Here is a 54,963-nt window from a genome sequence, read left to right as displayed (position 1 = left end):
GGCCACGCCGACGCCGACGCCGAGCCGGTGGCGGCGCACGAACTTGGCGAACCGGTAGCGCCGGCCACCACCGCGCGCCGCGACGGCGGCACCGGCGTGCCAGGCACGAACATCGTCGGCGAGCGCATCGGCAGAGGGATAGCGATCGTCGGGGCTTTCGGCGCAGCTGCGGGCGACGATGGCGTCGCGATCGGGATCGCCCGCGTCGAACATGCGCGCGAAAATGGCGCCTAGGGAGTAGATGTCGGACAGGGTGGTCGCCGGCAGCCCGGCGACGCGCTCGGGCGCTGCGAAGCCGGGCGTCAGGCTCAGCGCTTCTGATGGTGAACGCGCCGGCGCGCCCGATGACGATGGCGATGCCGAGGCGGCTGAAGCGGCCGCCGGGGGCCGGGCAATGCCGAAATCGATCAGCTTCGGCGCGCCGGTGGCATCGACAAGGATGTTCGACGGCGTCAGGTCGCGGTGGATGACAAGGTTCTGATGGGCAAAGCCGACGGCAGCGCATACGGCAATGAAGAGCCCGATACGATCGGCGTGGGTCGGCGCGGTGGCCAGCCAGTCGTCGAGCCGCTGTCCGTCGACATATTCCATGACGATATAGGGCGCGCCGGCGGGGGTCTGGCCGCCATCGAACAGCCGCGCGATGTGCGGGTGGGCAAGGCCGGCGAGCGTCTGGCGTTCGCGCGCGAACCGCGCGACGAGCTGGTCGGACAAGGCGCCGGGCCGAATCAGCTTGATGGCGACGACATGGTGAAAGTCGCCGGAATCGCGTTCGCCGCGATAGACGGCGCCCATGCCGCCGACCCCGATCAGTCCTGTAATGCGATACTGGCCGATGCGATCGGGCACCGGCGCGTCGGCCACGGCGCGGGCGGCGGTGCCGGTGCGCAGCCGCCCGGCATCGTCGGCGGCGAGCAGCCGGAGCACGCGCGCCAGCAACTCCGCGTCGTCGCCGCAGCGGTCCCGGGCATAGGCCGCCCGTTCCGCCATCGGCCGGTCGAGCACCGCCTCCAGCACCGCCAGCGCCCGGGCCTCGCGCTGGTCGGTCATGCCGTCGTGAGTTCGGCGAGAAGCCACAGGCGGGCGGCGGCCCAGCGGCGCTTGACCGTCGATTCGGAACAGCCGAGCACCTCGGCGATGTCGCGAAACTCCATCCCGCCGAAATAGCGCATTTCGACGATGTCGGCGCGCGAGCGATCGATCCGGGCAAGGTCGTCGAGCGCCGCCGACAACGCCTCGACCTCGTAATCGGGCGCGCCGATGCCGATTCCGGTCAGCAGTTCGACCTTGTCATGTTCACGTTTCAGCGTGCGGCGCGCGCGCAGATGGTCGAGCAACGCGCGGCGCATCATGGTGGCCGCGAGCGCGAGAAAATGCGCACGATCGGTCCAGGCAATGCGATCGAGCGCGATCAGCCGCAGCATCGATTCCTGGACGAGATCGGCGGTCGACATCGACACGCCGCGTTCGCGGCGCAACAGGGCCGCGGCGGCGCGCTGGAGATCGGGATAGAACAGCGCCAGCAGTTGGTCGCGCGCCTCCTGGTCGCCGCGGCGCCAGCCGGCGAGCAGGGTTTTCGCATCGGGCTCCGCAAGGCTTGCCATGGAATCGCAGCCTAGCCGGCGCGCCGCGATGCGCAACCGCCAGATTAAGCACAGGTTATTTTCGTGCAAATAAATCCGGCCGGACGTGACACGCGCCGGGCCAGAATCGCGCCTTTACCCTCAGACGCGGCGTGGTGGGCACGCTGGCGCAACGCAGCCTCCCGCGACGGAGGGTCACAAAAGGGGTCCGACAGTGCACAAGCGAATCTTTTCCCTGGCCATGCTGATGGCGGGCATCGCCGCGCCGGCGATGGCGGCGACGACGACACTGGATTTTTCCGGCAGCATCTGTGGGCCGACCGGCACGATGGCCTGCGGCAACGGCAGCCAGATCGGCCAGAATTATGGCGATGGCACCGGGATCGACGTCAGTTATCGATCGATCGCCAATGCCACCGGCGCGACCGCCGAGAATTTTCTGAAGCACTGGGCCGGATCCTATGGCGACCTGACCAATGTCGTCTGGGGCGGGTCCGACCCGACATCGACGCGCAGCGAAATCCGGCTGACGCCGCTGGCGGGGTTCGAGGTGGCGTTGCTGCGCTTCGACGCCGGCTGCTACCTCAACCGCGCATCGTGCCAGACGCTCAACTACGACATTCGCAGCATCGGCGGGACGGTCATCGGCAGCGGTTCGACCCCGACGCTGCACCCGTCGCATGCCAGCCTGACGATCAACAGCGGCTATTTCAGCGACGGGATCGTCCTGCAATGGGGCCCCGATGGCTATGACACCGGGCTCGACAACATCGCCTTCGACGTCCGCGCCGTCGGCGCCCCCGGCGCCGTGCCGGAACCGGCGAGCTGGGCGATGATGATCGGCGGGTTCGGCCTGGTGGGGGCCGCCAGCCGGCGGCGGCGCACTGTCCTGACCTGCAGCGCCTGACGGACCGCGAGACCCGGGGGGGGCCGCTCAGACCCGGCGCTGCAGGGCGGCCGCAAGGCTGGTCTTGCCGCTGCCGGGTTTGAGCGGAACGGGTTGGCCCGGGGCCGGCGCCCAGCCGGCAAGATGGATGATCTCCACCGACACCGGCGTGCGGCCATCGCTGTCGGCACGCGCGGCAAAGCGGCGGGCGGCGTCGGCGAGGACGTCGCGGCGCAACGGCGCGCGCGCGGCAAGCGGGCTGCGCGCGCCCATGGCAGTCAGGTCGTCGAGCAGGCGGCCGAGCGACGCATAGCGCACCGTCAACCGCTCCACATCGGTCACCGGCATCGCAAAGCCGGCGCGCTGCAACAAGGCGGCGGCGGCCTGCGCCTCCACCATCGGCGCGGTGCGGGCGGCGGCGCGGCCGGTAAGCGCGACATCGGCTTCGAGCAGGTCGGCCCGCAATTCCGCCAGAGTCATCCCGCCGGCAAAGGCGGCGATGAACAGACCATCGGGACGCAGCACCCGGCGGATCTGCGCGAGCGCGCCGGGGAGATCGCTGACGCTCGCCAGCCCGCCGATGGACAGCACAAGGTCGAACGTCGCATCGGCGAAGGGCAACCGGTCTTCGTCGGCGACGATCGCTGCGGGCGGCGCCAGCGCGACGCGGATGGCGCCGGGCCAGACAGGTGCCGGGCCACCGAGATCGAGCACCGCGGCAAAGTGGCGGGCAACGCCCTGGATGCGCGCCAGCACCTCGTCCGCCATGGCCGCATGGAGAAAGGCGGCGCCTTCGAAGCCGGGTGCACGGTGGCGGCGGCGGCGCAGGGCGCGATCAAAGGGTTCGGCATCCATGCCGGCTTGTCGCCGCCTTTGCCTGGCGGGGCAAGGTTGCGGCGCGGGGTGCTTTTGCTTTCGGGCGGCAACCGTTAGCGTGGGCCATGGCCGCGTCCGACCTCCTCGCCCTGCTGGCGCTTCCGGTGCGGACGATCGTCGACCTGGTGCTGCCGCCGCGGTGCCCGGCTTGCCGGACGATCGTCGATGGCGACGGCCGGTTTTGCGTCGATTGCTGGCAGCAGCTCGACTTCATCACCGCGCCGATGTGCGCGACTTGCGGCACGCCGTTCGAACACGATCGCGGCGCCGGCACGCAATGCGGCGCCTGCCTTGCCGAACCACCGCACTATGCCAGGGCGCGGGCGGCGCTGGCCTATGGCGGGCCGGCACGGACGGTGTTGCTGGCGATGAAGCACGGCGATCGGCAGCATCTGGCGGCGGTGATGGCGCCGCACATGCTGCGCGCCGCCGCCGACCTGCTGGTGCCGGACGCCGTGCTGGTGCCGGTGCCGCTCCACCGCTGGCGATTGTGGCGGCGCGGTTTCAACCAGGCGGCCGTGCTGGCACAGGAACTTGCGCGGCTGAGCGGAATGGCGGTGGACGTGACGGTGCTGGCGCGGGTGAAGGCGACGCCGCCGAGCGCCGGTATGGGGCGCAAGGCGCGCGCGGCGAATGTGCGCGGGGCGTTCCGGGTGGTCGACAAGGCGCGGGTGCGGGGCCGCGATGTGGTGGTGATCGACGATGTGCTGACCACCGGCGCAACGGCGGACGCCTGTGCACGGCACCTGCGCCGGGCCGGGGCGCGCAGTGTCTCGGTCTTGACCTTTGCCCGTGTGGTGCGCGACGTGGGATGAACGGGTGCAACCACGGGGTGGCGGCGGAGGTTTGTCCCCATATGCCGCACAGGAGATGAAAATGGCGAAGATCGAAATCTATACCAAGATGATGTGCCCGTTCTGCACACGGGCCAAGACGCTGCTGACCAAGAAAGGCGCGACGTTCGACGAGATGGATATCACCATGGGTGGACCCCAGCGGGCCGAAATGATCGAGCGGTCGGGCGGTCGCCAGACCGTGCCGCAGATCTTCATCAACGGCACCCATGTCGGCGGCAGCGACGACCTCGCAGCGCTGGAGCGTGACGGCAAGCTCGACGCGATGCTGGCCGCATGACCGAAACGCTGCTGCGCATCGGGCTGGTGCAGCCGACGACGGGGATCGACCCCGCCGTCGAGGCACCGGCGCTGGCGGCAGCGGTGACGGAGCTGGCGGCCCAGGGCGCGCAGTTGATCTTCACGCCGGAAATGAGCGGGCTGGTCGACCGCGACCGGCGCCGCGCAGCCGGTCATGTCCGCCCCGAAGCCGATGACATCGTGCTTGCCGCGGTCCGCGAGGCGGCGCGGGCCAACAAGGTCTGGGTGCATCTCGGCAGCCTGGCACTGGCAGGCGATGGCGAGCGCTTTGCCAACCGCGGTTTCCTTGTCGACGATAGCGGCGCGATCCGTGGCCGGTACGACAAGATCCATCTGTTCGACGTGACGTTGCCGGGCGGCGAATCCTATCGCGAATCGGCCGCCTATGCCCCCGGCGACGCGGCGGTGTGCGCGGCGACGCCCTGGGGCGGGCTGGGCATGACGATCTGCTATGACGTGCGGTTTCCGGCGCTGCACGCGGCGCTGGCCAGGGCCGGTGCCGTGATCCTGGCGGTGCCGGCGGCGTTCACCCGCACCACCGGTGAAGCGCATTGGCACATTCTGCTGCGGGCGCGCGCCATCGAAACCGGCTGCTTCGTCGTCGCGGCGGCGCAGACCGGAACCCACGCCGATGGCCGGGAAACATTCGGCCATTCGCTGGTGGTGGCGCCCTGGGGGGAGATTGTGCTCGACATGGGGACGGCGCCGGGAACGGCGGTGTGCGACATCGACCTGGCGGCGGTGGCGGCGGCGCGCGGCAAGGTTCCGGCGCTGCAGCATGTGCGCGCCTTCGACGTTCTGACAGCGTGATCGTCTTCGATCTCGGCTGCGGCAGCGGCCATGTCTTCGAGGCATGGTTCGGATCGTCCGACGCCTATGAATCGCAGCGGGCGCGCGGGCTGATCGCCTGCCCGCTGTGCGGCAACGCCGACATCGCCAAGGCCGTGATGGCGCCTGCGGTGGCGGCCAAGGGCAACCGCGCGCCGGCGCCGATGGCCCAGCTGCTGCAGGCGCAGCGCGCCATGGAGGCCGAGGCCGATTATGTCGGGCGCGACTTCGCCGCCCGGGCGCGCGCCCTGCACGATGACCCCGCGCCGGCGCGGGGCATCTATGGCGAAGCGACGGCAGCGGAGGCCGCGGCTCTGCATGAGGACGGTATCGCCGTGCTGCCGCTGCCGTTCCGACCGCTGGCGCGATCCGACGCATGACGCGGAACCTTGACGTGCCGGGCCGGCGCCTGCGAAGGCAGATGCCACGCACCCGTAGCTCAGCAGGATAGAGCAACGGTTTCCTAAACCGGAGGTCGCAGGTTCAATTCCTGCCGGGTGCACCAATCACGTGTCCGTTTGCACGGAGCCTGCGCTTTTGTTTCAGATGCCTGCGCTTCGTCAGCCCATTGGCCGCAGAAGCTAGCAGTTAGGCGTGGAGCGCTTTTGCTCGGAATCTGATTATTGGTGTCCGCGCAGTGGTCGGGGTTCAACGCAGTCCCCTGAGCTCTCGGTGGGCAGGGAACTCATCTAATGCCGCGTCGATCAGGCTATCACGCGAGATGTTGCCGCCGCCGCCACCTTGGGAGATCAGGCGAAGCGCGCCGTACCACTGCGCCCGTCCGTTGCCGCTCAGCCTAAGGCGCGAGACGTCGCCACCGGCCCGCAGCCAAATGTCTTGGTCTGTGGGACCGAGCGGGAAGAGATCTGGCAGAATCTGCTCGATGTCCCGATTGCGCTGGTTAACTGCCGGCGAGATCGACTTTGTGCCGCCGTGCGCGAGTGCAACGGAAAAGTTGTCCTCAAGGTCGCTTGCCTTGAACACTGGGTGCTGCCTTCCCGAAACGGACGAGGCCCACATGTTTGGCCGACGGGAAGCGATCGTGCCGCCCGACGACGACGACCCGGCCCCGCCGACCCCGCCTACACCGCCGCGACCGCCGCGAAGGTCTCCGCCGCCGGGCGTCGACGGTGAGGCTTGGGAGCGCGCCGACGAACGGGAGCGCAAGCGCCTGGTCCGCATCGCTCGAGGCTAACAATGATCGCCGGAGGCGGAATGTCTTGCAGCGTGCAAGATCTTGGCCGGTCGGGAAACGAGGATAGAGACGAGTTGCGGAAATTCAGATCGATCTTCGCATCGACCACCGAGCGGCGGGAATGCGGCCCGCAGCCGCTGCAGGCCAGTTCGAGCGCAGCCTCCGTGATGGCGGCGTGATCCCGGGGCGGCGCTGGATCGCATCGGATTGCGAGAATGCACGCGCTGGTCGCAGGAAATGTCGGGACGAAAGCGTGCGGCTTTTCGACGTCAGCAAGAGACGTGCCGGTTCGCCCATCGCATGCCAGGGGCACGAGGCGCGAGGGTTGCCGCGTGACGTCCGCACGACAGCGTGGGTCGTATGGAACGCAAAGCCTGTGGCTCGCTCACATCAAGATTATTGATTGCGGCCGCGCACCGATATCCGTGGCACCGGCGCGCAAGCTGCCTGACTACGGTAGAATCCGAGGCTGGACGGGAGGCTTCAAGCTCGCCACGCAGCTATGTCGGCGAGGATTGGCGAGGGTCGGCGGCATAGCCGGCGTCCTCATGTTTGACTCGCGTCCGAGTGTTAACTCGCAACAATGGGCTCGAAGGCATTCGAATGCCAAGCGGCAGGTCCGCTCCCGATCGATTGACAGGGACCCGCGCGTCCGGCAGCTGTGCCATCGTGTAGACGAGTAACAATCTGATGTTTATCAGCTTTTGATGGCAGACGTTGCCGTTTCCACGTAGTGGCTGGAGTGATGCTGCGGCCGTTTTGGACTTCACAAATTTGTGTTTATGAGGGGACGCGGGCCGTGTGCGGCTGCGTATCGGTTTTGCCGGAGGCATGAGTGACCAAGCGTAAAGTATTGAAACCGGTGCCGACCGGGATACCCGGCCTCGACGAAATCCTGCGCGGCGGGTTGCCGCCTGCGAACCTCTACCTGCTCCAGGGCGCACCGGGCGCCGGCAAGACAACCGCAGCACTCCAGTTCCTGCGCGCCGGGGTGGCGCTTGGAGAGCGCTGCATCTACGTCAGCCTTTCACAGACGGCAGTGGAACTCGAATTGATCGCCGCTTCGCACGGCTGGACTCTCGAGGGTATCCGCGTCGAAGAACTTTCCGCATCTGATTCAGCTACTGCCGCCGGCGACCAGACGATCTTTCAAACCGTCGAGCTCCGGCTCGACGAGACGCGGCTGGCGATCGAGAAAGCGATCGAAGAGCACAAGCCAAGTCGCCTTGTCTACGATTCGCTTCTTGAAATTCGTCTCATTACCGGCGACGCGCCGCGCTTCCGCCGGGAATTGATCGCCTTCAAGGCATTTTTGGCGAAGCGCAATGTCGTTGCTCTGTTGCTCGACACGCAGCATGGCGAGATCGCCAACGGCGAGGAAATCGAGGGGATTCCACACGGCGTTATCCGGTTCGACCAGACGCTCGAGGATTACGGGTCGCTTCGCCGCCGAGTCGAAGTGTGCAAGATGCGCGGTGTCCCAATCGCCGATGGCTATCACGACATGGCGATCCGCGAGGGCCAGGGCGTCGTCGTATTCCCGCGCATCCTGCCGGGCCACGCGATCGAAACCGGCAAGCCCGAGCTGATCAAGTCAGGGGTTGAGGCCCTCGATGCGATGTTCGGCGGCGGCCAGGAATCGGGCACGACGACGCTGGTGATCGGGCAGCCGGGCACGGGCAAATCGACGATGGCATCGCTGTACGCGACCGCAGCGCTGAAGCGCGGGGAAAGCGTTGCGGTCTTCCTGTTCGAGGAAAGGCTGGAAACCTTCTTCCGCCGGTCCGAGGGCCTCGGCATGGACCTGCGCAAATACCACGAAAAGGGCCTGTTGATCGTCGAGGATTTCAACCCCAACGAGATTTCGCCGGGCGAATTCGCCCAAGTCGTGCAGGCAATCGTCAAGACCGCCCAGACCCGCGTCGTGGTGATCGACAGTTTTACAGGCTATCTGAATTCCTTGCCGCAACGCAACATGGCGGTGCGCGATATCCAGGCGCTGCTGAAATATCTCGCGCGGTCGGGCGTGCTGACGATCCTCATTGTCGCGCAGCACGGGCTGCTCGGCCAGAATGTCGGGGTCGATGTCGATGTCAGCTTTCTCGGCGACACGGTACTGCTGTTGCGTATTGCGGAGCATGACGGGCGCCTGCGCCGCAACATCACCGTCGTGAAGAAGCGACATGGCCCCCACGATCTTTTCGTGCACGAGCTGTTCATCAATGCGTCGGGCATTTCGGTGGTGCCCTATAATCCCCTGCCCGAAACATGAGGACACGCTTGCCCGAGGACGAGATCGCGCTCGACCATGTGCTGGTCATGGCGCCGTATCGGCGCGATGCCGAATTTCTGCAGAAGCTGTTTGCCGAAAACGAAATCGACGTCGAGGTGTGCGCCGATGCCGGGAACATCGTCGAATGTCTCGCCGATTCGCCGGGGGTGCTGGTTCTGACCCACGAGGCGTTAACGCCGAGCGTGATCGCCTATGTCGCCAGCCATTTGGTGTCGCAGCCGGCGTGGTTCGAAATGCCGATCGTAGTCCTGCTGCATCGAACGTCCGATGATGCGCGGCTGAAGGCCGAGCTTGCGTCGGCTTGGCCACAGGCGCGGCACCTTTATTACCAGCGGCCGGTAACGCCGGTGGAGCTGATCAGCGGCGTGCAGTCGGCGATGTTGTCTCGCATTCGCCAGCGCGATGTCCGCGATCACATCGCTCTCGAAGTCGAACTGCGTCGCGAGCTCAACCACCGTGTCAAGAACATCCTCGCGAGCGTTACGTCAATTCTTGAACTGACCTACCGCAGTGCGGATAACCTTTCGGAGTTTGCCAATGATCTTCGCGGTCGTTTGATGGCGCTGTCCAACGTGCATTCGGCGGTGTTCGAGGCTGCCGATGAAGCGGTCTCGTTTGAACAGATCGTCAACCTGACCTTCGAGCCATACCGTATTGCGGGACAGGGCCGTATTTCCGTCGGCGGCCCGGTCGTGATGCTGTCCCGCGGTGCCGGAACAACGCTGGCATTGTGCCTTCACGAACTTGCCACCAACGCGATCAAATACGGCGGCCTTTCGACCGGAGCGGGGACGGTGTCGTTTACATGGTCGCTGTCGGGCACCGATCCGGTCGAGCTTGCTGCCGTTTGGCAGGAAGCCGGAGGGCCCGCGGTCACTGTCCCATCCCGTGCCGGCTATGGCACTCGCTATCTCAAGTCCGCACTGGCGAGCTTGTTCGGCGCCAAGCCTGTCCTGACCTATGACGCCTCGGGCCTGCGCTGCGAAGTGACGGGCCGCGTTTCGCGATTGGCTTGGAACGCTTGATCCAGATCAACGTTAGGGTCTCATGCAGGATCTTCGGCCACTCCACAGCACGCCTCTGCGTATATTCTGCGTTGAGGACAATCCTCTGATTGTATGCCATCTCGAAATGATGATCGAGGACATGGGCCACCGGTTTGTAGGGTCCACAGAGAGCTTCGCCGACCTTCAGAATCATGTTGATCCGTCCGCTATTGATTGTGCGCTGGTCGATATCGATCTTTGCGACGGAGCGACCGGGCCGCAAGCAGTTGCGTGGCTGGCAGCGAACGGCATTCCGTCTGCATTTGTGACCGGCCAGGAACTGACAGCTGAACAGCATAGTAGTGGCGTCGTTTGCACTATCGGCAAGCCGGTCACTGCACCGAGTCTTGCAACTAGTCTGGCTGCGCTTGCGCGGGCGCTAGACGGCAACAGAACCACAAGCCACTGCCGCGATTCGATCCCATTGGTACAGACTTCAGAAACGACGCCAGCGCTCCGCTAGTTGTGAACCGACGTGGAATATTGACCCCTGTTGAGGGGAGCTCGGCGCGAAAATTTGGCTCTGACGCACTCCTTATGAAGCTGCCGGTCATTCAGCACATATGAGCCTGGCCTGGAGCAGATCGAGCTTTCCACGACAGTACATCTGACGTTTGACGCGCTTGAGCTTGGTGATCTGGCCCTCCGTCTAGCAATTCGACCATGGGGAGACGATTGCCGCCCTGACGGCAGCGATATCGCGGCTGACACCGTTGGCGAACGAGGCGACGAGGCTTCTCGACGCCTGCTTGACCCACGGATCGAGATCGGTAGCGGCTTTGCGGTGGAAGCCGTCGATGGATTCGCGTGCCTCGACGAGGAGCGGAACCCCGGTTTTGCCAGCGGCAACGATGACGGTCTCGGCTCTGGTCAGGGTGTCGCGTCCGATTGCCATAAGATTGGCGATCGTCCGCGCTGACCGAAAGCGATGCAGTGTGCCCGCGTCGGCCGCCTCGGCGCGCCGGTGGCGGGCGACCCATTGTGTCACGACCCGGAGCGAACCGCGAAAGCCCTTGGTCCTCAGACGGCGCCACAGCTCGGTACCGTTCTAACAGCCATCTGCCCACTAATCGGCAAGCCACGGAAGGTAGTTTTCGAGTGAGCTTTCCCGGACGCGGATTAGATCACTGCATTCGCCGCGCAAAATCCGCCTGACCAGACCACGGGCCATAGCCGGTGCGACGCACGATATCCTTGATGGCATAGCCATCCCTGGCGCTGGCCAAGATCGCGGCGTTGGTTTCCTCGCGACGGAGATATACGTCATGCTGGAGCCGCTCGGCTGCAGTAAGAAGCTAGGGATTGATCGTCATGACGCCAACCGCGCGCCGGTTTTGCCGCATCGATCTGCGGACGGCGTCCAGGAACGCCCGACTAGCGTTCTTCATCAGATGCCATCGATCGGCAACCTGAACTGCGTGGATAAGCCTTGGCAGCAGCGCGGGCATAGCCGCCGCCTCGGTCACGAGCGACAATGGCGATCTGTTGCTGTTCGGCGTGCCATCTGTGCCGTCGCCGCTTCGCGGCCCGGGAGCAAGGTGATGGGGCGCCGCCGTTCCAGATCGCAAATGATCGTGCCGTGGCTGGGCTCAAGATTGTCGACTTGTGTTAAACGGCAGTTCAGCGACCCGCTAGGAACGGCCACAGTATTCCAAAGCCGGGTATAATCCCTGATCTGGAAGGGTCCCCTAGCTGATAGTGTTCGCGCATCCGACGACAACAAGGATGAGCGCTTTTGCGTCAAGCAGTTTCGGCTGCACCTGAGGGCTCAGCCCGGGATTCGAATGCGAGGAACATTGCCGCGAGCGCCAGCACGGCAAGGCCGAGCCGGCGCGGCCAGCGACGAGTTCGTCCTCGGTTATGGGCCATTGCAGGCGATCCTGACGCCGGCGTCGGCGATCTTTCGAGACAGCACGGCCGGCCAAAGCGGGCAAGACGGCCATCCGGCTTTCGGATCGTCCCGTCGACCATGGCCAGCCGGATGTAGGACAGGTGAACCGCGCGAACGACCGGTCTCAGGCCGTCACCGCCAGCCTGCGGCACAAGGGCTTCGAGCGGCGTCAACGAAAGGTCGGCGTTCCAGACTTCATCAGCCACCGTTCGCATCTCGCGAGGTCGTGCGAGAGACCCCGATGACGACCGAAGTCCTGGCTCGGGACAAAGCCTTTCGGCGATCGACAAAATGCTTCCACTCCCGAAGGTTCCTCCTCAACAACGGGATAAGGATGGACGCGTTCCTGAAGACACCATAGCTGCACCTCGAAATTCGGCGACCGCGGCAAGGTGGAACGGCCTGAAGGCAGCCGGCTTGACAGCACGAAGGGGGGAAGCGGTCTGGCGACAATGCCCGGCAGGCCGTCGCATGTGGTGGCGATTGTCTTGGTTCCGACGCAAATTCAACGTCCACTTGTAATGAACACCGCATACGGCCCCGCCCATCGGTTTGTAACAGCGGGTCCATCATGTTAGTTCGTTTTGCCTGTTCCGTCGCTGCGCTCACCTGCTCCGGCGCCGGATTGGCGCAAGAGATGGCAGCGGCTGTTGCCAGCCCTGCATCCGATTTCGACGCGATCATCGTGACCGGTCGCGCCGCCGGGTCGGAGATGCGCAAGGCCGAGGCGAGCTATGCCATCACCACCATCGACCAGCAGTCGCTGAAGCTGGCGCCGCCGATTTCCACCGCCGACACCTTTCGCCGCGTGCCGGGCTTCTGGGTCGAATCGTCGGGCGGCGAAGGGTCGAACAACGTCCGCTCGCGCGGCATCCCCACGGACGGCTATTCGTCGGTCGGCCTGCAGGAAAACAGCCTGCCGGTGCAATATGACGGCGCGCTCGGCTATCTCAATGCCGACCAGAGCTTCCGCGTCGATGATACCATTGCCCGCGTTGAAGCTGTGCGCGGCGGGCCGGCGTCGATCTTCTCGCCGAACTCACCGGGCGGTGTCGTCAACTTCATCACCCGCCGGGGCACCGATACGCCAGGCGGCGCCGGGTCGGTCCGCTACACGTTCACCGACACCACAGCGCACCGCGTCGACGCCTGGTTCGGCAAGGAAATCGCCCCCAATCTCGGCCTTCTCGTCGGCGGCTTCTACCGCGAGGGCGATGGCATGCGCGACATGGGCTTTACCGCCGAAAAGGGCGGCCAGATCCGCGCGACGCTCAACTATGACGATGGCGACAACAGTGTTCTGCTCGATGTCCGGCACCTCGACGATCGCACGCCCTTTTATCTGCCGGTCCCGCTGACCTTCAATTCCGATGGCGGCATCATCGCAGTTCCGGGCTTCGACCCCCTGCGCGACACGCTGGCCGGCAGCAACAACCAGCGCGTGGCAATCAAGAATGTCGGCGGCCCGTTCGATTTCGACCTGACCGAAGGCAGCCACACCCAGCTGACCGCTGTTACCCTTGAAGCCAAGGTGCGGATGGCCGAGGGCGTTCACTTCGAAACGCGCAACCGATATCGCACCAGCGATATCCTGCGCAACGCGCTGTTCCCGACCGGCAACGTCGATACCATCGCCAACTACCGCACCAGCCTGCTGGCGCAGGCGCGCGCCGGCGGGCTGACCGGCGCCACCGGCATCCAGCTGCGCTATGCCGACGACGGCAGCGCGGTCCCGGCCGACGCCAACGGCAACGGCCTGCTCGTGCAGGGCAATTTCCTGTCGGCATCGGTGCCGCTCGACGAGATCATCTCCGACAACCGCATCACTGCGACGGTCGGCAACCATGCGCTTGCGGCCGGCGTCACCTATGCCCATTCGGACTTCCGCTTCGATCGCTACATGGGGACGGCCTTGCTCGATGTGCGCGGCAATTCGCGTCGTGTCGATGCGGTCGCTGTCGACGCAGCGGGGGCGGTCGTGGGTCGGGTTACCGACGACGGCTTCCTGCGCTACGGCTCGCTGTTCGACAACGCAGGCATCTCAACCGATAACATCGCCTTCTACGCAGGCGACGAATGGCAGCTGACACCGGAGATCCGGATCGACTTCGCGGGACGCTACGAGAAACTGTCCTTCCGCGGCCTCGTTGCCAACAAGCGAACGGTTAACCTGGGCGATCCGACGACGATCGCCGACAACAATGTCACTACCTTCGGCGACGGCTATGTGCGGGTCAACCAGCGCTACGACGGCTTTGGCTGGACTGTCGGCGGCAACTGGCAGTTCGAGCCGAACATGGGAATGTTCGCGCGCTATACCGACACGTTCCGGCTGCCATCGGCAGGCGAATGGAGCGGCAACCCGACCCGCACCGACCAGGGCAAGGTACCGATCAAGATGGGCGAAGTCGGCTTCAAATATGGCGCGTCGGCCGTCAGCCTGTTCGCCACCGCCTTCTGGACAAAATTCGAGCGGCTGACGCTGACCGACTGGTATTTCGACAATGCGACGAGCACCTATCTGTCGCGCGTCGCGATTGCCGGTTCGGAAACCTTCGGCGTCGAGGCAGAAGCGCGGGTGCGGCCGGTCGGCTGGTTCGACCTTGGGCTGGCGCTGACCTGGCAAGACCCGAATTACAAGAATTTCACTTACACCGATGCAACCGGCAACCCCGTCGATTTCAGCGGTCGCCAGCTGATCCGTGTTCCGAAACTCGCGGTGCGCTTGACGCCGGGGATCAACCTGTTCGACGACCGGCTGCGCGGCGAGGTCGAAGTCGAACATTATACCAAGCGGTTCGCCGATATCGCCAATTCGCAACCGCTGCCGGCGTTCACCAACGTCAACCTCAACCTGCGCGCTGTGGTGACCGAAAATGTCGCCGCCGGCCTCAACGTGTCCAATCTGTTCGACACGCTGCAGCTGACCGAGGGCAATCCCCGTGCCGGCAGCTTTGTGTCTGGCGATGCCGGCGCCCAATATTTCCTGGCACGGCCGAACTTCGGCCGCATCATCCGGGCGTCTGCAACGGTCAGCTTCTGATGCGCTGGCTGGCCTGGCTGCTGCTGGCGCTGCTGGCGGCGCCCGCGGCAGCGGCCAACCCCGGGACTGATGGCGGGCTCGCCGGCGGGAGGGCGCCGGACCGGGTACTGACCGGGCAGATCAGCCGCGCCGATTACCAGACCTACAAGTCCGTTCCCTTCGCCTTTCCAAAAGGGGCCGACCGGCTGCTGATCGCGATCGACCTCGATCGGCAGGAAGAACGCACCGTCATCGACATCGGACTGGAAGACCCGAATGGCATCCGCGGCGCGTCGGGTTCCAACAAGCGGGTCATCCTTGTCGGCGAGACAGCGTCGACCCCGTCATACCTGCCGGGCGCGATGGTGCCGGGTGCGTGGAAGCTGCTGATCGCCGTGCCCAACATCCGCGACGGCGTGGTCGCAACTTGGACGGCGCGGCTGTGGTTCCTGAAGCCCGGCGAGCCCGACACGCCGCCGCCGACCGCTGGGCGCGGCCCCGGCTGGTATCGCGGCGACCTGCATCTCCACAGCGGCCAGTCCGATGGCGCCTGTGCGCCCCAATCGGGCGGCGCCAAGGTGCCGTGCCCGCTTTTCCTGACCTTGCAAACGGCGGCGGCGCACGGACTCGATTTCGTCTCGCTGACCGAGCACAACAGCGTTGCGCATCACGGCCCTCTGCGCGAGGCCCAGCCATATTTTGACAGGATGCTGCTGATCCCGGGACGCGAGATCACCACCTTCTTCGGACATTTCAACATTCACGGCGTGACCCGGCCGATCGATTTTCGAATCCAGCCCGGGGGCCCGGTGACCTTCGACATGATCGCCGACACGGTACACCGGCTGGGCGGCATCGTCGTCGTCAACCATCCGAGGCTGCCATCCGACGAGCGGTGCATGGGGTGCGGCTGGACGATGCCAGCGGTCGACCCCGCCAAGGTCGATGCGATCGAGACCGTGAACGGCGCGTCGGTCGGAGCCGTCGGCGGCGCCGTGTCGGGCCCGGTCGACGGAACGCCGTTCTGGCGCAACTGGGTGGCAGCAAACGGCGCCACCACTGCGCTCGGCGCCTCGGACAATCACGACGGCGCGGCGCGCACCGATACGCTCGGCGTTGTCGGGCGGCCAGTGACAGTGGTGTTTGCCGATGACCTAACCCAGCCGGCGGTGCTCGGCGGCATCAAGCGCGGCCGGGTATTCATCGATACCGAGAATGTGCCCGGGCGCCATCTCGACTTCACCCTGCGCATCGGCGGCGTACGAACCCATATGGGAGGAGTCGCGATGCGGGGGGCCAGGCCGGTCGTGCTCGATGCCGATGTTGCGGCGCCTGCCGGGACAATACTGCGGGTGATCGATGGCGACACGATCGTGGCCGAGCATCGGCTTTCGGGCGTGCGGCAGGCGATTGCGACGCCGCTGAAGCTCGCCAAAGGCCGCCATCTTTTGCGGCTTGCCGTGCTGCGGGACGGTCAGGCGATCCTTATGTCCAACGCCATCGTCGTCGAATGATGGCAATGACGACCGTTGGGGCCCCGATCCGTTTGCCCGACGCTGCCTCCAATCAATCGCCTTGAATCAACTTTCGGAACCTTGGATCAGGTTTTGGTGACGCTTGAGGGTCCCCTTTAGGGAGACTTGCCGAACCTGGGTGCCCGTTCATGTGGAATGCCATTGTGAAGACCCCGCTGTCCTTCGTCTCGACCACGGCAGTCTTGGAACAGGCGAGACGCTCGCTGGTATTGCTGCGCTTAAAACCGCCCTTCCACTGATATCGGTGCGGGGATAATCTGATCATGACGGACAAGCCGAATGCGGCCAACATCGCTTCTCATGCGGAGGCGACCTTTTGGTTCGTGCGGTGGTCGGTAGCTCTGTTCGGCTTCGGGGTTCGCCAATAAAAAGGGCGGCGGCCTGTACTGGCCGCCGCCCCTTGTTCGGGCCGCCGATGAGCGATCAGGCCGCGACAGCAGCCTTGCGGCGGCGGGCAGCGATGCCGACCATGCCGAAGCCGAGGATCATCATGCCCCAGGTCGCCGGCTCCGGCACCTCGGCGGTGATGGCGCTCAATGCGTAGCCCTGGCCGCCATTGCCGAGGAAGTTGACATGGCCACCCGCCCGCGTCGTCAGGATATAACGATCGAAGCGCGTCGTGATGTCGAGTCCGAAGGTGCTGGTGCCGCCATTGGCGCTGGAGAAGGTGTTGCCGATGAGCGTTCCCCCAGCACCGCCCTTGATCGTGGCCGAAGCGGCGACAGCGGCGTCGACCGTTGCCGAAAAGCCCGTGCCATAGCCGAGGTCGACGAGACTACCATTCGTGTTCACGCCGTACACCTGAAGGGTGTCATCGGCATCGACCGCAGTCAGCTTGAGGCCGCGCAGGTAAAATGCGTCGCTGCCGGTCAGCAGGAACGCTTCGCGCGCCGTGCGGGTGTTGGTATCCATCTGCGTCCCCGAACCGCCACCGTTGATGCCGAGGCCGCCGGCGGTCTGGGTGATCTGGTTGGGAGCCGCATTGGCGAAGCTGCTGATGTTCGTCAGACCGCTATTGACCGTCGTCGCCACCGGCAGCGAAAACGTGAGTGCCGTAACGGTCAGGGCGAGCGAGATGTTCGACTCGGTGACCGAGGTTGTCGCAGCGCCCGCGCCCGCGACATCGGCGAGCAGGATGACGGCCGATGCCGGGGTTGCTGCAACGGTAGCGATCGTGGCGGCGGCGAGAAGGAAACGCTTGAAGACCATTTTTCTACCCTGTTGTTACGTCGGGCCTGCAACGAGCAGGCCCTACACGGCAAACCTATGCAACATCGGTGCCAATAACCTTAACGGAGCAGAAACAATACCTTAGTGACTTCGATAGAATCGGAAGTGTAAAGCATACCGGCACTTTGTGTGCCATTAGAGTTAACGCGCCAGCAAGGCTACGCAGCTCCCTCGGGCGATACCCGTCAGCAAAATGCATCATATTCTATGATCGACAGCCAATCTGGAGCCCCCTGTCGTGGGCGCCGCCAAAGTCCGCCGGAAACACGACGCGTCCGACGCCCAGTGAAAGGCATGCTTTATGTCATGGCAAAGGAGCATAGCAGGGGATTACGGCTACGATCCCCTGCACAGCCCACGCCATTTGCCGTTAAGCGACTGCCGTTCGACGCTGGCGCATTGTGCCGCCGACGAGGCCGAAGCCTGCAATCATCATCGCCCATGCAGCAGGCTCGGGCACTGCACCGGCGCTGGCGAGCACGATCTCGCCCGGGCCGAAGAACGAGAGCGTGTAAGCTCCCTTATCCCAATCGCTGTAACCCGACGCGACGACAAAATATGACGTTCCGAGGGTAAGCTCGGTCGTGAAACCGCTATTTCTTCCTACCAAATCGTCATTGTAGATTTGCGCGTTGGCCAGCGGCGAGCTTGGATCGAAGCTTCCCGCGTAGAGCCCAAGATAATTATCGAACTCACTGAGCATCGTGATCATATACGCGCCGCTCGCCAGCACCGTGAACTCGGTAGCTTGGTAGGCGACATCCATGCCGAAATCATCGAGCATGACCGGTGCATCGCTGCCGTTTTCTTGCGGGCGATGAAACGTCGGGGCAACGATTGTGTCACCCTCGACCGTGAGATTTGGCCCGGCTGCGAAAGCTGGCGACCCCAGAAGAGCAACGCTGGCCAATGCAACGAAATAGAGACTTTTCACATGTTTACTCCCTGTGACGATCATCCGCTACCGCCTAGATAGCGGTTCGATGCGCTGTTTCGGCAGCTACCAGAGGGTCGGTAACCACGAAACCGTCGGTTATCCAAAATGAGTAGCTGGTTCATTGCGTCGAGTTCGCCTGGACCATTAACAGGGCCTTACGGCGTCTAGGCCGGGCGACGGTTAGGTCACTCTCGATAAGACTGATGGGGACTATTTCTTCGCCCGATCTGGTTGCCGCGGGCATCACTTCGGCTACGGCCGGGGGGCCGATTGCATCCACTCGAGGAAAGCCATGAGCAATTTTGCCCGTGGGTTTATTGCCTTGATATCGGACGCGCGGTTAGCGGCAAATGTCCCACAATGGAAGGTTGGGGCACTCGCTTAAATGCGTCGAACTCGGTTTAACAATAGGCAACGGTTTTGTCTGGCGTCGTAACGGATTGTTCCGATGTTTCTTTTTTTGGAGTGTGTATGATTAAGAATGCTTTGGTTGCCTGCTTATTGCTGTCGACGTTCGCAACACCTGCGTCCGCCGCCTATATTTTTGATGTTAAAGAAGTGGGTAACGATGTTGTTGTCACTGGCTCTGGCTCGTTGAACCTGACGGGTCTGACCTCGCTTGGTCCGAACGTAGCCAACGGTGCGCTTCGTGCCGAAGATCCAGTTTTCATGGTTGTGGGCTTTGGGGGAGGGCCGACTTACTCAGGTTTGACTGGCCCCGACAGCTTTGGAAGATCTGGCTTTGTTCAGGCAGACACTAATACGGGCGATGTTGTGGGGCTCAGCCAAAGTCTGTTCATCGTGCCAAACGGATACGTTTCCGGAACGCAGATCGCCCCGAGCACCTCGACATATAGCAACCGGACCTTCGCTTCGCTGGGTCTTACGCCGGGGACCTACACGTACAACTTCAACAGTGGTGCGAACGCAGACACCTTCAAGATCCAGATCGGAAATGTCGCAGCCGTTCCTGAGCCTGCGTCATGGGCGATGATGATTGCCGGCTTCGGCATGGTCGGCGCAGCAGCGCGTCGCCGTGTCCGGACTTCGGTTTCGCCGGCCTGAGGCCTGAAAACTTCGGCATTTGGGACACCGCCGGTGGCAAGGCCGGCGGCGTTTCATGCCGCTGAATGGCGCCCAGCATAGCGCTGTTCGTCCCAGGCTGGTGTTCAAAGCGCTTGGTGAAACGCTGCCGCAGCCGTGGTCACGCGCCGGCCCGGGCCAGCAGTTTCCCGCGCGCGATTGCCGGATCATAGCCCTCGGCCAGAAGCGCCCGGAACTGCCGCGCGACATAGCCACGGTATGCCAATCGCGCCTGCTTGGGCTGTTCCTCGTGCAAGTCCGCCGTCGCCACCAGCCAGCCGTCGCGTGCCACCGGACGCGCCACCCGCAGCAAACGCAGCAGTTGCGCGCTCCGCCACACGGTGGCGTAGGGTAGGCCGAAGCGCGTCGCAACCACCAGCAGCGGCACCGGCTCACGCAGCGCATCCGGCGTGTTTTCATAGCGATAGCGACGGGACAGCACGGGGCTGGCCTTTACGGTCCGGATATTCTCATAGGCGATGCCAAGATACACGATGCCGGCGCACCAGTTCGTCAAAAGCATCGGCTGTAGTGCGAACGGAACGAGCACGATATCCAGCGCTCGTTCGATCACATTCACGGTCGGCACGGCCCACACGCTGCCCGGCTTGACCGGCAGCATGTCGTCGGCGTCGGCAAGATCAGTGCCGTACAACAGCATCGTGTCGTGCACTGCCGCCAGGTAGCTCGCTATGTGGTCGGTCATGTCGCCGGTCACCGCCAGCGCCGCGCCGCGCTGGTCCACAACCGCCACGCCGGCGCTTTCGAGCCAGCGCAAATGCCGTCGGATCGTCTCGAAGGGTCGTCCCAGCGATGCCGCGATCCCGCTCATCGACACCGGCTGAGGTTCGGCAGGCGGGCAGATCCGGCCGTCGGCAGAGATCCAATCGCGCGCGCACAGCCGTGCGAGCAATAGGAACGCGGCGCCTTCGGGGCGGCTCACCGGGAGCACACACTGCAGCGCTGCAACATTGCGCGAATGAAACTCCATCTGAGCGCGCACCGACTGCCAATTGTCTTTGTCAGGATCAAGCAGGCTGCTGATTTTATACTTCCTTAAGAGCCCGTAGATGAGACTTTTTCGCGCCACTCAAAGGCTATCGGTTCCCTACCCGATAAGGCCGCGCGCCGGAAACACCTGATTCTTGCGTAGACGCTCGCTCTTGTGTTCATTCCAAATGGCTCCTCAGCCGACCATTTTTCGGCTGCTCCGCCTTGGGCGCCCGCTTGCCGATTACCCGGTCGACCTGTCGGTGCCGATGGCAGGCGCCTACATTTAAAAACCGACAGCAGGGGTGAAGTTCATCTCGAATCCAACGCGCGAGTCTCGATGATGCTGTTCGCAGCGGTAATGACGCCGCCCGAGAAGGCCGAGCGCTTTGCGCGCAATCTGTCGATACTGACATTCGCACGCCCTAGACGCCCGGCTCGCTGAACGTAGATCGTCGGAATTTAGAAGAAGGACGAGGACGCGACGAATGCAGCGTGACATTCTGTAGCGGCTGTGGCGTTGCTGAGCTGTGTCGTCCGTAAAGCCCTTGCGCCTTCTCGTTGGAATGATTGCCGTGATCGTCGCGGCGCAGCTTGTAAACATGGGCCTCCAGCGGCTTCGTCCGGCACCATCGCCGACACTCTTCAATGCTGCGTCCGGATTGGCCGGGGCATCTGCCCCCTCGTTCGACCCTGACACGGCTGACGTCGTGATCCTTTTCTTTTCAGATTACGCGTGCCCGCTCTGTAGGGCGATGCATCGTGATCTGCGCAAGCTCGTCGCTGCCGATGAGCACGTTCGCATCGTCTATCGCGACTGGCCCATCTTGGGCCCGCAATCGGTCCGGGCAGCCCGACTTGCGATCGCCAGTGTGCGCCAAGACCGCCACGCGGCATTTGACGACGAGCTGATGCGACGTGGAGGCTCGCTCGACGAAGCGGCGCTGCGGGCGGCAGCGGCACGTGCCGATGTCGACTGGTCCCAGCTCGCAGAGGATACCGAGCGCGATGCAGCTACGATCGATCAATTGCTCGACGCATCGTCGAGGGTTGCCCGTGGGGCCAACTTCGCGGGGACGCCGACCATTGTGATTGGGCCGTACCTGTCGTCGGGTCGCATTAGTTATGATCGCATGACAGAGCTCGTCGCGTTGGCGCGCAATCGGAGCTCGAGCGGAAGTTAACGAACGCGCGGTTGCTTGGGTAACCGCAGCCTAAGGTCCCCTTACGTACAGTTCATCTACTGCTGAACGCCGGTGTTTCCCTGCAGAGTGTTAGCGCAACAACTCGCTGACCAAGGAGGGCTTGCGAGCGATCATCGCGAGCAAGACCTGGGCAGGGCCGGTGGGACGGCGACGTCCCTGTTCCCAATTGAGCAAAGTGCCCCTCGCGACGCCGATGCTGCGTGCAAATGCACCTTGCGACAGTCCGGTGCTGGCGCGGATCGCTGCGACATCGACGTCGGGCACCGTGACTTGATGGACCTGTGCACCATCATCGTTGCCGTCGGCAAACGCCAGAGCTTCGCCCAGACCCTGCTTGATACTGCTGAAAGCGGTCATCGAGATCCTCCGTAACGCGCCACCAAAGCCTTGCTCATCGCGACCAATTCCGTCTGCTCGGACTTGCTCAAATTCTCCATCTCGTTCTTGGCGAAGACCGTCAGGAGGAAGATTGGCATCTCCAGTCCGCCAAACACGTAGATCGTTCGGTATCCACCGCTTTCGCCACCGCCTTCGCGCGCGATGCGGACCTTGCGAAGTCCACCACCAAGCGAGATTCCCGCTTCAGGGTTTGCAGCGATGAAGTCGACAACTCCCGTTCGCTCGTCGTCCGTCATGATTGCCTTGGCGCGCCGCAGGAATTCGGGCAGCTCCACGACAGTCTGCAATCTCGCCATTCCGTTTTACTATGCGCCAGTGACGCATAGGTCAACGGCCGTGCAACCGGGCAAGGAAGGCTCCGCCCCCCACTACCGCAATAACGCCGGCAAACATCCGGTTAGCCGGATTGTTTTCCGATCCGATGATGCCAACTGCCCTCCTGCACGACGCAGAGGGACAACCTGAAACCCTTCCGCGATCAGCAACGTATCTTGCCAGTCGATGAACCGCGGCCTGCGGCTCTGACAGTGAGGAGTTGTAACGTGAGAATTTTGCTTATGGGCTTGGTTGCCTTAACGACTACGGCCGCCTCTCCGGCCTCGGCTGCGCTGCTGATGTTCGACTTTACAGGACGCGGTCTCGGCGGCCCGGTCGCCGCAACTTTCCAGCTCGATAGCAATCCGGTCCCAGACATGACCAATGATCCCGGTTTTGGTATCCAGCAGATCTTCTTCAATAACGTCCCTGGTGTGTTTAACGGGAATGCCGAAACGGCCACGACGATTGCGTTTGGGAAGGGCCTGGCCGCCCAATTCCAAATCCTCGGAACGTCGGCGGGCTTTGCCCAGTTCGGCGGCGACGAGGTGTTTTCGGGCACATTGGATAAGCCCATATTCCGAGCCGGGACCTACAACTTCACCGGCCTTTTCAGCAGCGGCACTTTGACGATCTCCGAAGTTGATGTGGCGGCTGCGGTTCCTGAGCCCGCTTCCTGGCTGACAATGATCCTTGGATTTGGATTGGTCGGCGTAGCGGTGCGACGACGCGTAGCTGCCCCCGCTGTAGGGTTCGCGGCCTGAGCCAACTTGTGGCGAGCGTGCTTTCTGCGCTGATCTTACCTCGGCGCATAAGCACGCTCGTTTGCAAGTGCGAACGACTTGGGCATGTGAATGCACGGGCTCGGCGCGCCAGCCAGTGATAGCTGAGCCATTTTCCCGTCAAAAGCCAAATGTCGCAGGACACTGGAACTCTCCCGGCGATAAGTTCCGGTTGTGCGTGTCTGCTCGTCAAGCCCGCAAATTTTTCCGCCAATGCCGTCCGTCGCACTAGGCCTTCGGCGCCATCCATCATGAAACAGTCGCGGAGGCCGTCCTCCTGCCGACATCGCGGCATTGCGGCGTCCATGAGACTGAGACTCGACAGGTCCGGCGCTATGCAACCAGTTATGAGACAATGGCGCGGCTTAGCTGAGGGCGGTGGTGAAGAAGGTCAGCGATGCGCAGCCAGTCCCAAATGCCTGATTGACGACCATTATCTACATAGGTAGATAATCAAGAATGGCACCACGTCCTCATTCATCACGTCAATCGCTGTCCGTTCTGGAAGCGCTGATCGCGCGCCCGGAAATGTGGCGGCACGGATATGATCTGCTTCAGGAAACGCAGCTCAAATCCGGTACGCTTTACCCGCTGCTGATGCGTCTGGCGGACGACGGGCTGCTCGAATCCGAGTGGCGCCCACCTGTTCCTCCGGCTCGCGCCCCGCGTCATGCGTATCGGCTCACCCCTTCAGGTCGCGCCTTTGCCCAGTCTATGCTGGCCCGGGCGGAAATGACCAGGCCTCGGCTGATCGGGATAACCGCATGAACAATCATAATCGCTTTTTGGCGCTCACGCTCATCGGGTGGTGCGCTGTGCTGCTTCCACCCGAACGCGCATCTTGGGCTGCTGCGATGAAAGCCGAGGTGGCCGCGATCGAGGATGGGAAGGCAGCGTTATCCTTCGCCGTCGGATGCATTTGGGGTTCGCTCAAGGAGAGGACGTTGACCATGACATTCGCCGCTCGGTCGATGCGGTTCGCCACAATCTGCGGAATGCTCGCGCTTTCGATCCTGTCTGCTGCAATAGCGGGTCGGCTGGTTGACGCTCATGCGTCCAGTGCGTTGGTTTTCGGTCTGACGTCCGCCCTCTTCGCAGCGGCGGCAGTATGGAGCTACCTGCGGGGGGCATTGGCTTTGGTGCAAACCGCGAGCTCGATGATCCCTCTATACATCGTAGCCTATGCCTTCGTGTCGCCCGATGCGGGCACGGCCGGCGCGTGGATCAACGCAAGACTGTATCACGCTCTCGCGATCGAAGGGATTGTCATCTGGGCTGCCCTTCTGACGTGCGGCATCTTCATGCTCCGCGCTGAAACGCTCCATCACCAAGCGCACGTGAGTTGAATCAATGAAAAATGGCTGGCTGGTCGCAGCAGGACTTTTGAGCACCGCTGCATCATTGTTGCACGTCGCAACCATCATTGGCAGCCCCGACTGGTATCGGTTCTTCGGAGCCGGGGAAGAGTTGGCGCGGGCGGCCGAACGCGGCTCAGCAATGCCCGGCCTGGTTACGGCGGCGATTGCCGCGATCCTTGCCGTATGGGCATTGTACGCATTCTCTGCCGCAGGCCTTGTTCGGCGACTGCCCATGTTGCGCACCGTGTTGGTTCTCATCACCGGCGTGTATCTGCTTCGCGGACTGGCGCTCGTCCCCTTGCTCGTGTTCAAGCCGCAGTTGGTCGATACCTTTGCGATCGTCAGCTCTGTTATCGTTCTGTGCTACGGGCTAACCTACGCGGTCGGGACATGGCTGGCTTGGCCTAGTCTTCGATCAACAATAACTTTGCATCACGTCTAGCCAGTACGGTTCGACCGACCGCGGTTCCGGGAACCATCGTCCCGAATCTGACGGAAAGCAGCAATTCCAAAAGCGGGCCGTCGGTGGTCTGCCACATCGCGGGTCCCCCTACGGACAACTGGGGGCGGCCGAACTTCGCTGTCCGAGTAGCACTGACAGGACAGAGCACAATTGGCCGCATATTCGCCGACCCTGTGCTGACGCCTAAGCATACGGCATGGGCGGTTCTACCTGTCGATCGACACAGTGCCTCGGCCGGCTTTGCGCTCAACCTTTCCGCACGTTCGTCACAAGTGGGAAATTTAACTTTCCCAGAATTGCCATTAAGCCGCAACAGTAAAGCAATGAACGCCCCTTAGCCCGCTGGCGGGTCAAGGGGGCATAGGCATGCAAATCGTTAAGATGAGCGTTGGACGATGGCTTGCGGGGGCAGCGCTTGTCGTCTGGTCGGGTCCTGGTTGGGCGCAGGCTGCACTTGCTACAGCGGCCGTTAATGCTCCGGTGGTCGACGAAGAGGAAATCGTCGTACGCGCGCCTATCGCCGAGGCGCAGGCACTTGCGATTCAAGAGCAGCGCCGTGCCGATAATCTCGTGTCGGTGCTTGCCGCGGACTCCATTGGCCGCTTTCCTGACCAGAATTCGGCTGCGGCGCTCAGCCGCTTGCCGGCGGTCGCAGTACAGCGTGACCAAGGTCAGGAACGCTACATCCAGGTGCGCGGCGCTCCGAACCGCTGGACCAGCGTTCTCGTCGATGGCGTGCCGATCGTCGGGGTCGATGAAGGCGGCGGCAGCCGCGCCTTCCGCTTCGACGCGATCCCCAGCGTCATCCTGTCGAGCGTCACCGTCAACAAGTCGTTGACGGCCGATCTGCCCGCTGAAGCGGTGGTGGCGCTGATCGACATGAAGACGTTTTCGCCGATGGATCGCAAGGGCTTCGATGTTGCCGGCGATGTCGGCTATGGGTGGATGGAGTTGGGCGGCGGCCAGCAGCGGCAGGCATCGCTGCGGGCGTCCTGGTCGAACGACAAGGTCGGGGTGCTGCTCGCCGGGTCACATTATTGGCGGGACCAGGTGACCGACAACCGCGAATTCGCCTACGGCGCCGACAATCTGCCGACGACCTTCGATTTCCGCAACTATCGCCTGACGCGCGAGAACAACGGGCTTTCGGCCGGGCTGGAGTTCCAGCCGTCGGAGGGCCAGCGCATCTTTATCAAGGGCATTTTCACCGAGTTCAATGACGATGAGGAGCGCAACCAGTATGCGTTCCAGAATTCGACCGCATTCTCGGGGACACGCGGCGCTGTGAGCGGTGACCTGGTCGGCGTTTCGGTGCGCGGCACCATGTCGGACTCGGACTATCGCAACCGCAATTATCTGGTCACGCTTGGCGGCGACCACGAACTGACCGACGACTGGTCGGCAACCTGGCGCGGCAACTACACCAAGGTCGTCAACACCAGTTACATCCCGTTGCTGCTGCAGAACCAGGCGATCAACCCGTTTCTGCGTCCAAGCCTGACCTATGATCGCAGCAATCCCGACCTGCCGATCCTGTCGCTGTTCACCACCGTGCCGGGCCCCGGCACACCGCCGAACCCGGCACGGGTGCGCGGTGTCCCCGTGTCGGCATTCAATCAGGCCGCTTTCGATTTCAACGTTGCGCTGCCGCTGTATTCGAGCATCCGCTCGGAAAGCTACACCGCCAAGGCGGATGTGCTCGGCGCGATCGGCGATGTCGAAGTCCGGTTCGGCGCGCAATATGACGACCGCGATATCGACGGCAATGTGTTCAGCCAGATCACCCGCAACATCACCGGCTTGCCGGCAGGCGATTACGTAACCGACCGGCCCTGGGTAACGGGTTTCCCGAGCGGGACCAGCTTTAACTATGTCGATAACAAGCGCCTGCGTGTCGATCTCGAAAGGGCGCTCGATGCGCAGACCCCGGGCGGCTTTGATGTCGAGAACTTCATCAGCCCGACTGACCGTTACGAGATCGGCGAGAAGCTGTTTGCCGCCTATGCCAGCGGTGCGGTCGAATTCGGCACCGCGCGCGTCGTGTTCGGCGGCCGGCTTGAAAATTTTGTGCAGGAGAGCAGCGGTTTCGTCCGCGTCGGCACGACCGTGACGCCGCTGACCGTGCGCAACTCCTATTGGGATTTCTTCCCCAGCGTTAACGCCAAGATCGACTTGACCGACGATATCGTGTTCCGCCTTGCGGGTCAGCGCAGCGTGTCGCGTCCGGGCTTCGGCCAGGTCCGCACCGGAGCTGCGATATCCGACACCTCGACTCCGGGGACGGTTTCGGGGGGCAACCCGAACCTGCGGCCCGAATACACATGGGGCGTCGACACAGCGCTCGAGTATTATATTCCCGGCAACGGACTATTGTCGGCCAGCATCTACTACCGCTGGGTGAGCAACGTGCTGTTCGACAGCCGCACCCGCGTAAATTCCGACATCTACAATTCCGGTGGCATCGATCGCTCGAACTATGATCTGATTTCGACGCTGAACGGAGACAATGGCAAGCTCTACGGCCTCGAACTATCCTATCTCCAGCAGTTCAAGTTCCTCCCCGGCGCACTCTCGGGCTTTGGCTTCCAGGGCAATATTTCGTTCATCGGCGGCAGCTTCGACACCTTCGACCGCACCGGCGCCGGCTTTCCCGGCACGTCGGACCGCATCGTCAACGCCTCGCTGTTCTATGAGAAGTACGGCTTTTCGGGGCGCGTTTCGTATCAGTGGCGCTCGGACTGGGTCGATACGCTCGGCGGCTTCGGCGTGGGCGTGAACGGCGATGAGCGCCGCGCCGGATATGCCAACCTCGATGTGGCGCTGCGCTATGCGGTGACACCCAACATCACCGTGTTCGTCGACGCGACCAACCTGACCAACGAAACCTACGTCGCCTATCAGGGCGCGCGCGACCGGCCGACCGAAGTCGAGCAGATCGGCCGCCGCTACCTTGGCGGCGTACGCTTCAACTTTTGAGGAGAAACGGCGATGCGCGCAGAGACGTTGATCGCAATCGCGCTGGTGCTGGCGCCACTGTCGTCGGCAGCGCCAGTCGCAGCCAAAGAAACCGCCAGCGCGCTCGCGCGGCCGACGGGTTCGGCCGAGCGCGATGGCGACAAGCTCACGCTGCGCTGGACCGGACTGGGTGATGCGGTGACGGTCTGGCAAGTGCCCCGCGGCGACGCTCTAGCCAAGGATGGCACGGTGGTCGGCAATGCCATTCGCGGGAGCGAGACGGTGGTCGTCGCCGCAGCGAGCCCACGCCCTTATTTTGTGGTGCGCGACGACAAGGGGCATGAGCTTCGCCTCGCCGAAAGTCTGTTGCCGCTCGAAGGCGGCGTCAATTTTCGCGACCTCGGCGGGTACCGTGGCGCCGGCGGCAAGCCCGTCGCCTGGGGACATATCTATCGGTCAGCGGTGATGAGCGGGCTGACAGCGGCGGATTTTCGCTATCTGAACGATCTCGGCATCGGCGCCGTGTGCGATCTGCGTGCCAACGAGGAACGCGACCGTGATCCGGTCAACTGGCCGGCCGAAATGAACATGCGGGTACTGGTACGCGACTACAAGCTCGACATGGCGCCGCTGATGACGCTGTTCACCAGCGGCGGCGATGTCTCGGCGGAAAAGACCCGGGCCGCGATGACAGCGGTCTATGCCGACATGCCGTTCAGCTTTGCGTCGCAATACAAGGAAATGTTCGGCGAGCTGCTGAAGAGTGACCGCCCGCTGGCGTTCAACTGTTCCGCAGGCAAGGATCGAACAGGGTTGGCGGCGGCACTGGTTCTCAGTGCGCTCGGTGTGCCGCGCGAGACAGTGATTGAAGATTATCTGCTGTCGAACCGGTATTACAAGCCAAAGCCACCGAAGCCCGGCGCCGCTCCCGATCCGACGATGGCGATGTTCGCGCGCCTGCCCCCCGATGTCGTGCAAGCGCTGATGGGGGTCGACAGGCAGTATATCGAGGCGGCGTTCGCCGCGATCGACGCCAAGGGTGGCATGAGCCGCTATCTTCGCGAAAACATGGGGCTCGGACCCGCAGAATTGACTCGGCTGCGCAGCTTGTATCTTCAGAGCTGACCGAACCCGCACGCTCGGTCCGGCTCATCGGTCGACTACAGGTCGTTGTAATCACGCCGTCACAAGAAGTGTGACAAGGGAACACCCAGGAGTGACCCATGTTTCATCGCAGCGCCGTTATATTTGCCGCCCTCGTCCTTACCGTTTCTCCGGATACTACGGTCGCCCAACCGGCTTCGACGACGGACGCTTACCGGGCGCAAGCCATGGCCGAGTTGGAGCGCCTGAATGCGGAGGCGCCGATCGTCGGCAAGGCGCGCAACATTATCCTGTTCATCGGTGATGGCATGGGCGTGACCACCCTGACAGCGGCGCGCATCCACCAGGGCCAGCGCCAGGGTGTGGACGGGGAATCCTTCGTCACCGCGATGGACCGGTTGCCCAACACCGCGCTGGTCAAAACCTATTCGCATGACGGGCAGGTGTCGGATTCGGCGCCGACGGCGACGGCAATGCTGACGGGGGTCAAGACGCGCAACGGCGTCATCGGCATTGGGCCGGAAGCAGCCGAGAATGATTGCGCGGCAAGCAAGTCGCATCGCCTGCCTTCGCTGTTCGAACTTGCACAGGGGCAGGGACTCGCGACCGGGGTGGTGTCGACGGCGCGAATTACCCATGCCACGCCGGCTGCGAGCTATGCGCACACGCCCCAACGTGATTGGGAAGCGGACGGCGACCTTTCGGCGGATGCCCGCAAACAGGGCTGCATCGACGTCGTCCGGCAGATGATCGAAGGCGAAGTCGGCTCGCGTCTCGACGTCATCCTGGGAGGTGGGCGCGCCTTTTTCCTGCCGGCCAGTGCATCAGATCCTGAATACGCAGATCGCAAGGGCAAGCGCACCGACAAGCGCGACCTGACCGCTGAATGGCAAAATCGCAATCCACGCGGCGCCTATGTCTGGAGCAGCCAGTCATTCGCCAAAGTCGATCTTCGCAGCACGTCGCGCCTGCTTGGCCTCTTCGAGCCGGACCATATGCAATATGAAGCCGATCGCGCGAAGGACGTCGGCGGCGAGCCTTCCCTCGCCGAAATGACGCGCGCGGCAATCACCATGCTGGGCAGCCGGGACAAGGGCTATGTGCTGCTGGTGGAAGGCGGCCGGATCGACCATGCGCACCACGCCGGCAATGCCCGTCGCGCGCTGGAAGATACCATCGCGCTCGACGAGGCCGTCAAGGCGGCCCTCGAGATGACGAACCGCCAGGATACACTCGTGCTGGTCACGGCCGACCATAGTCACACGATGTCGATCAGCGGCTATCCGAGCCGCGGCAATCCGATACTCGGTACGGCGGCCTTCGGAGGGCAAGCCGTCAAGGCAAAGGACGGCAAGGGCTATACGACGCTCGGCTATGCCGGTGGACCTGGTGCAGTCACAGAGACGCCGCGACCCGACCCGCTGCAGGTCGACACCACCGCGCTCGATTATAAACAGCAGTCCCTCGTCCCGCTCAACTCAGAGACCCATGCCGGCGACGACGTGCTCGCGCGTGCGTCAGGGCCGATGGCCCATCTGGTGAAAGGCACGATCGAGCAGAACACGCTCTACTACGTCATGCGACAGGCCCTTGCACTGCCGGTGGGGCGCTAGGCCACTGTTTCCTGATCGTCCGGAGCCATGCTATTGCGGTTATGCGCATAGACGCATAGAAAGCGGCGGTGGATGATAAGATCAGCGACCTTTTGAACGCGCTTGCCGAGCCCACGCGGCTGCGCGCGCTGCAGATTGTCTGGGATGGCGACGAGCACTGCGTTTGTGACCTGATGGATCAGCTGGGTGCCACCCAGTCGCGCATGTCACGCCACATGAGCCGCCTGAAAGCGGCCGGGCTGCTCTCGGACAGGCGTGATGCGCAATGGGTTCGCTACCGGCGCCGGCAGGATGTTCCACAAGCCTGGGTCGACATCATCGATTCCATCCTGGCAGCACTTCCGTCGCCGAGCGGGGTGCCCGCAGATCGCAAACTCGAGAGTGCCTGCTGATGCCCATTTTCGAGCGCTATCTCTCCGTCTGGGTGGGTTTTGCACTCATCGCCGGCATCGCACTGGGTGAGATCGCTCCGGCGCTGGTCGCGTTTCTGGCGTCGCTCGAATATGGCTCGGTCAATTTCGTCGTCGCCGTGCTCATCTGGTTCATGGTCTATCCGATGATGGTGGCGGTCGATTTCCGCGCCCTTGCGCGGGTCCATGAACGGCCCAAGGGTCTGATCATCACCTTGACGGTCAACTGGCTGATCAAGCCCTTCACCATGGCTGCGCTCGGCGTCCTGTTCTTCGAATTCGTTTTTGCGCCTTTCATCGCCCCGGGAACATCGGACCAGTATATCGCCGGGCTGATCCTGCTTGGTGCCGCGCCGTGCACCGCGATGGTGTTCGTCTGGTCGCAGATGACCAAGGGTGATCCAAATTACACGCTGGCGCAGGTGTCGCTCAACGATGCGATCATGGTCTTTGCCTATGCGCCGATCGTCGCGCTGCTGCTCGGCGTCACCGATATCGTGGTGCCATGGGGCACGTTGCTGCTGTCGGTAGGGCTCTATGTCGTCGTGCCGCTGGTAGCGGGCATCATCACCCGCGTGTTGATGACCCGCGATGCCGCCAGTCAGGCGCAAGCCGAAGCCGCCGTCTCGGCATTCACGGCTGCGGTGAAGCCATTCTCCATTGTCGGCCTTCTCGCCACGGTTGTGCTGCTGTTCGGCTTCCAGGGCGAGATCATTCTCAGCCAGCCCCTCGTCATCGCCATGATCGCCGTGCCGCTGCTGATCCAGTCCTATGGCATCTTTGCCATTTCCTATTGGGCCGCCAAGGCTTGGCGGGTGCCGCACAATGTGGCGGCGCCGTGCGCGATGATCGGCACATCGAACTTCTTCGAACTTGCCGTCGCCGTTGCCATCGGGCTGTTCGGGCTCAACTCGATCGCTGCGCTTGTCACCGTCGTCGGCGTCCTTGTCGAGGTGCCGGTGATGCTTTCCCTGGTATGGTTCGCCAATCGCACCACCCACTGGTTCCCGGCGCAGGAAACCCCGATCCGCGCACCTGAATCCAAGAAAGCCTGACACCATGCGCATCCTGTTCCTTTGCGTCGCCAATTCGGCACGTAGCCAGATGGCGGAAGGGCTTGCCCGCGCCATGCTCGGCGATGATGCCGTCGTGATGAGCGCTGGCTCCAGTCCGTCGCGGGTCAACCCCTTCGCGATCGCCGCCATGGCCGATAAGGGCATCGACATCAGCGGCCACACCTCCAAATCCGTCGCCGACATCGATCCGGCATCGATCGACCTCGTCATCACGCTTTGCGCCGAGGAGGTCTGCCCGGTGCTGCCGGGCCGGGTGAAGCGCTTGCACTGGCCAATCGCCGACCCGGCGTCGACTGACCCGACCCTGACCGAAGACGAATTGCGGGCGCGGTTTGCTACGGCGCGCGATGTGATCGCGGCGCGGCTCGACGTGCTGCATGGATTGCTTGCCCTGCCGCCAGGCCCGCCCGGCACCGAGTTCCACGCCAGCCTTCGCGTTGCCGACCTGCCCGCCTGCGCGCGTTTCTATGCCTGGCTGTTCGATGCCTGGCCGAAGGAATGGACGCATCGCTATGCGACCTTCCTGCGCCCCGATCTCAACCTCAACTTCGTCATCGTCGTTGCTGACGGTAAGCCGCTCAACCACGATACGCTTTACCATCTGGGCCTCGCGGTTGCCGACAAGGCTGCGGTGATCGAAAGCTATCATCGCGCTGTCGACTTTGGCGTCGCCGTCGAAAAGCCGCCACGCACCACCTGGAAGGGCACGCCGCTGCATGAGCTCTGGCTACGCGACCCCGACGGCAACCTTATCGAAATCTACGCCCGCCTGACCGACGCGGAACTCGCGACCAAGCCGGCTGACGAATTGCCGGCGTATCTTGTCGCCGGCACGGAGCCAACCGGATGACCACCCGACTTTTGACGCTTCGCGACCCCGACCATCTGCCAGCACTCGACCCCAGTTTCGTTCGCGCCAGTCCGGGCGACGGCCTTGGCCCGCTGGATCCGCCGCCGCGCATTCTCCTACTCTACGGCTCGCTGCGCGAACGATCTTACTCGCGACTGGTCGTCGAGGAAGCGGCGCGGCTGCTGCAACTCTTCGGTGCGGAGACGCGGATCTTCAATCCGTCGGACCTGCCACTGCCCGACCAGGTTGCAGGGGACGACCATCCGGCGGTGGCGGAACTGCGCGCCCATTCGATCTGGTCGGAAGGCCAGGTCTGGTGCAGTCCCGAACGCCACGGCCAGATCACTGGGATCATGAAGACCCAGATCGATCATCTGCCGCTGGAGATGAAGGGCCAGCGGCCCACCCAAGGGCGCACGCTGGCGGTGATGCAGGTCAGCGCTGGCTCGCAATCGTTCAACAGCGTCAACACGCTGCGGATTCTTGGCCGCTGGATGCGGATGTTCACCATCCCCAACCAGTCGAGCGTCGCGATGGCGTACAAGGAATTCGACGAGGCCGGGCGCATGCTGCCGTCAGCATATTATGATCGTATCGTCGATGTGGTCGAGGAACTGGTGCGCTTCACCATTCTGATGCGGCCGCATGCTGCGCAACTTGTCGACCGCTATTCCGAACGCAAGGACAAGGGCATCGTGACCGAGGCGGACAGCCATATTACAGCCGCCCTCGGTCGCGGGACCTGACCGGGGCTTAGGCGCGAACGGGCGGCTGTTCGGTCAGGTCGCCATCGTCGACGCAAGATGCGCCTGAAGTTTCGGCACGAGATCGCGTGCAATGCGCGATGACCCGATCAACGTCGCCGAGCCGGCGCCGCACCAGTCGCCGTAACCGGTAAGCCACAATCCTGGCTCCTTGACGGACTGCTGGGCTTCTACGGCGACGCGACCATCGGCCTCGATCACGCCCATCCCTGCCAGGTGCGCAAGCGCTGGACGAAATCCGGTGCACCAGATAATCGCATCGACGGATGTCTCGCGGCCGTCCGGCCAAACGACCCCGCCCGCGGTCATGCGGTTGAAGGGCCTGACGGACTGCAGAACGCCGCGTTCCCGCGCCTCGATGACCGGCGGCAGCATCACGATATCACCGATGCCACCGATGGGCGCATCGGCCGATCCACCGCGCAGCCGCGCTGTCGCCCGTTCGAACAGCACCCGGCCGTCGACATCGTCAGGCAGGAACAGCGGCTCGGTCACCGTCACCCAGGTCGTCTCGGCGACCTTTGATACTTCGGCGAGGATCTGCGCGCCGGAATTGCCGCCACCGACGACGAGGACGGTCTGGCCGACGAATGCATCTGGCCTGACATAGCGGGCTGAATGGAGCTGTTGTCCGCGGAACAGGTCGCGCCCTGGGTAATCCGGAATGAAGGGTGTCGACCATGTGCCGGTCGCACTCACCACCGCCCGAGACCGAAATTCACCCTGATCGGTTTCGGCGTGAAGCCGATCGCCGTCCCGCGCAACATTACTGACCAGGACTGGCCTGCGGACTGGCAAATCATAGCGGGCCTCATAGCGGGTCAGATAATCGATCACATCGTCGCGCGACGGATACCCCGGCTCGGTGCGCGCCGGCATCGGCCATCCCGGCATCGAGCTGTACCCCGCTGGCGAGAACAGCCGCAGCGAGTCCCACGCGTGGCGCCAGGCCCCGCCCGCGGCAGCCTCGGCGTCAAGGATCACAAAATCGAGGCCGGCGCGGCGCAGATAATATCCGGTCGCCAAACCGGCCTGGCCGCCGCCAATGACGATCACATCGTGGGCTTCAGCCATGTAGACACCTTTGATCGCCACGGGAAAGACGGTCTGATTGCTCGGATCAGCACGACGACGGTACGGCCGTCTTCACCTAGAAAGCCAGCCTGCTTGAATGGGCGACCGCTCTATCCCGGTCCCTTTGCGGACACGTCACCGCAGCAGCTCTCGCCCCCGAAACGGTCATCATCTTGATGCAGGCCCTGAGTACCGTTATTCACCCTTCGTTCAGAGACGCGCCCGCTGTTTCCGTCCAGTCTCGGGGGTTAGCCTTATGCGTTGGTGCTTGTCGACACTTGTCCTCGCAGTAGTGGCGACTGCTGGCGCAGCAGCGGCCAAACCTGCCGAGACGGCGGAACGCGATCTTGAGGTTCGCATGGGCGATGCTGTCGAGATGAAAATCAAGGATCAGCCGGTGCGCATTCGCCTCGCCCCTGATGCCATTTCCGTTCCAACCCTGAATGCCGAAGCGGCGCGGCGGATCGGGCTGAAGCCCAGCATGATTGGCTTTATCTATGTCATTGGGCCCGAGAAGATCGGATTCCGCACCGACAACGCGGCCTTTCGCGCCAAGTCCGCGTCATTCAACCGTCGCACCGCCTTCAGCGCTCGACAATTGACTGCGAACCCGGTCTGCAAGCCCACCCATCAATGGATCAAGCAGTGCATTGATGCACAGAGACGCCAAGATCACCCAGCCCGCAACTGCTGGATCGACCGCCATAACATCGGTAAACAGGAACAGAAGCGTTAGGTCTGCCGTGCTCCACAGCAGGTTCTTGCCGAAATTGCCCGACGCATAGCCGATAAGCTGCAAGCGTCCAATCGGCGGTGTTGCCAGGTGTCGCTGGGCGGCTCCAATTCGATCAGTAAGTTGCAGTTTATGATCGACCATCTTGATGTCAGCGCTACAGGAGCAGTGTGACACTCCAATGCTGCAAGCCGCGGCGGCCGCAAATCACCATTCATGCAGCACGATGGCAGCATGCCGTTCGGACACGGCCAAAACATCGCGATTCGACGACATCGACAGAGCACCGGAAAATGTCGGGTTCGAGCGAAAGCCGACTTTTAGCGACCCCGCGAGTAACAGCGACTATGTCCCAGACGCGGTCTTTGGCCCGTAGCCAACCCAATCAACGAATGGTGGCGGGTTTCCATTTGATCGAAGGCCCGGACGCGCTTGGTTGCCGGGCGATGGTCCGGTAGATTGTCGGCCGGGACACCTTAAACACGTCCGACAGATCGCTGATCGAATAGTCGCCCATGTCGTACATACGGCGCAGCTCCCGGCTCTGCATAGGTGACAATTTCGGTTGCTTGCCCTTCAATTTGCCCTTGGCCTTGGCCACCGCCATGCCTTCACGCGTGCGCATGCGGATGAGATCGCTCTCGAACTCGGCGAAGGTCGCCAGGATGTTGAAGAACATCTTGCCCATCGGGTCGGTGGGATCATGCACCGTTGAGCCCAGTTGCAGTTTCACACCGCGCTTCATTAACTCATCGGCAATGCCGCGGGCGTCCGGCACCGATCGGGCAAGGCGATCGAGCTTGGGAACCACCAGCGTGTCGCCGGCGCGGACGGCGGCAAGCGCCTGGTCAAGACCGGGCCGCAGCCGATTGGTGCCGGTCAGACCGTGGTCGGTGTAGATGCGGTCTTCCGTCACGCCGAGCTTCAAAAGCGCCTCGCGCTGGACTGTCAGGTCCTGCTTGTCGGTCGAGCAGCGTGCATAGCCGATGGCGATCCCGGTCATGGTCATGGTCATGGTCATGGTCATGGTCATGGTCATGGTCAAATCCGTACGTTTAGCCGCCCCTCATTGCAAAGGTCATCGTACCAGTTAAATGAGACAGACGGTTTCCGAGCATCATAACTACTGGTGTAACCGCAGGGCAGGGGTGTCCGCAAGCCGATCCCTCAACGTTCACGCAGATGCCACCGCTATTCGCTCAGCGGCTCGCGGGGCGATGCCGAAAGCGGGATATTGTGCAACCTTAACGACCCATCCTCTGCCTGCCGCTCAGGCGCTGTTGCCCAGTTCGCCAGGGCTGCCAGCGGCGCTTCCTTGTCCGTCGCAAATGCTCGCGGCCACCCAACCGACCCCGGCAGCAAAGTCGTCATCATACCAATCCGTCGCAATTCGAACAGCAGCGCCAGGTCGCCGGCGTCAACCGCACCCGACGCGGCCGGCACGTTGCGCAGCACCGGCGCCCTCGTTAGCGGACCCTCCAGAGACGGCGCAAAGTCGTTTGGCGCATTCTTTGCAAATGACCCCGCGCATTTAGTGCAGGCTAAGAAAGTCTGTGCCGGTGCACGCTTCTGATCTACCAGCGTGGTGTGGTGCAGGTTATCTGCAAACGGACATATCAGGAGCAGAGATGGCAACGGGCTTTATCGCACTGCTCGACGATATTGCGGCAATCGCCAAGGTGGCAGCGGCATCGCTCGACGATACGGCGGCCGCGGCGGCCAAGGCGTCGGCGAAGGCGGCGGGCGTGGTCATTGACGATGCGGCCGTCACGCCGCGTTATGTTCATGGCTTCGCCGCCGATCGCGAAATCCCGATCGTCGCCAAGATCGCCCGCGGATCGCTGAAGAACAAGCTGGTGTTTCTGCTGCCCGGCGCGCTGCTGTTGAGCTGGCTGGCGCCCTGGGCGATCACGCCGCTGTTGATGGCCGGTGGGGCATTCCTTTGCTACGAGGGCGCCGAGAAGATTTACGAGATATTCGCGCCGGTTGTCGAAGATCCGGCAGCCATACTCGATGAGGATGCCCGCGCCGTGGAGGACCGGATGGTCGGCAGCGCCATCCGCACCGACCTGATCCTGTCTGGCGAAATCATGGCGATCACCCTTGCCAGCGTCAGCGACGTGCCGATCGCCGAACAGGCCGCCGTGCTCGCGGTTGTCGGATTCGGCATCACTTTGCTGGTCTATGGGGCGGTGGCGCTGATCGTGAAGGCCGATGATGCCGGCTATGCGCTGGCCAAGACCGGATCGGCGCCGTTGCGGGCATTGGGCCGTGGGCTGGTCAAGGCGATGCCGCCGTTCCTGAAGGCGCTGACCTATGTCGGCACCGCCGCCATGTTGTGGGTGGGCGGCGGCATCATCCTTCACGGCATGGAAGGTTATGGCGTGATGGAGCCGGCGCACAGCATTCACGCAGCGGCAGAACGGGTGGGCGCCGCCAGTGGCGGGCTGTCCAGCGTCGTCACCTGGCTCGTCGGCGCGCTGGGGGCCGGGCTGTTCGGGCTGGTGGTCGGCGGCGCCATCGTCGCGGTGCTGCACCTGCGCCCGGGCAAGGCTGCGCATTGAAGCACCTCCATGCCATGACCGGTGGCTGAAAACAGGCGGGGCCCGCAATGCTGCATGTGCTGGCAATGTTGCAGGGGGTCGCCGCATTCGGCCCGCCGCTGGTGACCGACCCGCGGTTGCGTGCTGTGGTGCCATGCCAGCGCAAGGTCGACGAGATCACCGTCTGCGCCAAGGGTGATCAGCCGTATCGGTTGAAGCCCGACCTGGCGCCCCTGCCCGAACCGGGCCTGCCCAAGGCCGAAACCTCGGCATTGGGCGGGCGCGTGGCGGTGGAGACCGAGCGGGTCGGCGTCGGCGGCTTTCCGTCGAACCGCGCCATGGTGCGGATGAAGTGGAAATTCTGAGCCGTCGGGCGCTGTCGCCGGCATTGATTCCGCCGCCTGCCTGTATTATAGTTATAGGACAGTCGAGGAGTTTCCGCCATGATACGACCGATCTGGCTGCTGGCCACCACCGCGCTGATCACGCTTGCGGGATGCAGTGACGACAAGGCCGAAACCGGGGAACAGGGATCGTCGATCAGCATCGACCTGGACGACAGCGACGGACGTGCGACGGCGGTCGCCAGCGATGGCGGTAATGACAGCGTCGCGCTCGACTTGCCCGGCGGCATCGCTGCAAATCTGAAACTGCCGGCCGGTGCGATCAAGGGCGAATCCTTCGATATCGACGGCGTCGGCATGTATCCGGGCGCGGTGGTGCGATCGGTCAAGGTCAATGCGTCCGACCGCGGGCCGGACAAGCGCGCCACGGTGGCGATCGGGTTTACCGCGCCCGGCGACGCCGCCGCGGTGGCGGACTGGTATCAGAAGCAGTTCGAGGACAAGGCGCTGCGCGTGACGCGCAGCGGCGATACGGTTTCGGGCCGCAAGGCCGACGGCGACGACTTCACCATCGCCGTGACCGGCGAGGGCGGCGGCCAGGCGCGGGGACTGGTGACCATCGTCGACGCCAAGCGCGGTTAGGGCCCGTTCAGCGCAATCCAAGCCGGCAAGGGCGCTCTATAGCGCGCCGCTGCGGAAGGTGTCGCAGGCGGCAATCGTGCCTTCGTTCAGCCCGCGCATGAACCATTCGGTGCGCTGGGCGCTGCTGCCATGGGTGAAGCTTTCGGGCACCACGACGCCTTGGGCGGCGCGTTGCAGCGTGTCGTCGCCGATCGCCTGGGCAGCGCGCATGGCTTCCTCGACATCGCCGGGTTCCAGCCTGGTCGCATTGGCCTTGGCCCAGACGCCGGCGAGGCAATCGGCCTGAAGTTCCATGCGCACCTGGATGGCGTTGCCCTGAGTCTTGGAGGCGCGCGCCTGTGCTGCCTGGACCTGGTCAGAAATGCCCAGCAGCGTCTGGACATGGTGGCCGACTTCATGGGCGATGACATAGGCCGCGGCAAAATCCCCCGGCGCGCCGAAGCGCTTGGCGAGTTCATCGAAGAAGCTCTGGTCGAGATAGACCTTCTGGTCGGCCGGGCAGTAGAACGGCCCCATCGCCGATTGCGCGACGCCGCAGGCCGAGCGCGTCCCATTGGCATCGAAGAAGACCAGCTTTGGCGCGCGATAGGGGGTACCGACTTCCTGCTGGAAGATCGTCGTCCAGGTATCCTCGGTCGTTGCCAGCACCCGGGCGATGAAGCGGTCCATGTCGGACCGGGTGCGCGGCGCGCCGGCATCGGGCGCCGGTTGGCCGATCTGCGCCGTCGGCGCGCCGCCCTGGCCGCCGCCACCGCCGCCAAGCAGGCTGAGCGGGTTGATGCCGAACACCAGTGCCAGCACGACGACGATGACGATGCCGCCACAACCGAGCCCGCCGCCGCCGAGGTTGAAGCCGCCGCCACCACCGCCGAAACCGGGAATGCCGAAGCCGCCGCCGCCCTGGCCGCGCATGTCCTCGATGTTGCTGCTCTCGCGTTCGTCGTCGAGGTCCATGCTGCTCCCCTTTGCCTTTCCCTAACGCGCGAACGCGCCATTGAGAAGCATCGCCAGCCGCACCCCGGCGCGTTCGACCTGCAGCCGCAGCGCGTCCCGGGATGCCGCGAGATAGGCTTCGTCGACCATCGCGCGCATGTCCGATTTCGCCGGACAGCTGTCGGGGTATCCGCGCAGTTCCGGGTAGGCGATGGTGCGCGACACGTCCCAGCTTTCGCGCGCCCAGTCGGTGACATTGCCCTTGGCCATGGCGCGGCGGTCGGCAGCGGTGATGGAACGCGGCGTGATCGCCGGCGGTTCGGTCAGCGCGCGTTCGGCAAGATCCGAATCCCAGATGCGGTGCAGGTTCATGCGCTCGGGTGCCTTGGCGCCATAGGCGGCGCGGACGTCGTTGCCGCCCTTGTCGTGCTTGTCGCCGATGTGCAGCGGCTGGTGCATGTCGCCGACGAAATGGACGACAAAGGCCAGCGCCTGGGCGCGGTCCGCCGGGCGGGCCCGGCGATCGGCAGCGATGGCGAGCTGGCGGCCGATCTGCGCGGTGACGCAATTGCCGTCAGGGCATTTCGCCGACGCGTCGAACGGCGCGCAGACATCGATATTCTGGTAATGCCAGGGGAAGCTGAAGGCGAAGCGATCGGGCAGCGACCGCACGCAATCGGGCCAGACCGAAGCGTCCTTGAGCGTGCCGATCGGGCAATCCAGCGTATCGACCGCGGCGCCCCTGGCAAGGATGCGCCGCACTTCGGCGCGCGCCGCCGGCGTCAGTTCGGATTCGGCGATGCCGGCGACGAGGCGATGGGCGTAATCGCCCCAGGCCAGCGCCGGGGCCGGCAGCAGCGCGATGAGACAGGCGGTGGCGAAACGGCGAATCGTCATGCGCGGCCCTTAGAGCATGACGGCATGGTTGGCGACCATGGGCGGGCGCCCCCTCTTGCCATCAGCGCGATGGTTGCACATCTGGTGATGGCATGTGACACGACAGGATGACGATGCGCGATCCCTATCAGGTTCTGGGCGTGGCCCGCGGCGCCAGCGATGCCGATATCAAAAAGGCCTATCGCAAGCTGGCCAAGGAAAATCACCCGGACCGCAACGCCGACAACCCCAAGAAGCTGGAACTCTTCAAGGAAGCCAACAGCGCCTATGAAATGCTGTCCGACCCCGAGAAAAAGGGCCGGTTCGACCGCGGCGAGATCGGCCCCGACGGCAACCCGACATCGCCCTTTGCCGGCGGCGGTTTCGGCGGGGGCAGCGGCTATGGCGGGCGACCGGGCGGCGACCCGTTCGGCCAGGCGCGGCGGCCGCAATCGGGCGGCTTCGATTTCGCCGGCGGTGCCGATGACCTGTTTTCGGAATTGTTCGGCGGCGGCCGCAGTCCGTTCGGCGGCGGCGCTGCCCCCGGCGGCGGCTTTCGCACCCAGCCCAAGGGCGCCGATGTCGGCTATCGGCTGACGGTCCCGTTCGAGGAGGCCGCCAATCTGACACCGCAGCGGGTGACGTTGCGCGACGGCAAGACGGTGGAACTGAAGCTGCCGGCGGGGTTTGAACCCGGTCGCCAGCTGCGCATGGCCGGCCGCGGCGAAGCCGGTCCCGGCGGCAACGGCGACGCGCTGGTGACACTCGAGATCGGCCGCCACCGGTTGTTCGTCCGCGACGGCGACGACATCCGGATCGATGTGCCGGTAACGCTGGTGGAGGCGGTCAAGGGCGCCAAGGTGCGCCTGCCGACCGTGACCGGCGCCGTCACGCTGACGCTGCCGCCGGCCACGCCCTCCGGCAAGGTCTTTCGCCTGAAAGGGCGCGGTTTCAGCCGGGCCGACGGCAGCCGCGGCGACCAGTTGGTGACAGTCCAGATCGACCTGCCAGCCGGCGACAAGGCACTGGAAAGCTTTGTCGAAAGCTGGAGCGACACCCGCGAGGTCAGGCGCGAGCTCGGCGTTTGAGCCGGGCACACGGCCCCGCCTGATGTTCGCGCGGTCCGATCCGGTCCCGCGGCTGGTTTCGCGCCTGCTGGTGCGCCACCGCCGTACCTGGACGGTGGTGCGCGAGACGGTGACGGGGGTATGGGCGGATGGTTTCACCCACGCCGGCAACCTCGCCTATCTGTCGCTGCTGACGCTGTTTCCGTTCTTCATCGTGCTGGCGACGGTCGCGGGCACGATCGGGCGGACGGATTATGGCAGCCAGGCCTTGCGCGGCTTCATGCGGCTGCTGCCCCCCGATGTCGCCGAGCTTGTCGCCAAGCCGATCGCCGATGTGACCGAAGTGCGGGCGTCGGCCGGGCTGCTGACCTTCGGCATCCTCGTCACCTTGTGGACGGTGACGACATTCATCGAAACCATCCGCGACATCATCCGCCGCGCCTATGGCACCAAGTCGGTGGTGCCGGTCTGGCAGTATCGCATTGCGTCGCTGGCCTTTGTGTTTGCCGCCTGTTTCCTGATGCTGCTGGCCTTTGCCGCGCAGGTCGTCCTGACCGGCGCCGAAACCTTCATCGCGCGGCTGATGCCGCAGGCCGAAACCATCATCGCCGAAATCGGCTTTCGCCGGCTGTTGCCGGCGGTGGCATTGTTCACCGCGCTATATGCGATCTTCTATACCCTGACGCCGAAGCGGTTTCGCGGCGATGGCTTTCGCATCTGGCCCGGCGCGCTGGTGACGATGGTGACCTGGGTGGGCACGACGATGGTCATGCCCTGGGCGCTGGCGCTTGCCGGCGGTGGCTACAGCCTGACCTATGGCTCGCTGGCCGGGGTCATCGTCGCGCTGCTGTTCTTCTACATCATCGGCATGGGGCTGGTAGCGGGGGCGCATCTCAACGCGGCGCTCGCCAAGGCGCGGCAAAGACGCTTAAAGACGGCGGAGACACTCGCGGGACCGAATGGAGCACAATGGCCGGAATCATGAATGGCAAGCGCGGCCTGATCATGGGCGTCGCCAATGATCGCAGCCTCGCCTGGGGCATCGCCAAGGCCATCGCCGAACAGGGCGGTGAAATCGCCTTTTCCTTCCAGGGCGAAGCACTGGAAAAACGGGTGCGGCCGCTGGCCGAAAGCCTGGGCGTGGCCAGGCTGTTCGAATGCGATGTCACCGACATGGCGAGCATCGACGCGATGTTCGAAGGGCTGAAGGCGGACTGGGGGACGATCGACTTTCTGGTCCATGCCATCGGTTTTTCGGACAAGAACGAGTTGCGTGGCCGCTATGTCGACACGTCGCTCGACAATTTCCTGCTGACCATGAACGTCAGCGTGTTCAGCTTCACCGCGATCGCCCAGCGCGCAATTCTCATGATGCCCGACGGCGGATCGCTGCTGACGCTCAGCTATTATGGCGCCGAAAAGGTCATCCCGCATTATAATGTCATGGGTGTCGCCAAGTCGGCGCTGGAAACCAGCGTCAAATATCTGGCGATGGACCTGGGGCCGCAGAACATCCGCGTGAACGCCATTTCCGCGGGGCCAATCAAGACACTGGCGGCCAGCGGCATCGGCGACTTCCGCTATATCCTCAAATGGAACGAGTATAATTCCCCGCTGCGCCGCAATGTGACGATCGAGGATGTCGGCGGCGCCGGCGTCTATCTGCTCAGCGACCTGGCGTCGGGCGTGACGGGGGAAATCCATCATGTCGACGCCGGCTATAATGTCATCGGCATGAAGGCCGAGGATGCGCCGGACATGAGCGTGGTGTGAGTTACAATTCGTTCGGCCAGCTCTTCCGCTTCACCACCTGGGGCGAATCGCACGGGCCGGCCATCGGCGCCGTGGTCGATGGCTGCCCGCCGGGGCTTGCCCTGGCAGAAGGCGATATCCAGCCCTGGCTCGACAAGCGTCGACCGGGCACGTCCCGGTTCACGACGCAGCGGCAGGAGCCCGACCAGGTGCGGATCCTGTCGGGTGTCCATGAAGGGCGGACGACGGGAACGCCGATCAGCCTGATGATCGAGAATGTCGACCAGCGGTCCAAGGATTATTCGGAGGTTTCCAGGGCCTATCGCCCGGGCCATGCCGATTATGCCTATGACGCCAAATATGGCCATCGTGACCCGCGCGGCGGCGGCCGGTCGTCGGCGCGCGAAACCGCGTCGCGCGTGGCGGCGGGTGCCGTGGCGCGGGCCGTCATCCCCGAGGTGCAGGTGCGGGCCTATCTTGTCGAACTGGGCGGTATCGCCATCGACTACAGCCGCTTCGACGATGCCGAGATCGACCGCAATCCCTTCTTCTGCCCCGACGCGGTGGTCGCGGCGCAGTGGGAAACCGTCCTCGACGCGGCGCGCAAGGCCGGGTCGTCGCTCGGCGCCATTGTCGAATGCACCGCCACCGGCGTGCCCGCCGGCTGGGGATCCCCGCTGTATCAGAAGCTCGACAGCCAATTGACCGCCGCCTGCATGGGCATCAATGCGGTCAAGGGTGTCGAGATCGGCGACGGCTTTGGCGCGGCGCGGTTGCGCGGGGAAGACAATGCCGACCGGATGCGACCGGGTGCCGATTCGCCGCAGTTCCTGTCCAACCACAGCGGCGGCACGGCGGGTGGCATTTCGACCGGGCAACCGATTGTGGTCCGCATGGCGCTGAAGCCGACCTCATCGATTCTGACACCGGTCGAGACCATCACCAGCGATGGCCAGGCAACCGACATTGTCACCAAGGGGCGGCACGATCCCTGCGTCGGCATCCGCGCCGCGCCGGTGATGGAAGCGATGGTCGCGCTGGTGCTTGCCGATGCAAAGCTGATGCATCGCGGGCAAACCGGGCGGTAGCGGCGGGGCCAACGCCGCTTACGCCTTCAGAAGAGGCGCCCGCCGTTGGGGGTTGCCTGGTCCGGCCGCAGCAAAACCACTTCCCCCTCGGCATCGGGCACACCGAGCGTCAGCACTTCCGACATGAACTTGCCGATCTGCCGCGGCGGAAAATTGACGACGGCAATGACCTGGCGGCCGACAAGATCTGCAGGCGCGTAATGACGCGTGATCTGGGCGCTGGACTTGCGGTGCCCGATCACCGGGCCGAAATCGATGACCAGCTTGAACGATGGCTTTCGCGCCTCGGGAAAGGCAACGGCCTCGATGATCGTGCCGACACGGACATCAGCGCGAAGCCAATCATCAAAGGCAATCGCGGGGGCGGCAGGCGCGGCGAAGTCCGGCGTGACATGGCTCATCCACGCCAGACAGCAAAAACGCAGGGCCGGCGCAAGCCGGAACGGCATCACTCCTGACTGGCGGCGTTGGCGGCGAGGCGGATTGTTGCCGCCAACGACAGTCTGCAGCAGTTCGGCGAAACGGCCGGGCTGATGGGGGCCGATCCACCCCAACCGACTGGCGACGCTCGGGATCGGCTTGCGGCAACCCCGTTCTGCGGCCCCGCGCAGTCCCATCGGCACCGGCTGATCCGGGTTTATGGCAAAGAACTGCCCGGAAGGTGGCAAGTCTCGCCAGACCGCATCGGATAGCTTTGCCGCGATGGCACCACCCAGCCATCAGCACAGCCAAAAGCCGAAACCGAACCATGACCGACATCGCCAAAGCCCGATTTCTTGCCGACCAGCGCTCGCAGATCCTTGCGCTCGACGATGCACTCGCCAAGGCGGAGGGGCCGGCCATATCCGCCGCATTCGATGACGTGGCGCGAACCCGTGGGTTGAAGCAGATCGCCCGCGACGCGCATATCCCCGTGGCGAAGCTCTTGCAGGCCCTGGCCGATCCGTGCCGGCCCGATTGCGTAGTGTTGCGTGACGTCGTGCAGGCACTCGCCGACATGCACCCGGATCTGCGGTCACAGCGGCGCGATCCTGGATGACATGAAGCGCATGCTGCGTCGGTGGTCGCGGGGACGTTCGGCGCTGTGACCTTGCCGCTACAAATATTCGGTCACGGTCAACCTCGAGCGAACCGATGCCTTGCCAGAGCCGAACGCTACGGATGTGACCCTGTCAGCGGCACGTCCAGGCACTTTCATGTCTGGCGAACCAGATCAAATGTTGCGCGCCGATGGCCAGCGCCAGCCGTTGGGGGAGACGGCTCGCGCCAAGGCAAAGGCGGTGGCGTCGTGAGCGCAGCGCCCGCTTCTAAAACCAGAACCGGATACCCGCCACGTAACTGACGCCACTCGCCCGTTCTCCGGCGTCACGGGCATATCGCGCTGTCTCACCGACTTTGGCTGCCCATTCCACACCGACATAGGGTGCAAACTCGCGAGCGAATTCATAGCGCAGGCGCAGGCCGACTTCGATATCGGTGAGGCCGGCACCGACGCCGATCTCGGGGATCGACTGCGCGGAGGCTTCGATTTCGGCGCGCGGTTGCAGGATCAGCCGCTGGGTAATGCGCTGGTCGTAAAAGCCCTCGATGCGGCCGCGCAGCTCGCCCTTGCTCGACAGGAACAGCGCGCCGGCGGCCTTGAACCAATAGGGGGCCAAGCCCTCGAACCCGATGACAGCATGGGTCCGCTGCGGATCTGGGCGAAAGTCGTGGCGCACCCCGGCCTGCAGGTTCCACCACGGGTCGATGGCGCGCGAATAAAGCGCCTGGATTTCGGCGTCCTCAAGCGGTCCGCGCACATCGCCTTCGCCTTCGGTCTTGACGACGAAGCGGTCGATGTCGCCGCCGAACCAGCCTTCGCCTTCCCAGCGATAGCCGTCGCTGCCGGGGCGGGCCTGATATTCGGCGATGTTGAACAGGATCATCGACCCGGAGAAGTTGCCATGTTCGCGGCGCAGCGCGGCGCGGGACGGCGCCACGGCATCAACGCCCCAGACCGCATCGGCGGCGTGATCGGCAGGTGGCGCCGGGGCGGGCTGGGTGCCGACGATTTCGCCGGTATCGGCCGCCGTCATGTCGTGCCCGGCATGCGGATCGGCGACTGGTGCCGGGGTCGGCATGTCGTGACCGGCGTGAGGGTCGGCAGCCGGCGGTGCCGTTGTCCGCGCTGCTGTCGGCGCGGGCGCGGCGCCGGGCGCCATGACGAGCAACAAGGTGATCGCGGCGCCGATCATGCCGCATCTTCTTCGTGGCGCACCGTGACGACGCGGAACATACCGGCATGCATGTGCAGCATCATGTGGCAATGAAACGCCCAATCCCCCAGCGCATCGGCGGTCAGGTCGAACGACACCTTGCCGCCCGGCAGGACATTGACCGTGTGCTTGACCGGGCGATGGCCCTTTTCGCCCATCACCACCTCGAAAAAATGGCCATGAAGGTGGATCGGATGCGGCATCATCGTGTCGTTGATCAGATTGACCCGAACGCGCTCGTTGTGGCGGAAGGCCAATGGCTCGGCACCCTCGCTGAACTTCACCCCGTCGAACGACCACATGTAGCGTTCCATGTTGGCAGTGAGGTGAATGTCGATCGCGCGTGACGGGTCGCGCGCATCGGGATTGGGGTCGAGCGAGCGGAGCTGGCTGTAGGTCAGAACGCGGTGCGGCACGTCCTCGAGGCCTGTCGGGGGTTCGGCGGTACGGTCCAGCGGCATCGCAGACAGCATCGCCACCCCGGGGCCCATCTTAACCTGCGGCGCCACCGATGGGTCGAGCATCTTCATCGAACCCATGTCGTGGCTCATGCCCGGCATGTTGCTGTGGTCCTTCCCGGCCATGGCACCGCCGCTCATGTCCATGTCGCCCATGCCCATGTCCTTCATGGTCAGCAGCGGGCGCTTCCGGAGAGGCGGCGCATCGGCCACCATGCCCATGCGGGGTGCCAGTGTGGCGCGCACCAACCCTGACCGGTCGATGCCTTCGGCGATGAGGCCATATGCGTGGTCCTCCGTCGGTTGCACGATCACGTCATAGGTTTCGGCGACACCGATCTGGAACTCGTCGGTCTCTACCGGTTGCACGGCATTGCCGTCGGCCGCCACCACCGTCATCGCCAGGCCCGGGATACGGACGTTGAAGTTGGTCATCGCCGATGCGTTGATGATCCGCAGCCGCACCTTTTCGCCGGGCACGAACAGACCAGTCCAGTTTTCGGCGGGGCCATGGCCGTTGACGAGATAGGTGTAGATCGCCCCCGTTGCGTCGGAGATATCGGTCGGGTCCATCCGCATCTGGCCCCACATCCGTCGATCGGCGGCGGATTGGCCCTTGCCGGCGAGCAGGCCGGCAAGGGTCTGTTTCTGGAAGTTGAAATTGCCGCCATTCTGCTTGAGGCGGGTGTAGATCTTGTGCGGATGCATGAAGCTCCAGTCACTGAGCACCAGCACATGCTCGCGATCGGCAGCAACCGGGTCCACCCCGGCCGGATCGATGACGATCGCGCCGAAGTGCCCCATTGCTTCCTGAAGCCCCGAATGGCTGTGGTACCAATAGGTCCCCGATTGGCGGATCGGAAACTCGTAGACGAACGTCGCGCCGGGCTTGATGCCGGGAAAGCTGATACCCGGCACGCCATCATACTGAAACGGCAGCAACAGCCCGTGCCAGTGGATCGAGGTATCCTCGGCGAGGGTGTTGGTGACCGAAAGGCGAGCGTTCTGGCCTTGCTTGAGACGGATCAGCGGCCCGGGAACGCGGCTGTTGACGGCAATCGCATGACCCGAACGGCCGCCGACCGAGTGCATCGCATGGCCGACGCTGAGCTTGATATCCTCGCCCGACAGCACATCGCCGCCAGGCACCAGCCCTCCGGTGCCGCTGCGCGCCCAGCCGGGAACTGCCGCTGCGCCTCCGACGAGCGAAGCAGCGCGCAGAAAGTCGCGGCGCGTGGTCGGTAAAGTCATGGCTATCCCTGGAAATTGATCGAAGCGCGACAGGTCCACTTTGAGATACGCGAGGTTTTTAATCGCCCCTCAAGCTCCGCCTGCGGCATCATCGCTTCTTCTCGACCTGACCGGTCAGCATCCTGCGGGCGCGGTAGATCCGAACTTCCACGGCCTTCTCGCTAATCCCCAGGACCGAGGCTGCTTCCGCCTGTGAAAGGCCGTCCACCGCCGTCAGGATCAGCGGCTCCTTCAGGTTAGCGGGAAGCGCCGCGATCGCCTTGGTCACGCGCGCCAGTGCGCGAACATCGTCGATGACCGCTTCTCCGGTAACCGCCGGGTCGACACTTTCGCTGGCCGCGTCGAGCGGCAACGCGAAGCGAAAGAGGCGCCGGACCGCGCGTCGACGCGCCCAGTCCCGGCATTTGTTCAGCGAAATGCGGTTTATCCAGTGGCGAAAGGGCCGGCTGCCATCATAGCGCCCGATCGATGCGAAGGCCGCCACGAACGCCTCCTGGACAATGTCGAGGGCCTCGTCCGGGTCACCAACATGGCTGCGGACCAGGCGGTACACCGGCTCGCGGTATCGCCGCATCAATTCGCCATATGCTGCCTGGCGACCCTTCAGGGCAAGCGCGCCCAGTTCGCCATCGGAACAGTCGGCGAGCGGCGTCGGCACCGTCTGGGCAAGCTCGCGTGTCACTCCGCCGGGGCTGTCAGTGCCTTGACCGCCGCCTCGTCGAACTTGCGCGCCTGGTCCGGTCGCAGGACGCTGCGCAGCCGGAAGACGTGCTGCAGCGTCTCCTTCTGCAGCTCGCCCATCACCTGATGCGAGCGATCAACCGCTGCCTGCACGCGCGGGCCATAGCCGTGTTCTGCCGTGATCGCATCGGCAAGACGCGCGTTGTCCGACCGCATCTCCTGTTCAAGAACCTGCTTTCTCGCCGCGAATTGCCGCTCGAGCACCTCGATCCGTGCCCGCTGCGCAGCGTCCAGCCCAAGCCTGTCATGCAAGATGGCGTGAAGCTCGGTCTCGGGCGGGGAGAGGCGCGTGACGAGGACGCGACCGACGAACACGCCGCCAAGCGCGGCCACGAAAGCCACCAGCGCGACAATCGCAAACCGCCGAACATTGGTCATCCGAGATTCGCAAGCAACGTCGAGGGTGCAAGATTGGCCCCGGCCGAAAACAGCGACGCGCCAGCGTCCGCCGAGCCGCCAGGCAGAATTGCTGCGCCAATGCCGATCCCCAGCGCGAGCGAAGCGGCGAGGCCCAGCACCGGGCCGGTCGTCAATGCCGATACGTTGCGTTCGCTATCGATGCGCAACAGTACATCGCTTTCAAGTGCCGCCAACCTGATGGGCACGGGCAAGGTCCGCAGCTGCTGCAACGCCCGGTCAAGGTCGTCCATGGAAGCTCCTTTTTCAAATCCAACCCTATTACGCACACGCATTGCGCAGCCCTCAACAAGACCTGCTGAGGGGCATGTCAGCCGGCTGCGTATGTGTTCCTAGTCCACCAAGGAGCTAACAATGAAGTCCGCTTTCCGCGCCATCCTCGCCGCCGCCATGATCACCGGGCTCAGCACCGCTGCATTTGCCAGTGCCGAGCTCGTCTCATCGACACCGGCGGCGAATGCCACCGTCGACAAGCCCGGCAAGATCGTCCTGGTGTTCAACGAGAAGCTGCTGGCGAAGTTTGCCGGTGCCGAACTGACGATGACGGGGATGCCCGGCATGGCGGACCATCAGCCAATGAAGATGACAGGCTTCACCACGGCCATGGGTGCCGATGGCAAGACACTGACGCTGCTCATGAAGCGCGCGCTTCCAAGCGGCAGCTATGAACTCAAGTGGTTCGCTGCCGGCGCCGATGCCCATCGCATGGAAGGCAGCTTTCCGTTCACCGTCAAATAGCATGCGCGCGCGGCCTGACAGCACGCCGGCTGTTCTGGCTCGCCTGCCCGGATCGGCGCTCGCGTGGCGTCGGGCCATTCCACGATGGGCGAGATGACGAAGCGTACGCCGGCCACCTCCCACGCCGGTGCAACTGCGCGATCTCGTGAAAACGCACGCAAAGTGTCGGTAGATTTTACACTCTGGTAAATAGTGTAAAAATCGCGCATCCTGATTTCAGCGGCTTATGTGGTTAACCGGACTTGGCATAACTCTTGCAAAGGCGTTAAGAGACATTTGTGTCGTCGCTTTCTAAGAGGTGAATCCATGCGTAACAAGTTCCTGTCTGCTGCAATCCTGGGCGCGGCCCTGCTCGCGTCGCCCTCTGTCGCCGCCACCACCATTGTGGGCAGCGCCGCCGTCTCGATCGTCGGCGTTGCCGCCAGCACGTCGTCGATCGATGTCGGCACGACGTTCACCAACACGCTCTTTTCGGTCGTCGGCAGCGCCACTGGCGATCTGGCACCTGTTCAGGGTCAGAACCTCAACCTTTCGCCGCTGACGGCTTCGGTTGGCCAGGTCTTCACGTTCACCTCGAGCTTCGGCGACTTCACCGGCACCGTCAACAGCGCCAGCGCGCAGGGCACACCGGACAACCGCACCGTCAATGCCTATGTCCTCGGGACCTTCACCCCGATGGGTTCGCTCGCCGGTTTCCTCGCTGGCCCGGCTTCGGCAACCTTCGCCTTCACCCAGACCGGCAGCGATCTCGCGACGTCGGGCAGCTTCACTTTCGCCAGCCCGCCGTCGGGCGCAGTGCCTGAGCCGGCTTCGTGGGCCATGCTGATCACCGGTTTCGGCCTTGTCGGCATCGCGTCGCGTCGCCGCCGCCACGCGGTCGCTGCCTAAAGGCAAACCGGCGTCCAGCCGTTCGCGGTCGACGCCGAGATGCCCGAGCCGCTCCGCCAGGAACAGGCTTATGAAATATATCGCCCATGGCCTTTAAGGGCCATGGGCGATATTTTTGTGTTTGAAGCTCGTGGCTCGCACCTGGAACAGGAACCGGTCGTCCCGTCCCAAGACATCGAAAAAGGGTTGAAGTTCACCTTTTGTCTGCTTTCTGCGCGCGGTAGCAATGTCCAATCTCGGCTGGTCAATTGCTTCTTCGCGTTGTTACGAATGGGCAGCTGCGTTGGCGTTCGTGCGTTGAGTCGCTTAACGGCGAGCTGAGGGCGCACAGCACGGCAAGGGATCCCGGTGTGCGCCATAGCTGTGCCCAAGGGGGCGAATTTGGATACGGGATGGGACGCTTCTGCTGACGCCTGGATCGCGCTCGTTGGAAGCGAGGGCGACTGGGGTCGCCGGTTCGTGCTGGATCGGCCAATGCTCGAACGGTGCCGTGGCCGAGGCATTGTCAGGGCGCTGGATATCGGCTGCGGCGAAGGGCGCTTTTGCCGGATGCTCGTCCGCGAAGGCATTGCGACTGTCGGCATCGATCCGACCGCGGGATTGATCGAACAGGCCCGCCACCTCCACCCGGACGGCGATTACAGGATCGAACGCGCAGAAGCGACAAGCCTCCCGGATGCAGGCTTCGATCTCGTCGTAAGTTACCTGTCCCTGATCGATATTGCGGACCTTGAAGCTGCCATCCGCGAAGCCCATCGCCTGCTCCGTCCGGGCGGCAGTTTCCTGATCGCCAACCTGCAGAGCTTTAACACGGCAGCCGAACCGCTAGGCTGGTCGCATGAGCCCGACGGCTCCCGCCGCTTTTCCATCGACCATTATCTCGAGGCCCGACCGCGCTGGACCGAATGGCAGGGTATCAGGATCTGCAACTGGCACCGCCCGCTCGCAAGCTACATGACCGCACTGCTCGATGCAGGTTTCTGCCTTACCCACTTCGCCGAACCCGGGCCCGAACCTGGCTGCACCGGACCCAAGGCCGACCGATACCGCCGTGCGCCCAACTTTCTCGTCATGGAGTGGCAAAAGCCGGTGTTTGCGTGAACTGAGCATGGCGCCGACCGCGGGCGGGGGTCGATGCCTTGCCCAGTGCTTATAACCGCATCCCGCACAGGCCCGTTTCTCGCTCCGGCAGATCGCGACCGGTGCACAGTGCTGATGGAGCCGGGCGCAGGCATGGTCCAGTGCTGTGCGTGCCTTCCAGACGCCAGCGGCTTGGCCGAACCAAGGCGCCACGAGCGCACGCCCGCGAGCACGCCGCCCGGCAGCGCATCATAGCCCGGCGCCAGCGCACATCGCAGGAGTGGCAATGTTGGTGAAGGCAGCGTCGAGATCCGGCAGCTCGGCCAAAATGGTCTTGTGCTGCGTTGGCAGCCCGGATGCGACCGTTGCGCCGCGGCGCATGGCCGGGCCGACAATGATCAGCACAGGTCCTGAACGAGGCGCTTTTCCGATTGCCGACCCGCGTTGATCGAGGCGGGTATGCACCAGACATTGTGCGGGTTCCTCGGCCGACCGCCCGAAGATCGATGGATCGCCGCCCTTCAGTCGCACGACCCTCTGCCCGGCCAAGGCAATGACCAGTCGCACCAAGATGGTCACTGCCACCGCCGCGCTGTTGAGATTGGCTATCTGAACCTTCGGAAGCCCGAACTCGCTCTTGATCAGCGGCACAGGGGTGCGGCGACGAACCAGGCGAGAAAGCAAATCAAGAACGCCAGCCAGGCGACGTCGAACGCCCGCGTCTGGGCGTGGCGAGGCTGAACACGTCGATGCGCCTCGCCTTGGGCTTAGTCTCGGTGATAGCCGGTGTCGTGACCCAGTTTTCATCCACGGGATTAGCGGCGCAGCAGGACAGCTATGGCAGGGGGCTTTTCCTCACCGTCGAAGCCATCCTTGGAAAAACACGTCAAACACAGAAAAGCCCCCGGCTAACTGCCGAGGGCGATCCTATGGTATTAGTGGTTGCGGGGACAGGATTTGAACCTGTGACCTTCAGGTTATGAGCCTGACGAGCTACCGGGCTGCTCCACCCCGCGTCAAAGACGAAAATCGCCCCAAGAGAACTCGGAGCGATCCGCCTGAAAAGGCTGTGACATATGAATGGGTTTACAATCCGTGCTGCGCCGGCTGCAAGGCCTGGCGGCGTCCTACTCTTCCATTGCTTGAGCAATAGTACCATCGGCGCTGTCTGGTTTCACGGCCGAGTTCGAGATGGGATCGGGTGGGTCACAGACGCTATGACCACCAAGCCATGAAGCCGGCGCGGCAGGATTGGGTTTTGAACGATGTTGTCCCGTGCAGGAAGTCAGTGTTGTCGTTGATGGTGGAGTTAACAAGCGCGACCAGAGTAATTAGGACCGGTTAGCTGAACGCATTACTGCGCTTACACATCCGGCCTATCAACGTGGTGGTCTTCCACGACTCGATGAGATCTAATCTCGAGGGAGGCTTCCCGCTTAGATGCTTTCAGCGGTTATCCCGTCCATACATAGCTACCCTGCTGCGCGACTGGCGTCACGACAGGTCCACCAGAGGTATGTTCATCCCGGTCCTCTCGTACTAGGGACAACTCCTCTCAAATCTCGACGCCCACGGCAGATAGGGACCAAACTGTCTCACGACGTTCTGAACCCAGCTCACGTACCACTTTAATTGGCGAACAGCCAAACCCTTGGGACCTGCTCCAGCCCCAGGATGTGATGAGCCGACATCGAGGTGCCAAACAACCCCGTCGATATGAGCTCTTGGGGGTTATCAGCCTGTTATCCCCGGCGTACCTTTTATCCGTTGAGCGATGGCCCGTCCACGAGGGACCACCGGATCACTATGACCGACTTTCGTCTCTGCTCGACCTGTCGGTCTCACAGTCAGGCTGGCTTATGCCATTGCACTCTAACAGACGGTTTCCAACCGTCCTGAGCCAACCTTCGCGCGCCTCCGTTACTCTTTAGGAGGCGACCGCCCCAGTCAAACTACCCGCCACAGAGGGTCCCTCGACCAGTTTCATGGTCGCAGGTTAGATATAAGAAACGAACAGGGTGGTATTTCACTGATTGGCTCCACACAGGCTGGCGCCCATGCTTCAAAGCCTCCCACCTATTCTACACAGTTCATTCCTCATACCACTCTGAAGCTGCAGTAAAGGTGCACGGGGTCTTTCCGTCTAACCGCGGGAACCCCGCATCTTCACGGGGAATTCAATTTCGCTGAGCAGGTGTTGGAGACAGTGGGGAAGTCGTTACGCCATTCGTGCAGGTCGG

The 54,963-nt window shown here is 63.7% G+C and carries 58 protein-coding genes, 2 tRNA genes, 2 rRNA genes and 1 pseudogene (2 of these 63 cut by a window edge); 36 read left to right on the top strand and 27 right to left on the bottom strand.

Features of this window, described 5'->3' with window-relative positions; genetic code table 11:
- Together GGQ62_RS11775 and GGQ62_RS11770 are read right to left on the bottom strand one after the other, a co-directional pair.
- A protein-coding gene (locus tag GGQ62_RS11775; RefSeq protein ID WP_152577154.1) for a serine/threonine-protein kinase crosses the window boundary here: on the bottom strand, nt 1-1,050 show its beginning. It extends 1,347 nt beyond the left edge of the window; only the first 1,050 of its 2,397 coding nucleotides appear in the window; it begins with the start codon at nt 1,048-1,050; the stop codon falls past the left edge of the window.
- Nucleotides 1,047-1,604 carry an ECF-type sigma factor gene (locus GGQ62_RS11770; RefSeq protein WP_152577155.1) on the bottom strand — a complete coding sequence of 186 codons (558 nt, stop codon included), beginning with the start codon at nt 1,602-1,604 and terminating at the stop codon, nt 1,047-1,049. The genes GGQ62_RS11775 and GGQ62_RS11770 overlap by 4 nt, the downstream gene beginning before the upstream one ends.
- A 193-nt stretch (nt 1,605-1,797) precedes the next feature.
- Between GGQ62_RS11770 and GGQ62_RS11765 the strand changes: the two genes are divergently transcribed.
- Nucleotides 1,798-2,490, top strand: coding sequence for a PEPxxWA-CTERM sorting domain-containing protein (locus GGQ62_RS11765; protein WP_243446624.1), 693 nt, complete (start codon nt 1,798-1,800; stop codon nt 2,488-2,490).
- A gap of 27 nt (nt 2,491-2,517) precedes the next feature.
- Here the strand turns inward: GGQ62_RS11765 and GGQ62_RS11760 are convergent, their stop codons facing one another.
- Nucleotides 2,518-3,324: a class I SAM-dependent methyltransferase gene (locus GGQ62_RS11760; protein WP_167649596.1), complete on the bottom strand. Its 807-nt coding sequence runs from the start codon at nt 3,322-3,324 to the stop codon at nt 2,518-2,520.
- Between the two features lie 86 nt (nt 3,325-3,410).
- Here GGQ62_RS11760 and GGQ62_RS11755 point away from each other — a divergent pair, with 86 nt between their 5' ends.
- From GGQ62_RS11755 to GGQ62_RS11735, 5 genes are all read left to right on the top strand, one after another.
- A complete protein-coding gene (locus GGQ62_RS11755; protein ID WP_152577156.1) occupies nt 3,411-4,160 on the top strand; it encodes a ComF family protein in 750 nt (249 codons plus the stop codon).
- A 61-nt stretch (nt 4,161-4,221) separates the two neighbouring features.
- Nucleotides 4,222-4,479, top strand: a complete 258-nt coding sequence (gene grxC, locus GGQ62_RS11750; protein WP_152577157.1) for a glutaredoxin 3 — start codon at nt 4,222-4,224, stop codon at nt 4,477-4,479.
- A gap of 11 nt (nt 4,480-4,490) precedes the next feature.
- A complete protein-coding gene (locus GGQ62_RS11745) occupies nt 4,491-5,309 on the top strand; it encodes a carbon-nitrogen hydrolase family protein (protein WP_152577699.1) in 819 nt (272 codons plus the stop codon).
- Nucleotides 5,306-5,707 carry a DUF1178 family protein gene (locus tag GGQ62_RS11740; protein WP_152577158.1) on the top strand — a complete coding sequence of 134 codons (402 nt, stop codon included), beginning with the start codon at nt 5,306-5,308 and terminating at the stop codon, nt 5,705-5,707. The genes GGQ62_RS11745 and GGQ62_RS11740 overlap by 4 nt, the downstream gene beginning before the upstream one ends.
- Nucleotides 5,708-5,755: 48 nt before the next feature.
- Nucleotides 5,756-5,832, top strand: a tRNA-Arg gene (locus GGQ62_RS11735).
- Between the two features lie 143 nt (nt 5,833-5,975).
- Here the strand turns inward: GGQ62_RS11735 and GGQ62_RS11730 are convergent.
- Complete coding sequence (locus GGQ62_RS11730; protein WP_152577159.1) at nt 5,976-6,311, bottom strand: effector-associated domain EAD1-containing protein; 336 nt, start codon at nt 6,309-6,311, stop codon at nt 5,976-5,978.
- 1,046 nt (nt 6,312-7,357) lie between these two features.
- Here GGQ62_RS11730 and GGQ62_RS11725 point away from each other — a divergent pair.
- The 3 genes from GGQ62_RS11725 to GGQ62_RS11715 are packed head-to-tail and all read left to right on the top strand — an operon-like array spanning nt 7,358 to nt 10,324.
- The gene (locus tag GGQ62_RS11725; RefSeq protein WP_152577160.1) at nt 7,358-8,794 is read left to right on the top strand and encodes an ATPase domain-containing protein; all 1,437 of its coding nucleotides are present in this window, start codon (nt 7,358-7,360) and stop codon (nt 8,792-8,794) included.
- Nucleotides 8,791-9,840: a sensor histidine kinase gene (locus GGQ62_RS11720; protein WP_207790480.1), complete on the top strand. Its 1,050-nt coding sequence runs from the start codon at nt 8,791-8,793 to the stop codon at nt 9,838-9,840. The genes GGQ62_RS11725 and GGQ62_RS11720 overlap by 4 nt, the downstream gene beginning before the upstream one ends.
- A 22-nt stretch (nt 9,841-9,862) precedes the next feature.
- Nucleotides 9,863-10,324 carry a response regulator gene (locus tag GGQ62_RS11715; protein ID WP_152577161.1) on the top strand — a complete coding sequence of 154 codons (462 nt, stop codon included), beginning with the start codon at nt 9,863-9,865 and terminating at the stop codon, nt 10,322-10,324.
- 87 nt (nt 10,325-10,411) lie between these two features.
- On the opposite strand, the pseudogene GGQ62_RS16785 reads toward GGQ62_RS11715, so the two are convergent.
- Nucleotides 10,412-10,687: pseudogene (locus tag GGQ62_RS16785) on the bottom strand (hypothetical protein); the annotation flags it as partial.
- Nucleotides 10,688-11,601: 914 nt separating this feature from the next.
- The gene (locus tag GGQ62_RS11705; protein ID WP_152577163.1) at nt 11,602-11,958 is read right to left on the bottom strand and encodes a hypothetical protein; all 357 of its coding nucleotides are present in this window, start codon (nt 11,956-11,958) and stop codon (nt 11,602-11,604) included.
- 479 nt (nt 11,959-12,437) lie between these two features.
- On the opposite strand from GGQ62_RS11705, the gene GGQ62_RS11700 reads away from it, so the two are divergent.
- Together GGQ62_RS11700 and GGQ62_RS11695 are read left to right on the top strand one after the other, a co-directional pair.
- Entirely contained in the window at nt 12,438-14,795 is a 2,358-nt protein-coding gene (locus GGQ62_RS11700; protein WP_167649594.1) for a TonB-dependent receptor, read from the top strand.
- On the top strand, nt 14,795-16,288 hold the full coding sequence (locus GGQ62_RS11695) for a CehA/McbA family metallohydrolase (protein ID WP_152577165.1): 1,494 nt from the start codon (nt 14,795-14,797) through the stop codon (nt 16,286-16,288). Before GGQ62_RS11700 ends, GGQ62_RS11695 begins: the two co-directional genes overlap by 1 nt.
- Before the next feature lie 444 nt (nt 16,289-16,732).
- Here GGQ62_RS11695 and GGQ62_RS16435 read toward each other — a convergent pair whose 3' ends face one another.
- Both GGQ62_RS16435 and GGQ62_RS16430 read right to left on the bottom strand, forming a co-directional pair.
- Nucleotides 16,733-17,518, bottom strand: a complete 786-nt coding sequence (locus GGQ62_RS16435; RefSeq protein ID WP_152577166.1) for a PEPxxWA-CTERM sorting domain-containing protein — start codon at nt 17,516-17,518, stop codon at nt 16,733-16,735.
- 391 nt (nt 17,519-17,909) lie between these two features.
- Nucleotides 17,910-18,473 carry a PEPxxWA-CTERM sorting domain-containing protein gene (locus GGQ62_RS16430; protein WP_243446625.1) on the bottom strand — a complete coding sequence of 188 codons (564 nt, stop codon included), beginning with the start codon at nt 18,471-18,473 and terminating at the stop codon, nt 17,910-17,912.
- Nucleotides 18,474-18,947: 474 nt separating this feature from the next.
- On the opposite strand from GGQ62_RS16430, the gene GGQ62_RS16425 reads away from it, so the two are divergent.
- Nucleotides 18,948-19,541, top strand: coding sequence for a PEPxxWA-CTERM sorting domain-containing protein (locus tag GGQ62_RS16425; RefSeq protein ID WP_243446071.1), 594 nt, complete (start codon nt 18,948-18,950; stop codon nt 19,539-19,541).
- Between the two features lie 139 nt (nt 19,542-19,680).
- On the opposite strand, the gene GGQ62_RS11675 is transcribed toward GGQ62_RS16425, so the two are convergent.
- Nucleotides 19,681-20,550, bottom strand: coding sequence for a hypothetical protein (locus tag GGQ62_RS11675; RefSeq protein ID WP_153401186.1), 870 nt, complete (start codon nt 20,548-20,550; stop codon nt 19,681-19,683).
- A 565-nt stretch (nt 20,551-21,115) separates the two neighbouring features.
- Here GGQ62_RS11675 and GGQ62_RS11670 point away from each other — a divergent pair.
- The gene (locus GGQ62_RS11670) at nt 21,116-21,733 is read left to right on the top strand and encodes a thioredoxin domain-containing protein (RefSeq protein WP_152577168.1); all 618 of its coding nucleotides are present in this window, start codon (nt 21,116-21,118) and stop codon (nt 21,731-21,733) included.
- A 90-nt stretch (nt 21,734-21,823) separates the two neighbouring features.
- Here GGQ62_RS11670 and GGQ62_RS11665 read toward each other — a convergent pair whose 3' ends face one another.
- Both GGQ62_RS11665 and GGQ62_RS11660 read right to left on the bottom strand, forming a co-directional pair.
- Nucleotides 21,824-22,111 (bottom strand): helix-turn-helix domain-containing protein, encoded by a 288-nt coding sequence (locus tag GGQ62_RS11665; protein WP_152577169.1) that lies wholly within the window; start codon nt 22,109-22,111, stop codon nt 21,824-21,826.
- On the bottom strand, nt 22,108-22,449 hold the full coding sequence (locus tag GGQ62_RS11660; protein ID WP_152577170.1) for a type II toxin-antitoxin system RelE/ParE family toxin: 342 nt from the start codon (nt 22,447-22,449) through the stop codon (nt 22,108-22,110). Before GGQ62_RS11660 ends, GGQ62_RS11665 begins: the two co-directional genes overlap by 4 nt.
- A gap of 246 nt (nt 22,450-22,695) precedes the next feature.
- Here GGQ62_RS11660 and GGQ62_RS11655 point away from each other — a divergent pair, with 246 nt between their 5' ends.
- From GGQ62_RS11655 to arsH, 11 genes are all read left to right on the top strand, one after another.
- Nucleotides 22,696-23,232, top strand: coding sequence for a PEPxxWA-CTERM sorting domain-containing protein (locus GGQ62_RS11655; RefSeq protein ID WP_152577171.1), 537 nt, complete (start codon nt 22,696-22,698; stop codon nt 23,230-23,232).
- A 477-nt stretch (nt 23,233-23,709) separates the two neighbouring features.
- Nucleotides 23,710-24,018 (top strand): PadR family transcriptional regulator, encoded by a 309-nt coding sequence (locus GGQ62_RS11650; protein WP_194163360.1) that lies wholly within the window; start codon nt 23,710-23,712, stop codon nt 24,016-24,018.
- Nucleotides 24,015-24,596, top strand: a complete 582-nt coding sequence (locus GGQ62_RS11645) for a hypothetical protein (RefSeq protein WP_152577172.1) — start codon at nt 24,015-24,017, stop codon at nt 24,594-24,596. The genes GGQ62_RS11650 and GGQ62_RS11645 overlap by 4 nt, the downstream gene beginning before the upstream one ends.
- A gap of 4 nt (nt 24,597-24,600) precedes the next feature.
- Entirely contained in the window at nt 24,601-25,050 is a 450-nt protein-coding gene (locus GGQ62_RS11640) for a hypothetical protein (RefSeq protein WP_152577173.1), read from the top strand.
- Between the two features lie 387 nt (nt 25,051-25,437).
- Nucleotides 25,438-28,047 carry a TonB-dependent receptor gene (locus GGQ62_RS11635; protein ID WP_424022255.1) on the top strand — a complete coding sequence of 870 codons (2,610 nt, stop codon included), beginning with the start codon at nt 25,438-25,440 and terminating at the stop codon, nt 28,045-28,047.
- 12 nt (nt 28,048-28,059) lie between these two features.
- Nucleotides 28,060-29,151, top strand: a complete 1,092-nt coding sequence (locus GGQ62_RS11630) for a tyrosine-protein phosphatase (RefSeq protein ID WP_152577175.1) — start codon at nt 28,060-28,062, stop codon at nt 29,149-29,151.
- Between the two features lie 98 nt (nt 29,152-29,249).
- On the top strand, nt 29,250-30,743 hold the full coding sequence (locus GGQ62_RS11625; RefSeq protein WP_152577176.1) for an alkaline phosphatase family protein: 1,494 nt from the start codon (nt 29,250-29,252) through the stop codon (nt 30,741-30,743).
- 68 nt (nt 30,744-30,811) lie between these two features.
- Nucleotides 30,812-31,135: an ArsR/SmtB family transcription factor gene (locus GGQ62_RS11620; RefSeq protein WP_152577177.1), complete on the top strand. Its 324-nt coding sequence runs from the start codon at nt 30,812-30,814 to the stop codon at nt 31,133-31,135.
- Complete coding sequence (arsB, locus tag GGQ62_RS11615; RefSeq protein WP_152577178.1) at nt 31,135-32,208, top strand: ACR3 family arsenite efflux transporter; 1,074 nt, start codon at nt 31,135-31,137, stop codon at nt 32,206-32,208. The genes GGQ62_RS11620 and arsB overlap by 1 nt, the downstream gene beginning before the upstream one ends.
- A 4-nt stretch (nt 32,209-32,212) precedes the next feature.
- A complete protein-coding gene (locus GGQ62_RS16105) occupies nt 32,213-33,079 on the top strand; it encodes a VOC family protein (RefSeq protein ID WP_207790481.1) in 867 nt (288 codons plus the stop codon).
- Complete coding sequence (arsH, locus tag GGQ62_RS11600) at nt 33,076-33,825, top strand: arsenical resistance protein ArsH (RefSeq protein WP_152577179.1); 750 nt, start codon at nt 33,076-33,078, stop codon at nt 33,823-33,825. Before GGQ62_RS16105 ends, arsH begins: the two co-directional genes overlap by 4 nt.
- A gap of 33 nt (nt 33,826-33,858) precedes the next feature.
- Here arsH and GGQ62_RS11595 read toward each other — a convergent pair whose 3' ends face one another.
- The 4 genes from GGQ62_RS11595 to GGQ62_RS11580 form a co-directional block, all read right to left on the bottom strand.
- The gene (locus tag GGQ62_RS11595) at nt 33,859-34,917 is read right to left on the bottom strand and encodes an ArsO family NAD(P)H-dependent flavin-containing monooxygenase (protein WP_152577180.1); all 1,059 of its coding nucleotides are present in this window, start codon (nt 34,915-34,917) and stop codon (nt 33,859-33,861) included.
- Between the two features lie 562 nt (nt 34,918-35,479).
- A complete protein-coding gene (locus GGQ62_RS16775; protein WP_152577181.1) occupies nt 35,480-35,794 on the bottom strand; it encodes an MFS transporter in 315 nt (104 codons plus the stop codon).
- A 241-nt stretch (nt 35,795-36,035) separates the two neighbouring features.
- Entirely contained in the window at nt 36,036-36,689 is a 654-nt protein-coding gene (locus GGQ62_RS11585) for a recombinase family protein (protein WP_243446073.1), read from the bottom strand.
- A gap of 152 nt (nt 36,690-36,841) precedes the next feature.
- Nucleotides 36,842-37,105 carry a hypothetical protein gene (locus tag GGQ62_RS11580; protein WP_152577182.1) on the bottom strand — a complete coding sequence of 88 codons (264 nt, stop codon included), beginning with the start codon at nt 37,103-37,105 and terminating at the stop codon, nt 36,842-36,844.
- 173 nt (nt 37,106-37,278) lie between these two features.
- Here GGQ62_RS11580 and GGQ62_RS11575 point away from each other — a divergent pair, with 173 nt between their 5' ends.
- The 3 genes from GGQ62_RS11575 (at nt 37,279) to GGQ62_RS11565 (ending at nt 39,179) form a co-directional block, all read left to right on the top strand.
- Nucleotides 37,279-38,214, top strand: coding sequence for a DUF808 domain-containing protein (locus GGQ62_RS11575; RefSeq protein WP_152577183.1), 936 nt, complete (start codon nt 37,279-37,281; stop codon nt 38,212-38,214).
- A gap of 47 nt (nt 38,215-38,261) precedes the next feature.
- Nucleotides 38,262-38,558 (top strand): hypothetical protein, encoded by a 297-nt coding sequence (locus GGQ62_RS11570; RefSeq protein ID WP_152577184.1) that lies wholly within the window; start codon nt 38,262-38,264, stop codon nt 38,556-38,558.
- A 78-nt stretch (nt 38,559-38,636) separates the two neighbouring features.
- Nucleotides 38,637-39,179, top strand: coding sequence for a hypothetical protein (locus GGQ62_RS11565; protein ID WP_152577185.1), 543 nt, complete (start codon nt 38,637-38,639; stop codon nt 39,177-39,179).
- 36 nt (nt 39,180-39,215) lie between these two features.
- On the opposite strand, the gene ypfJ is transcribed toward GGQ62_RS11565, so the two are convergent.
- Both ypfJ and GGQ62_RS11555 read right to left on the bottom strand, forming a co-directional pair.
- Entirely contained in the window at nt 39,216-40,133 is a 918-nt protein-coding gene (gene ypfJ / locus GGQ62_RS11560; protein ID WP_152577186.1) for a KPN_02809 family neutral zinc metallopeptidase, read from the bottom strand.
- 21 nt (nt 40,134-40,154) lie between these two features.
- On the bottom strand, nt 40,155-41,009 hold the full coding sequence (locus GGQ62_RS11555) for a S1/P1 nuclease (RefSeq protein ID WP_152577187.1): 855 nt from the start codon (nt 41,007-41,009) through the stop codon (nt 40,155-40,157).
- A 113-nt stretch (nt 41,010-41,122) separates the two neighbouring features.
- Between GGQ62_RS11555 and GGQ62_RS11550 the strand changes: the two genes are divergently transcribed.
- The 4 genes from GGQ62_RS11550 to aroC are packed head-to-tail and all read left to right on the top strand — an operon-like array spanning nt 41,123 to nt 44,895.
- Nucleotides 41,123-42,076, top strand: a complete 954-nt coding sequence (locus tag GGQ62_RS11550; RefSeq protein ID WP_152577705.1) for a DnaJ C-terminal domain-containing protein — start codon at nt 41,123-41,125, stop codon at nt 42,074-42,076.
- A gap of 22 nt (nt 42,077-42,098) precedes the next feature.
- Nucleotides 42,099-43,040, top strand: coding sequence for a YihY/virulence factor BrkB family protein (locus tag GGQ62_RS11545; RefSeq protein ID WP_152577188.1), 942 nt, complete (start codon nt 42,099-42,101; stop codon nt 43,038-43,040).
- Nucleotides 43,025-43,828 carry an enoyl-ACP reductase FabI gene (gene fabI, locus GGQ62_RS11540; RefSeq protein WP_152577189.1) on the top strand — a complete coding sequence of 268 codons (804 nt, stop codon included), beginning with the start codon at nt 43,025-43,027 and terminating at the stop codon, nt 43,826-43,828. The genes GGQ62_RS11545 and fabI overlap by 16 nt, the downstream gene beginning before the upstream one ends.
- The gene (aroC, locus tag GGQ62_RS11535; RefSeq protein ID WP_152577190.1) at nt 43,825-44,895 is read left to right on the top strand and encodes a chorismate synthase; all 1,071 of its coding nucleotides are present in this window, start codon (nt 43,825-43,827) and stop codon (nt 44,893-44,895) included. The genes fabI and aroC overlap by 4 nt, the downstream gene beginning before the upstream one ends.
- 26 nt (nt 44,896-44,921) lie before the next feature.
- Here the strand turns inward: aroC and GGQ62_RS11530 are convergent, their stop codons facing one another.
- Entirely contained in the window at nt 44,922-45,296 is a 375-nt protein-coding gene (locus tag GGQ62_RS11530) for a tRNA-binding protein (RefSeq protein ID WP_152577706.1), read from the bottom strand.
- Nucleotides 45,297-45,643: 347 nt separating this feature from the next.
- Between GGQ62_RS11530 and GGQ62_RS11525 the strand changes: the two genes are divergently transcribed.
- On the top strand, nt 45,644-45,934 hold the full coding sequence (locus tag GGQ62_RS11525) for a helix-turn-helix domain-containing protein (RefSeq protein WP_152577191.1): 291 nt from the start codon (nt 45,644-45,646) through the stop codon (nt 45,932-45,934).
- A 268-nt stretch (nt 45,935-46,202) separates the two neighbouring features.
- Here GGQ62_RS11525 and GGQ62_RS11520 read toward each other — a convergent pair whose 3' ends face one another.
- The 5 genes from GGQ62_RS11520 to GGQ62_RS11500 all read right to left on the bottom strand — a co-directional run bounded on the left by GGQ62_RS11520 (nt 46,203) and on the right by GGQ62_RS11500 (nt 50,250).
- Entirely contained in the window at nt 46,203-47,129 is a 927-nt protein-coding gene (locus tag GGQ62_RS11520; protein ID WP_152577192.1) for a copper resistance protein B, read from the bottom strand.
- Nucleotides 47,126-48,859 carry a copper resistance system multicopper oxidase gene (locus tag GGQ62_RS11515; RefSeq protein WP_152577193.1) on the bottom strand — a complete coding sequence of 578 codons (1,734 nt, stop codon included), beginning with the start codon at nt 48,857-48,859 and terminating at the stop codon, nt 47,126-47,128. The genes GGQ62_RS11520 and GGQ62_RS11515 overlap by 4 nt, the downstream gene beginning before the upstream one ends.
- An 88-nt stretch (nt 48,860-48,947) precedes the next feature.
- Entirely contained in the window at nt 48,948-49,517 is a 570-nt protein-coding gene (locus GGQ62_RS11510; protein ID WP_152577194.1) for an RNA polymerase sigma factor, read from the bottom strand.
- A 20-nt stretch (nt 49,518-49,537) separates the two neighbouring features.
- On the bottom strand, nt 49,538-49,978 hold the full coding sequence (locus GGQ62_RS11505; RefSeq protein ID WP_152577195.1) for a periplasmic heavy metal sensor: 441 nt from the start codon (nt 49,976-49,978) through the stop codon (nt 49,538-49,540).
- Nucleotides 49,975-50,250 (bottom strand): hypothetical protein, encoded by a 276-nt coding sequence (locus GGQ62_RS11500; RefSeq protein ID WP_152577196.1) that lies wholly within the window; start codon nt 50,248-50,250, stop codon nt 49,975-49,977. The genes GGQ62_RS11505 and GGQ62_RS11500 overlap by 4 nt, the downstream gene beginning before the upstream one ends.
- Nucleotides 50,251-50,371: 121 nt before the next feature.
- Here GGQ62_RS11500 and copC point away from each other — a divergent pair, with 121 nt between their 5' ends.
- From copC to GGQ62_RS11480, 4 genes are all read left to right on the top strand, one after another.
- Nucleotides 50,372-50,755: a copper homeostasis periplasmic binding protein CopC gene (copC, locus tag GGQ62_RS11495; protein ID WP_152577197.1), complete on the top strand. Its 384-nt coding sequence runs from the start codon at nt 50,372-50,374 to the stop codon at nt 50,753-50,755.
- Nucleotides 50,756-51,061: 306 nt separating this feature from the next.
- A complete protein-coding gene (locus GGQ62_RS11490; RefSeq protein ID WP_152577198.1) occupies nt 51,062-51,643 on the top strand; it encodes a PEPxxWA-CTERM sorting domain-containing protein in 582 nt (193 codons plus the stop codon).
- A 39-nt stretch (nt 51,644-51,682) separates the two neighbouring features.
- Nucleotides 51,683-51,964, top strand: a complete 282-nt coding sequence (locus GGQ62_RS11485) for a hypothetical protein (RefSeq protein WP_153401188.1) — start codon at nt 51,683-51,685, stop codon at nt 51,962-51,964.
- A 60-nt stretch (nt 51,965-52,024) separates the two neighbouring features.
- On the top strand, nt 52,025-52,744 hold the full coding sequence (locus GGQ62_RS11480) for a class I SAM-dependent methyltransferase (protein WP_152577199.1): 720 nt from the start codon (nt 52,025-52,027) through the stop codon (nt 52,742-52,744).
- A gap of 228 nt (nt 52,745-52,972) precedes the next feature.
- On the opposite strand, the gene GGQ62_RS16100 is transcribed toward GGQ62_RS11480, so the two are convergent.
- The 4 genes from GGQ62_RS16100 to GGQ62_RS11460 all read right to left on the bottom strand — a co-directional run.
- Nucleotides 52,973-53,374, bottom strand: a complete 402-nt coding sequence (locus tag GGQ62_RS16100; protein WP_207790503.1) for a hypothetical protein — start codon at nt 53,372-53,374, stop codon at nt 52,973-52,975.
- A gap of 288 nt (nt 53,375-53,662) precedes the next feature.
- Nucleotides 53,663-53,739: transfer RNA gene (locus GGQ62_RS11470), tRNA-Met, on the bottom strand.
- A 98-nt stretch (nt 53,740-53,837) separates the two neighbouring features.
- Nucleotides 53,838-53,952 (bottom strand): 5S ribosomal RNA (gene rrf, locus GGQ62_RS11465).
- 82 nt (nt 53,953-54,034) lie between these two features.
- A 23S ribosomal RNA gene (locus GGQ62_RS11460) occupies nt 54,035-54,963 on the bottom strand; it runs 1,910 nt beyond the window's last position.

The sequence above is a fragment of the Polymorphobacter fuscus genome, from assembly GCF_011927825.1.
Taxonomy (GTDB): Bacteria; Pseudomonadota; Alphaproteobacteria; order Sphingomonadales; family Sphingomonadaceae; genus Sandarakinorhabdus; species Sandarakinorhabdus fusca.
The sequence above is the reverse complement of the archived record's forward strand: the minus strand, read 5'-3'. Positions and strand labels throughout refer to the sequence as shown.

What these genes read in the sequence shown, in the direction of transcription:
- GGQ62_RS11585 (WP_243446073.1), bottom strand. Translation starts at nt 36,689, where the DNA reads ATGACCATGACCATGACCATGACCATGACCATGACCATGACCGGGATC.
- GGQ62_RS11635 (WP_424022255.1), top strand. Translation starts at nt 25,438, where the DNA reads ATGCAAATCGTTAAGATGAGCGTTGGACGATGGCTTGCGGGGGCAGCG.
- ypfJ (WP_152577186.1), bottom strand. Translation starts at nt 40,133, where the DNA reads ATGGACCTCGACGACGAACGCGAGAGCAGCAACATCGAGGACATGCGC.
- GGQ62_RS11550 (WP_152577705.1), top strand. Translation starts at nt 41,123, where the DNA reads ATGCGCGATCCCTATCAGGTTCTGGGCGTGGCCCGCGGCGCCAGCGAT.
- GGQ62_RS11520 (WP_152577192.1), bottom strand. Translation starts at nt 47,129, where the DNA reads ATGATCGGCGCCGCGATCACCTTGTTGCTCGTCATGGCGCCCGGCGCC.
- GGQ62_RS11545 (WP_152577188.1), top strand. Translation starts at nt 42,099, where the DNA reads ATGTTCGCGCGGTCCGATCCGGTCCCGCGGCTGGTTTCGCGCCTGCTG.
- GGQ62_RS11640 (WP_152577173.1), top strand. Translation starts at nt 24,601, where the DNA reads ATGAAAAATGGCTGGCTGGTCGCAGCAGGACTTTTGAGCACCGCTGCA.
- GGQ62_RS11695 (WP_152577165.1), top strand. Translation starts at nt 14,795, where the DNA reads ATGCGCTGGCTGGCCTGGCTGCTGCTGGCGCTGCTGGCGGCGCCCGCG.
- GGQ62_RS11760 (WP_167649596.1), bottom strand. Translation starts at nt 3,324, where the DNA reads ATGGATGCCGAACCCTTTGATCGCGCCCTGCGCCGCCGCCGCCACCGT.
- arsB (WP_152577178.1), top strand. Translation starts at nt 31,135, where the DNA reads ATGCCCATTTTCGAGCGCTATCTCTCCGTCTGGGTGGGTTTTGCACTC.
- GGQ62_RS11565 (WP_152577185.1), top strand. Translation starts at nt 38,637, where the DNA reads ATGATACGACCGATCTGGCTGCTGGCCACCACCGCGCTGATCACGCTT.
- GGQ62_RS11625 (WP_152577176.1), top strand. Translation starts at nt 29,250, where the DNA reads ATGTTTCATCGCAGCGCCGTTATATTTGCCGCCCTCGTCCTTACCGTT.
- GGQ62_RS11770 (WP_152577155.1), bottom strand. Translation starts at nt 1,604, where the DNA reads ATGGCAAGCCTTGCGGAGCCCGATGCGAAAACCCTGCTCGCCGGCTGG.
- GGQ62_RS11490 (WP_152577198.1), top strand. Translation starts at nt 51,062, where the DNA reads ATGCGTAACAAGTTCCTGTCTGCTGCAATCCTGGGCGCGGCCCTGCTC.
- GGQ62_RS16105 (WP_207790481.1), top strand. Translation starts at nt 32,213, where the DNA reads ATGCGCATCCTGTTCCTTTGCGTCGCCAATTCGGCACGTAGCCAGATG.
- GGQ62_RS11675 (WP_153401186.1), bottom strand. Translation starts at nt 20,550, where the DNA reads ATGGAGTTTCATTCGCGCAATGTTGCAGCGCTGCAGTGTGTGCTCCCG.
- GGQ62_RS11665 (WP_152577169.1), bottom strand. Translation starts at nt 22,111, where the DNA reads ATGACCGCTTTCAGCAGTATCAAGCAGGGTCTGGGCGAAGCTCTGGCG.
- GGQ62_RS11650 (WP_194163360.1), top strand. Translation starts at nt 23,710, where the DNA reads ATGGCACCACGTCCTCATTCATCACGTCAATCGCTGTCCGTTCTGGAA.
- GGQ62_RS11630 (WP_152577175.1), top strand. Translation starts at nt 28,060, where the DNA reads ATGCGCGCAGAGACGTTGATCGCAATCGCGCTGGTGCTGGCGCCACTG.
- GGQ62_RS11755 (WP_152577156.1), top strand. Translation starts at nt 3,411, where the DNA reads ATGGCCGCGTCCGACCTCCTCGCCCTGCTGGCGCTTCCGGTGCGGACG.
- GGQ62_RS16425 (WP_243446071.1), top strand. Translation starts at nt 18,948, where the DNA reads ATGATTAAGAATGCTTTGGTTGCCTGCTTATTGCTGTCGACGTTCGCA.
- GGQ62_RS16435 (WP_152577166.1), bottom strand. Translation starts at nt 17,518, where the DNA reads ATGGTCTTCAAGCGTTTCCTTCTCGCCGCCGCCACGATCGCTACCGTT.
- GGQ62_RS11515 (WP_152577193.1), bottom strand. Translation starts at nt 48,859, where the DNA reads ATGACTTTACCGACCACGCGCCGCGACTTTCTGCGCGCTGCTTCGCTC.
- copC (WP_152577197.1), top strand. Translation starts at nt 50,372, where the DNA reads ATGAAGTCCGCTTTCCGCGCCATCCTCGCCGCCGCCATGATCACCGGG.
- GGQ62_RS11555 (WP_152577187.1), bottom strand. Translation starts at nt 41,009, where the DNA reads ATGACGATTCGCCGTTTCGCCACCGCCTGTCTCATCGCGCTGCTGCCG.
- GGQ62_RS11570 (WP_152577184.1), top strand. Translation starts at nt 38,262, where the DNA reads ATGCTGCATGTGCTGGCAATGTTGCAGGGGGTCGCCGCATTCGGCCCG.
- fabI (WP_152577189.1), top strand. Translation starts at nt 43,025, where the DNA reads ATGGCCGGAATCATGAATGGCAAGCGCGGCCTGATCATGGGCGTCGCC.
- GGQ62_RS11485 (WP_153401188.1), top strand. Translation starts at nt 51,683, where the DNA reads ATGCCCGAGCCGCTCCGCCAGGAACAGGCTTATGAAATATATCGCCCA.
- GGQ62_RS11715 (WP_152577161.1), top strand. Translation starts at nt 9,863, where the DNA reads ATGCAGGATCTTCGGCCACTCCACAGCACGCCTCTGCGTATATTCTGC.
- GGQ62_RS11575 (WP_152577183.1), top strand. Translation starts at nt 37,279, where the DNA reads ATGGCAACGGGCTTTATCGCACTGCTCGACGATATTGCGGCAATCGCC.
- GGQ62_RS11670 (WP_152577168.1), top strand. Translation starts at nt 21,116, where the DNA reads ATGATTGCCGTGATCGTCGCGGCGCAGCTTGTAAACATGGGCCTCCAG.
- GGQ62_RS11645 (WP_152577172.1), top strand. Translation starts at nt 24,015, where the DNA reads ATGAACAATCATAATCGCTTTTTGGCGCTCACGCTCATCGGGTGGTGC.
- grxC (WP_152577157.1), top strand. Translation starts at nt 4,222, where the DNA reads ATGGCGAAGATCGAAATCTATACCAAGATGATGTGCCCGTTCTGCACA.
- GGQ62_RS11720 (WP_207790480.1), top strand. Translation starts at nt 8,791, where the DNA reads ATGAGGACACGCTTGCCCGAGGACGAGATCGCGCTCGACCATGTGCTG.
- GGQ62_RS11660 (WP_152577170.1), bottom strand. Translation starts at nt 22,449, where the DNA reads ATGGCGAGATTGCAGACTGTCGTGGAGCTGCCCGAATTCCTGCGGCGC.
- GGQ62_RS11530 (WP_152577706.1), bottom strand. Translation starts at nt 45,296, where the DNA reads ATGAGCCATGTCACGCCGGACTTCGCCGCGCCTGCCGCCCCCGCGATT.
- arsH (WP_152577179.1), top strand. Translation starts at nt 33,076, where the DNA reads ATGACCACCCGACTTTTGACGCTTCGCGACCCCGACCATCTGCCAGCA.
- GGQ62_RS16775 (WP_152577181.1), bottom strand. Translation starts at nt 35,794, where the DNA reads ATGGTCGATCATAAACTGCAACTTACTGATCGAATTGGAGCCGCCCAG.
- GGQ62_RS11505 (WP_152577195.1), bottom strand. Translation starts at nt 49,978, where the DNA reads ATGACCAATGTTCGGCGGTTTGCGATTGTCGCGCTGGTGGCTTTCGTG.
- GGQ62_RS11525 (WP_152577191.1), top strand. Translation starts at nt 45,644, where the DNA reads ATGACCGACATCGCCAAAGCCCGATTTCTTGCCGACCAGCGCTCGCAG.
- GGQ62_RS11595 (WP_152577180.1), bottom strand. Translation starts at nt 34,917, where the DNA reads ATGGCTGAAGCCCACGATGTGATCGTCATTGGCGGCGGCCAGGCCGGT.
- GGQ62_RS11500 (WP_152577196.1), bottom strand. Translation starts at nt 50,250, where the DNA reads ATGGACGACCTTGACCGGGCGTTGCAGCAGCTGCGGACCTTGCCCGTG.